Source organism: Xenorhabdus lircayensis (genome assembly GCF_016306625.1).
Taxonomy (GTDB): domain Bacteria; phylum Pseudomonadota; class Gammaproteobacteria; order Enterobacterales; family Enterobacteriaceae; genus Xenorhabdus; species Xenorhabdus lircayensis.
Genome location: NZ_JACOII010000040.1, coordinates 57,672 through 115,342 on the forward strand (window position 1 = coordinate 57,672; position 57,671 = coordinate 115,342).

49 protein-coding genes (2 of these 49 cut by a window edge) are annotated in these 57,671 nt (G+C 43.3%); 27 read left to right on the forward strand and 22 right to left on the reverse strand.

The features are described 5' to 3' along the window. From H8A87_RS11980 to H8A87_RS11995, 4 genes are all read left to right on the forward strand, one after another. Positions 1–1,794 carry the 3' portion of a DUF5906 domain-containing protein gene (locus H8A87_RS11980; RefSeq protein WP_232370203.1) on the forward strand. 618 nt of this gene lie to the left of the window's left edge, so only the last 1,794 of its 2,412 coding nucleotides appear in the window; its start codon lies off the left edge, out of view; its stop codon occupies positions 1,792–1,794. Positions 1,795–2,383: 589 nt separating this feature from the next. Beyond that, complete coding sequence (locus H8A87_RS20330) at positions 2,384–3,178, forward strand: Hcp family type VI secretion system effector (protein WP_332460361.1); 795 nt, start codon at positions 2,384–2,386, stop codon at positions 3,176–3,178. Positions 3,179–3,182: 4 nt separating this feature from the next. Further along, positions 3,183–3,962, forward strand: a complete 780-nt coding sequence (locus tag H8A87_RS11990; RefSeq protein ID WP_198690189.1) for a hypothetical protein — start codon at positions 3,183–3,185, stop codon at positions 3,960–3,962. Next, a complete protein-coding gene (locus tag H8A87_RS11995) occupies positions 3,947–4,303 on the forward strand; it encodes a DUF7079 family protein (protein ID WP_198690190.1) in 357 nt (118 codons plus the stop codon). Before H8A87_RS11990 ends, H8A87_RS11995 begins: the two co-directional genes overlap by 16 nt. 465 nt (positions 4,304–4,768) lie before the next feature. Here H8A87_RS11995 and H8A87_RS12000 read toward each other — a convergent pair whose 3' ends face one another. Next, a complete protein-coding gene (locus tag H8A87_RS12000) occupies positions 4,769–6,967 on the reverse strand; it encodes an AAA family ATPase (RefSeq protein WP_198690191.1) in 2,199 nt (732 codons plus the stop codon). 1,064 nt (positions 6,968–8,031) lie between these two features. Here H8A87_RS12000 and H8A87_RS12005 point away from each other — a divergent pair. From H8A87_RS12005 to hpt, 5 genes are all read left to right on the forward strand, one after another. Further along, positions 8,032–8,913, forward strand: a complete 882-nt coding sequence (locus H8A87_RS12005; protein WP_198690192.1) for an integrase domain-containing protein — start codon at positions 8,032–8,034, stop codon at positions 8,911–8,913. Beyond that, positions 8,910–9,113, forward strand: coding sequence for an AlpA family phage regulatory protein (locus H8A87_RS12010; protein ID WP_198690193.1), 204 nt, complete (start codon positions 8,910–8,912; stop codon positions 9,111–9,113). The genes H8A87_RS12005 and H8A87_RS12010 overlap by 4 nt, the downstream gene beginning before the upstream one ends. Before the next feature lie 14 nt (positions 9,114–9,127). Continuing rightward, on the forward strand, positions 9,128–9,370 hold the full coding sequence (locus H8A87_RS12015; RefSeq protein ID WP_198690194.1) for a hypothetical protein: 243 nt from the start codon (positions 9,128–9,130) through the stop codon (positions 9,368–9,370). Between the two features lie 17 nt (positions 9,371–9,387). Next, complete coding sequence (locus tag H8A87_RS12020) at positions 9,388–9,651, forward strand: helix-turn-helix domain-containing protein (protein WP_198690195.1); 264 nt, start codon at positions 9,388–9,390, stop codon at positions 9,649–9,651. Between the two features lie 372 nt (positions 9,652–10,023). Then, on the forward strand, positions 10,024–10,569 hold the full coding sequence (gene hpt, locus H8A87_RS12025; protein ID WP_198690196.1) for a hypoxanthine phosphoribosyltransferase: 546 nt from the start codon (positions 10,024–10,026) through the stop codon (positions 10,567–10,569). 81 nt (positions 10,570–10,650) lie between these two features. Here hpt and can read toward each other — a convergent pair whose 3' ends face one another. Next, complete coding sequence (can, locus tag H8A87_RS12030; protein ID WP_198690197.1) at positions 10,651–11,304, reverse strand: carbonate dehydratase; 654 nt, start codon at positions 11,302–11,304, stop codon at positions 10,651–10,653. A gap of 181 nt (positions 11,305–11,485) precedes the next feature. Here can and H8A87_RS12035 point away from each other — a divergent pair, with 181 nt between their 5' ends. Together H8A87_RS12035 and H8A87_RS12040 are read left to right on the forward strand one after the other, a co-directional pair. Then, positions 11,486–12,409: an ABC transporter ATP-binding protein gene (locus tag H8A87_RS12035; RefSeq protein ID WP_198690198.1), complete on the forward strand. Its 924-nt coding sequence runs from the start codon at positions 11,486–11,488 to the stop codon at positions 12,407–12,409. Further along, entirely contained in the window at positions 12,409–13,179 is a 771-nt protein-coding gene (locus H8A87_RS12040; protein ID WP_198690199.1) for an ABC transporter permease, read from the forward strand. Before H8A87_RS12035 ends, H8A87_RS12040 begins: the two co-directional genes overlap by 1 nt. Positions 13,180–13,285: 106 nt before the next feature. Here H8A87_RS12040 and panD read toward each other — a convergent pair whose 3' ends face one another. From panD to H8A87_RS12055, 3 genes are all read right to left on the reverse strand, one after another. Further along, the gene (gene panD, locus H8A87_RS12045; protein ID WP_198690200.1) at positions 13,286–13,666 is read right to left on the reverse strand and encodes an aspartate 1-decarboxylase; all 381 of its coding nucleotides are present in this window, start codon (positions 13,664–13,666) and stop codon (positions 13,286–13,288) included. Positions 13,667–14,269: 603 nt separating this feature from the next. Then, complete coding sequence (locus H8A87_RS12050) at positions 14,270–15,484, reverse strand: hypothetical protein (protein WP_198690201.1); 1,215 nt, start codon at positions 15,482–15,484, stop codon at positions 14,270–14,272. 254 nt (positions 15,485–15,738) lie between these two features. Next, positions 15,739–16,617, reverse strand: a complete 879-nt coding sequence (locus H8A87_RS12055) for a LysR family transcriptional regulator (protein ID WP_198690202.1) — start codon at positions 16,615–16,617, stop codon at positions 15,739–15,741. 154 nt (positions 16,618–16,771) lie between these two features. Between H8A87_RS12055 and H8A87_RS19890 the strand changes: the two genes are divergently transcribed. From H8A87_RS19890 to H8A87_RS19895, 4 genes are all read left to right on the forward strand, one after another. After that, complete coding sequence (locus H8A87_RS19890; RefSeq protein WP_232370204.1) at positions 16,772–17,050, forward strand: EamA family transporter; 279 nt, start codon at positions 16,772–16,774, stop codon at positions 17,048–17,050. 29 nt (positions 17,051–17,079) lie between these two features. After that, the gene (locus H8A87_RS12060) at positions 17,080–17,739 is read left to right on the forward strand and encodes a DMT family transporter (RefSeq protein ID WP_332460364.1); all 660 of its coding nucleotides are present in this window, start codon (positions 17,080–17,082) and stop codon (positions 17,737–17,739) included. Between the two features lie 82 nt (positions 17,740–17,821). After that, the gene (locus tag H8A87_RS12065; RefSeq protein WP_198690203.1) at positions 17,822–18,676 is read left to right on the forward strand and encodes an aspartyl protease family protein; all 855 of its coding nucleotides are present in this window, start codon (positions 17,822–17,824) and stop codon (positions 18,674–18,676) included. A gap of 182 nt (positions 18,677–18,858) precedes the next feature. Next, on the forward strand, positions 18,859–19,104 hold the full coding sequence (locus H8A87_RS19895) for a hypothetical protein (RefSeq protein WP_232370205.1): 246 nt from the start codon (positions 18,859–18,861) through the stop codon (positions 19,102–19,104). A 58-nt stretch (positions 19,105–19,162) separates the two neighbouring features. On the opposite strand, the gene panC is transcribed toward H8A87_RS19895, so the two are convergent. The 7 genes from panC to sfsA all read right to left on the reverse strand — a co-directional run bounded on the left by panC (position 19,163) and on the right by sfsA (position 25,522). Further along, a complete protein-coding gene (gene panC, locus H8A87_RS12075; protein ID WP_198690204.1) occupies positions 19,163–20,017 on the reverse strand; it encodes a pantoate--beta-alanine ligase in 855 nt (284 codons plus the stop codon). Between the two features lie 40 nt (positions 20,018–20,057). Further along, a complete protein-coding gene (panB, locus tag H8A87_RS12080) occupies positions 20,058–20,849 on the reverse strand; it encodes a 3-methyl-2-oxobutanoate hydroxymethyltransferase (RefSeq protein WP_198690205.1) in 792 nt (263 codons plus the stop codon). A gap of 203 nt (positions 20,850–21,052) precedes the next feature. Continuing rightward, positions 21,053–21,544, reverse strand: a complete 492-nt coding sequence (gene folK / locus H8A87_RS12085) for a 2-amino-4-hydroxy-6-hydroxymethyldihydropteridine diphosphokinase (RefSeq protein WP_198690241.1) — start codon at positions 21,542–21,544, stop codon at positions 21,053–21,055. Position 21,545: 1 nt separating this feature from the next. Further along, on the reverse strand, positions 21,546–22,907 hold the full coding sequence (gene pcnB, locus H8A87_RS12090) for a polynucleotide adenylyltransferase PcnB (RefSeq protein WP_232370213.1): 1,362 nt from the start codon (positions 22,905–22,907) through the stop codon (positions 21,546–21,548). A gap of 315 nt (positions 22,908–23,222) precedes the next feature. Next, positions 23,223–24,101: a tRNA glutamyl-Q(34) synthetase GluQRS gene (gene gluQRS, locus H8A87_RS12095; RefSeq protein ID WP_198690206.1), complete on the reverse strand. Its 879-nt coding sequence runs from the start codon at positions 24,099–24,101 to the stop codon at positions 23,223–23,225. A 57-nt stretch (positions 24,102–24,158) separates the two neighbouring features. Further along, positions 24,159–24,614 (reverse strand): RNA polymerase-binding protein DksA, encoded by a 456-nt coding sequence (gene dksA / locus H8A87_RS12100; protein ID WP_047963537.1) that lies wholly within the window; start codon positions 24,612–24,614, stop codon positions 24,159–24,161. Between the two features lie 197 nt (positions 24,615–24,811). After that, positions 24,812–25,522, reverse strand: coding sequence for a DNA/RNA nuclease SfsA (sfsA, locus tag H8A87_RS12105; RefSeq protein ID WP_198690207.1), 711 nt, complete (start codon positions 25,520–25,522; stop codon positions 24,812–24,814). Between the two features lie 135 nt (positions 25,523–25,657). Between sfsA and hrpB the strand changes: the two genes are divergently transcribed. Together hrpB and mrcB are read left to right on the forward strand one after the other, a co-directional pair. Then, positions 25,658–28,141 (forward strand): ATP-dependent helicase HrpB, encoded by a 2,484-nt coding sequence (hrpB, locus tag H8A87_RS12110; protein ID WP_198690208.1) that lies wholly within the window; start codon positions 25,658–25,660, stop codon positions 28,139–28,141. A gap of 51 nt (positions 28,142–28,192) precedes the next feature. Further along, a complete protein-coding gene (gene mrcB / locus H8A87_RS12115; protein ID WP_198690209.1) occupies positions 28,193–30,670 on the forward strand; it encodes a bifunctional glycosyl transferase/transpeptidase in 2,478 nt (825 codons plus the stop codon). A 500-nt stretch (positions 30,671–31,170) separates the two neighbouring features. On the opposite strand, the gene hemL is transcribed toward mrcB, so the two are convergent. Then, positions 31,171–32,454 carry a glutamate-1-semialdehyde 2,1-aminomutase gene (hemL, locus tag H8A87_RS12120; RefSeq protein ID WP_198690210.1) on the reverse strand — a complete coding sequence of 428 codons (1,284 nt, stop codon included), beginning with the start codon at positions 32,452–32,454 and terminating at the stop codon, positions 31,171–31,173. A 230-nt stretch (positions 32,455–32,684) separates the two neighbouring features. Here hemL and erpA point away from each other — a divergent pair, with 230 nt between their 5' ends. Next, positions 32,685–33,029 (forward strand): iron-sulfur cluster insertion protein ErpA, encoded by a 345-nt coding sequence (gene erpA / locus H8A87_RS12125; protein WP_198690211.1) that lies wholly within the window; start codon positions 32,685–32,687, stop codon positions 33,027–33,029. Positions 33,030–33,109: 80 nt separating this feature from the next. Here the strand turns inward: erpA and H8A87_RS12130 are convergent, their stop codons facing one another. The 3 genes from H8A87_RS12130 to mtnN all read right to left on the reverse strand — a co-directional run bounded on the left by H8A87_RS12130 (position 33,110) and on the right by mtnN (position 35,669). Beyond that, positions 33,110–34,009: a DMT family transporter gene (locus tag H8A87_RS12130; protein WP_198690212.1), complete on the reverse strand. Its 900-nt coding sequence runs from the start codon at positions 34,007–34,009 to the stop codon at positions 33,110–33,112. Positions 34,010–34,073: 64 nt separating this feature from the next. Then, positions 34,074–34,943: a vitamin B12 ABC transporter substrate-binding protein BtuF gene (gene btuF / locus H8A87_RS12135; RefSeq protein ID WP_198690213.1), complete on the reverse strand. Its 870-nt coding sequence runs from the start codon at positions 34,941–34,943 to the stop codon at positions 34,074–34,076. Positions 34,944–34,970: 27 nt separating this feature from the next. Then, positions 34,971–35,669, reverse strand: a complete 699-nt coding sequence (gene mtnN / locus H8A87_RS12140) for a 5'-methylthioadenosine/S-adenosylhomocysteine nucleosidase (RefSeq protein WP_198690214.1) — start codon at positions 35,667–35,669, stop codon at positions 34,971–34,973. A 116-nt stretch (positions 35,670–35,785) separates the two neighbouring features. Between mtnN and dgt the strand changes: the two genes are divergently transcribed. After that, entirely contained in the window at positions 35,786–37,324 is a 1,539-nt protein-coding gene (gene dgt / locus H8A87_RS12145; RefSeq protein WP_198690215.1) for a dGTPase, read from the forward strand. Here the strand turns inward: dgt and H8A87_RS12150 are convergent. After that, entirely contained in the window at positions 37,308–39,674 is a 2,367-nt protein-coding gene (locus tag H8A87_RS12150) for an ATP-binding protein (RefSeq protein ID WP_198690216.1), read from the reverse strand. The genes dgt and H8A87_RS12150 overlap by 17 nt on opposite strands. A 53-nt stretch (positions 39,675–39,727) precedes the next feature. On the opposite strand from H8A87_RS12150, the gene rlmD reads away from it, so the two are divergent. The 6 genes from rlmD to H8A87_RS12180 all read left to right on the forward strand — a co-directional run bounded on the left by rlmD (position 39,728) and on the right by H8A87_RS12180 (position 49,146). Further along, the gene (gene rlmD / locus H8A87_RS12155; RefSeq protein ID WP_198690243.1) at positions 39,728–41,065 is read left to right on the forward strand and encodes a 23S rRNA (uracil(1939)-C(5))-methyltransferase RlmD; all 1,338 of its coding nucleotides are present in this window, start codon (positions 39,728–39,730) and stop codon (positions 41,063–41,065) included. A gap of 9 nt (positions 41,066–41,074) precedes the next feature. Further along, positions 41,075–43,312, forward strand: a complete 2,238-nt coding sequence (relA, locus tag H8A87_RS12160) for a GTP diphosphokinase (RefSeq protein ID WP_198690217.1) — start codon at positions 41,075–41,077, stop codon at positions 43,310–43,312. A 7-nt stretch (positions 43,313–43,319) separates the two neighbouring features. Beyond that, on the forward strand, positions 43,320–44,114 hold the full coding sequence (gene mazG / locus H8A87_RS12165; RefSeq protein WP_198690218.1) for a nucleoside triphosphate pyrophosphohydrolase: 795 nt from the start codon (positions 43,320–43,322) through the stop codon (positions 44,112–44,114). A 267-nt stretch (positions 44,115–44,381) separates the two neighbouring features. Next, positions 44,382–46,019: a glutamine hydrolyzing CTP synthase gene (pyrG, locus tag H8A87_RS12170; RefSeq protein ID WP_198690219.1), complete on the forward strand. Its 1,638-nt coding sequence runs from the start codon at positions 44,382–44,384 to the stop codon at positions 46,017–46,019. A gap of 87 nt (positions 46,020–46,106) precedes the next feature. Beyond that, complete coding sequence (gene eno / locus H8A87_RS12175) at positions 46,107–47,408, forward strand: phosphopyruvate hydratase (protein WP_198690220.1); 1,302 nt, start codon at positions 46,107–46,109, stop codon at positions 47,406–47,408. A 352-nt stretch (positions 47,409–47,760) separates the two neighbouring features. After that, on the forward strand, positions 47,761–49,146 hold the full coding sequence (locus H8A87_RS12180) for a DASS family sodium-coupled anion symporter (RefSeq protein ID WP_198690221.1): 1,386 nt from the start codon (positions 47,761–47,763) through the stop codon (positions 49,144–49,146). A 105-nt stretch (positions 49,147–49,251) separates the two neighbouring features. On the opposite strand, the gene H8A87_RS12185 is transcribed toward H8A87_RS12180, so the two are convergent. The 3 genes from H8A87_RS12185 to H8A87_RS12195 form a co-directional block, all read right to left on the reverse strand. Next, on the reverse strand, positions 49,252–50,736 hold the full coding sequence (locus tag H8A87_RS12185; RefSeq protein WP_198690222.1) for an aldehyde dehydrogenase family protein: 1,485 nt from the start codon (positions 50,734–50,736) through the stop codon (positions 49,252–49,254). Between the two features lie 369 nt (positions 50,737–51,105). Beyond that, a complete protein-coding gene (locus tag H8A87_RS12190; protein ID WP_198690223.1) occupies positions 51,106–52,419 on the reverse strand; it encodes a dicarboxylate/amino acid:cation symporter in 1,314 nt (437 codons plus the stop codon). Positions 52,420–52,809: 390 nt separating this feature from the next. Then, positions 52,810–53,946, reverse strand: a complete 1,137-nt coding sequence (locus H8A87_RS12195; RefSeq protein WP_198690224.1) for an ABC transporter substrate-binding protein — start codon at positions 53,944–53,946, stop codon at positions 52,810–52,812. A 619-nt stretch (positions 53,947–54,565) separates the two neighbouring features. On the opposite strand from H8A87_RS12195, the gene H8A87_RS12200 reads away from it, so the two are divergent. Beyond that, positions 54,566–54,913 carry a DUF6694 family lipoprotein gene (locus H8A87_RS12200; protein ID WP_198690225.1) on the forward strand — a complete coding sequence of 116 codons (348 nt, stop codon included), beginning with the start codon at positions 54,566–54,568 and terminating at the stop codon, positions 54,911–54,913. 84 nt (positions 54,914–54,997) lie between these two features. Here the strand turns inward: H8A87_RS12200 and H8A87_RS12205 are convergent, their stop codons facing one another. Together H8A87_RS12205 and metK are read right to left on the reverse strand one after the other, a co-directional pair. Next, the gene (locus tag H8A87_RS12205) at positions 54,998–55,507 is read right to left on the reverse strand and encodes a SprT family zinc-dependent metalloprotease (RefSeq protein WP_198690226.1); all 510 of its coding nucleotides are present in this window, start codon (positions 55,505–55,507) and stop codon (positions 54,998–55,000) included. Positions 55,508–55,647: 140 nt separating this feature from the next. After that, positions 55,648–56,802: a methionine adenosyltransferase gene (gene metK / locus H8A87_RS12210; RefSeq protein ID WP_198690227.1), complete on the reverse strand. Its 1,155-nt coding sequence runs from the start codon at positions 56,800–56,802 to the stop codon at positions 55,648–55,650. A gap of 690 nt (positions 56,803–57,492) precedes the next feature. Between metK and speA the strand changes: the two genes are divergently transcribed. Continuing rightward, a protein-coding gene (speA, locus tag H8A87_RS12215) for a biosynthetic arginine decarboxylase (protein ID WP_232370206.1) crosses the window boundary here: on the forward strand, positions 57,493–57,671 show its 5' portion. It continues 1,726 nt past the right edge of the window; the window shows 179 of its 1,905 coding nt (coding positions 1–179); it begins with the start codon at positions 57,493–57,495; its stop codon lies off the right edge, out of view.

The following is a 57,671-nucleotide window of genomic DNA, read 5'->3' on the forward strand; positions in this document are numbered from 1 at the left end:
CAACCGGACACGGTATTGATTACAGAGGGCTACGCCACCGCGCTGACGGTCAGTCAGTTATATAACGGTCTGGTTCTGGCCGCACTGGATGAGGGAAATTTATTTCCTGTTGCCAAAGCCGTTCGGGAACGTTGGCCGGACGCAAAAATCATCATTGCAGCAGATAAAGACTGGTACGAACCGGGCGAGCTGGGTAAAGACGGCAAACCCAAAAAGAATGTCGGCAAGATCTCGGCAGAAAGAGCCGCCCTTGCGGTGGATGGTTGGGTCACATTACCACCGGGTAATATCAAAGCTGACTGGGACGATTATCGCCAACAAAACGGTGTAGACATGGCAAAACAGGCGTTTTATCAGGGGCTTTATCAGCCGGAGTCAGTGAAAGAAAAACCAATAAATAAACCGAAAAATGAGAAATCCGTTAAACCGACATTATGCCAGATGGGAGCCAGTCAGCGCGGGGAAGTTTTACTTGAACGCTATGCTGGTGATTTGGCATTGGACGGTACTTCGGAAATGGTTCATCACTATGACGGTATTGTTTGGCGGCCGGTCAGTGATCGCGACTTACAGCGGGAAATGGTCGCTGCTTTTATTGAGGTAAAAGCGCCCTATTCTCCCAACGGGATTCGTTCGGCTGTAGATGCCCTGAAATTACAGCTTCCCATGATGCTACCGCCAGAACGTCATTTAATCGGGTTCAGTAATGGGGTGTTTGACCTGAAAACGTGCCAATTCCGGCCTCATAGCAAAAATGACTGGTTGCTGCTTGCCAGTGATGTGGTGTTCAAAACCTCTGTTTCGGGGGGAAACATGAAAGATCATGCTCCGTATTTTTGGCGTTGGCTCAATCGAGCAGTAGCCAATTGTGAGAATAAGTCAGATCGGGTATTGGCAGCGCTGTTCATGGTTCTGGCGAACCGCTACGACTGGCAGTTTTTTCTGGAAGTGACTGGAGCCGGAGGCAGTGGCAAAAGTATCTTTGCTGAAATCTGTACTATGCTGGCAGGCAAAGGGAATACGGTATCAGCAAACATGTCTGCACTGGAAAACGCACGGGACAGGGCACTGATTGTGGGCTACTCACTCATCATTTTGCCTGATCAAACTCGCTATGTAGGTGATGGTTCAGGCATTAAAGCAATTACGGGTGGGGATGAAGTTTCCATCGACCCTAAGCATAAGCAGCCCTATTCAACTCGTATTCCTGCTGTGGTGCTGGCAGTGAACAATAACGCCATGAGTTTCAGTGATCGTAGTGGCGGGGTGTCACGGCGTCGGGTGATTTTCAACTTTTCCGAAGTGGTGCCGGAACATGAACGCGATCCCTTTCTGCGAGACAAAATAGCGGCGGAATTACCCGTAATTATCCAGCACTTATTTCATCGATTTGCTGACTCGAAAGAAGCAAAGCGTTTACTCGCAGAGCAACAAAAATCCGAAGAAGCGCTAGATATCAAACGTGGCACAGATTCCTTAGTGGATTTTTGCGGTTATCTGATGGTTTCCAGTGAAGCCGACGGCATGTTAATCGGCAATGCGGAAATTCTGCCGTTCAATCCCCGTAAATACCTTTATCACGCCTACCTTGCTTATATGAAAGGCAACAACCTGAATAAACCGGTTTCCGTGACCCGGTTCGGTATGGATATGCCGGGTGCACTGGCCGAATACAGCCAGCATTACCTACGCAAGAAAAGTAAACAGGGCATTCGCAGTAATCTCAGTTTGAATATCGAAGACGCCAATGAATGGCTGCCGAAATTGACAAGGGAAGGCCAGCCAACAGAATAATTTCTTTCATCTTTTGTAAATATTAAAAAAACATAAAAAAGTGTTCACCACTGTTCACTCTGCCATTAAAACCATAAATATCAATCTATTGAAGGGTGAGCAGTTATTTTTAAACTGTTCACAAGTCTTCACACTGTTCACCTTTTTCTTGTTTTTGGTGAAGGATTGGGTGAACAGGGATGATGAGTCTGATTTCAAGCTATCACCATTTAACCTAATGTATTTAAAAGATAATATGGCAAGGTGAACAGGGTGAACAGTTTTACCCATAATTCTGTAATAGGGAGGGGGTAAATAAAAAGGGTTTTCCTGGCTGGATTGGTGTTTTTTAGGCTCTCCATGTTACCGGGTTAATGTATTAGCCCGGTAACATGGAGAAGACAAGCGCAGCGCGTCAGCAGGACTTTTTTTATGGAGTTATATGAAATTTAATATATGTAATTGCATGATTTAATTTAAGAAGAGAAGTTGATCACAATTTCATTGTTGCACTTTTATACATACTGGAATGATAAATTATTATTGTTGTATCTTGTTTCACTGATGTATTTTTGTGCGTCAATTGGAAATCATGTTACGGGAGACAAGTATGTCATATATCATTTATTTGTCGTTGAAAGGAAAGAAACAAGGTTTAATATCGGCGAGGTGTTCGACTCCAGAATCTATTGGCAACCGCTATCAGGCGGGGCGAGAAGATGAAATACAGGTATTGAATCTTAGCCATATGATGAGCCGTGATCAGAATGTCAATCATCACCCAATCAGCTTCACTAAGCCTATCGATAAATCTTCCCCTTTGTTGGCGATGGCTATCGACAAAAACGAATTATTAGACGCGGTTTTTAAATGTTACCGTACCAACCAAGCCGGGCAACTGGAATTTTTTTATGAGATCAAACTGACAGGTGCAGCGATCGTTGATTTCTCTTGTTATTACCCTCACTCGATAAATGACAATGACCAGATACCGTATGAAACGGTAATGCTCGATTACAAATCCATTTCATTCACACATCGTGCTGCTGGGACAACAGGCTATGCAATTTCGCAGTTGCAGGGGCGTGAAGAAGAAAGGCCATTGCTTTCGGGATTTTCTAATTTTCCACTTGGTGGTTTATCAAAGCATTTATCGGAGCCGCTGGTAGAAACGGAAAAATGGATTGGTTTCAGTATCTCTGATGATATCGATTATTGTGGTATTAAATGCCTTGTGACTCTTGATGATGGTTCAGTTCTTACTGGTGAATTTAATAAACAAAACAAGGTTAAATTCTCATCAATAACAGGAAATAAGTGTGTGAAACTGGAAATAGAAAATTTTGAAAAAGAAAGTTCTTCACAAAGTCTAACAGAAATCTTATTAAGCAAGATCATGGGGTGAAATTATGGAGTATGAACTTATTGAAGGAACATTTGCAGGGACACAAGAACATCCTATTGATGATCCGATTTTAGATAAAGCGGTTGCTGCATTAGAAGGCGCTTCTATTAAGTTTTCTCTCGATGTAATTAATGATGCTAATGTCAGACAAAGCTATACTTCAAATATTAAAAGAGTAGTTTCTGAAGTGAAGGCGATGGTTAGTACAAAAAAAATATCAGTAAAAGAAGCCGCTGAGTTCTGTTATGAAATGCGCAATAAAATTATGACGGAACATAGGAAGTTTACGTCTGCACAGGGGTTAGCTTTTGCTGAGAGACATAAAAAAACACCACCATCTTTCGAAAATCTTATTGATAAATATTCTCAGAAAAAATTTGGAAAAGTATTTAGCGGCCTTACGCCAGATCAAAGAAGTGCAATTTACTATGAGATTATAGAAGCATCCTCGAGAGATAACCCTAAGTTCACAACAGCAAACAAACGATTAAAGATTATTGGGAAAGTAGGGGTTATCTTCACGGCAGTATTAGCAACACATGAAATAATAAATGCTGAAAACAAACCTAAGGAGGCAATCAAGCAAGGTATACAAATTGGAGGTGGTGCTGCCGGTGGAGCTCTTGCTGGTGCATCTATATCTCCGGTATGTGGTCCAGGTGCTCCCGTCTGTGCTGTCGTTTTGTTGTTAGTGGGGAGCGCTGCTGGAGCGATTATTGGTTCGGTGGTTGCTGATACTTTAGATGAAGAAATAGAGGAATTTACCCGTTGGGCAATAAAGTAACTGATATAGATTTGTGCGAAGCGTTATCTTATATCTTTGTAGATAATGAAGTTGACTATGAGTATATCGCTTCTGTAGCAAAACACTTCCCGCTTGAACATGTAGAAATGGTCTTCTTCGAGTGGGTAGCGCCAGTATGTTATATGAATGGTCTTACTCCTGTACCTACTACTTGGACTTTTTTTGAGCGCGAACAACTTTGGGAAGATATTCAGTGTTACCGAGAAAAATGTGTAACAGAAGGCGCACTAAGTAAAATAAAAACAAAAATTAGATTAAGTTTCTTACGTAAATATTTTTCTGATGATTGGATTCTTTTAAAGAAGAACCTTATTGATTAATTTTTTAGGCGCTTATATTTTATATTAATCCGATAACGGTTTACATATTTTCATATGTATTCTGAGGAGGGATGGTTACTTAAATTAGAAGATATAAATTGCCACCGGGTTAATATGTGGTTCTTTAGATTATGGAGTGGAATTGTGTTTATACCGTGATAATTAAAGATCGGTGTTATAACCAAGTGGTACTAAATACTATCTTTAAATCTGATTTAATATGTATTATGATACAATAGTTATCGTTCGGGGTGATCTCTCTACGACACTAAGTAAACGCTTTATACGAAGTGTATAAAGGCTGCCAGTAGCAGTATTGGTAACCTACATGGAGATAGCCATATGATAAAGTTGGTTCATGTACGTCAGTACATACGCTTTAAAAATGGTTGCTGGGAAACGGTATGCTCACACTACCGTTCATGGCCTAAGAGTTAACCAGCAATATCCCCGACGATAACACTTTTAATCTTCCATCATTTTATTATAGTGTTCAATATGGTTTGTATTTTTAAATATATCTTTAAATAAATCTAGATATCTATCTACTCCTATGCGTTTGAATTCTTCTATAATATTTATTGGATCTGAATGAGATCCTCGGGCTATATATCGGTAGAAACCGTTGTAGGCATCATTACCAAATTCTTCTGACATTTTATTTAATGTCTCTCTTAAAACATCTGTGTTATGAATAAATGCAAAATAATACTCTAAAATGTTTCTCATTATGTTTGGGAGTATTATCTCAGGTGTTTTATTGTTTTTAATGTCTTTAATGGTTTGCCAAAGCATTTGGTATTCATTTCTTATCTGGTTTTTGTTTATTTTTTCTATAACAGATTTTTCTTTCTTATATAACCTATACACAACATATTCTTTTTCGAATTCTTTATTATTTGATGGACATAGTTTTATTAATTCATGAAAGAAAAATAGGTTATGAGTAAGTATTATTATTTTATTGTCTTTATTACTTTTAAATAATTCATTTTTAATAAATGATGCTATGTCATATATGTAATTGTACGATAAACTTGATATTGGGTCATCGATCACAATTAGATTTCTATCTTTGTCATTTTTGCTATTTTCTTTTTTCCCTTTGCACATTTCAATGAAATACAGAAAAGTTATTAAAGTTTTTTCACCTTCACTTAAGGTATGGTATATATTTTTATTATAGTTGCTTTTTCTTGCAATGCAATAATGGTTGCTTTCGGTAACCTTTTCTATTTCCACATCTAAAATACCGAGATACTTTAACTTGTTATTAATGATATCTATTGTTGTATCAATATTTGATACTTTTTTTCTTAATGTGTTTATTTTGTCGGATAAATCTTCTTTTTCCTTCGTTATATTATCGATTTCTAACTTAAGTTTTTTAATTTGTAATTCTAATGATATTTTGCGGTTATCGTGCAATTTTAATAATTCTTTGCTTAAGAATTTCATTCCGGACAATGAATCATCTTTTATTTTATTTGTGCTATCTTTATATTTTTTAACTTTCTCTTTTATTTCATTGATATATTCATTTGTATCTGTGAAGTATCCATCTATAATTTTTACTTTATCTAACAATGAATTTATTTTTAACTTATTTGATGGGTTGCTAATTTTATCATTAAATATTTTAATGTTTTCCTTGTAAATATTATTCATTTCATGCAATGGTAACTCTTTTTTATTTTTAGGTAATATAGGTATTGTGTCTATATCATCTAATGATTCTTTTACACTTGAGTAATATACTTCCCATTTTTCTGAGTATGCTATTTTTTCTTTTTTTATGTTATGTGTTTTTTCACGGTATGTATTGTCAAATACATTAGTTAATTGTTTTTTAAATTCTTCATCGATCGTGCTATTTTGGCAGAAAGGGCAGGCGTTACCTATTAAATAGTCGTTCATTCCTTTCCTAACCCAGTCTGAATTACCTAATTTGCTTATTACTTCCGACAAGTAACTGTCACTGGAGGCCATAATAGATTCATTTAGCAATGTATTTATATTTTCTAAATTTTCATTGTATTTAGGATGTTTTATATTAGTTATATCCTGTGAGTTTTCTTTTCCATTTTTCAGTGTGTTATATTCATTAATTAAATCATCAAAATTAATCTTATCACATTTCTGATGATCTTTAATTGCATGAAAGAATTCTTTTTTGTTTTTTTTATACCCAGTCATTAGTTCATACAGTAATGAGTTTCTTATCTCTTTACATTTTTCCCAAACTTCATCTTGATATTTTAAGTCGTTTTCTTCAGCTTCATGTGATAGTTTATTTTTTTGTGCTAAAATATTTTCATATTTATCATTTTTATTTTTCAATTCAATTTCTATTTTATTTATTTTTAGTTCAATTTCTTTGTTTTCGTTGCTTAATGTAAATATGCCTTGTTGTTTATTTCTTTCATGAAAATTATCATCAATGAACTTTCTGTTATATACAATGTAATTGTAATCTTTATTTGAATTAAACTCACACTCTTGATATCTATTTCTATCATTATCAGAATGATTAAAATAATTGGCAATAGTGGATTTCCCACTTCCATTTTGACCATATATTAAAGTGATTTTCTTTGACAGGTCTACTTTTTGGTATTCTGTTTCATGATAGCTTGTGACATTTTTTATTTTAAGATATTCCATATTTTTACCATAAATTTTAAATTAACATGTTGTGTTAAATATATACTTCTTATTCGTTTTTTTCAATTGTTTAAGTTCACAAAAAAATTTATATACTCGGCATTATGGGGATTATTTTATTAATTGCAGTTAGTAGAATGTTCGCTTATCCTAAAAAGAGATAAGCGCCAGCACGAATAGCCATCTATGCTTCCTACCTATCCTATGGAGGCGAAAAACTCCCGTAGCCTGGAAGGGAGAGCGAACATTGCGGTACATCTGCGCACTTTTGGAAGCAGATATCGCCGGACACATAACCCACCGTCCGGCGATGAAGGTTTTTTTAACTAATAGAGTACCAACGGTACTTAGGCGCGTTAGGTTGTGATTTTCATTACCTTTCGTAGCTGGCTTCAGGGTGGGGAAGATCCACTCTTAGGTAAGCAAGAATATTTGCTTACATTTCACATTAGCGTCAGGTGATAAAACCCATCAGCCTTACGCACTATGGGGTTGAGTTACGTCTCGATCTCATTTCACCTCAATGAGCAGGATTGCTTTCGCGCATCTCGCTCATGCTTAGTATGTCTGCTTGAAATATTTAGCGGGCGGCTTCTTTACACCTAAACAATTAGCTTATTGCTACCGTTTGAGCCTTAACCTTGCGGCGTTTTGCTGTGCCTATTGGCATTTCAACGCTTGCTCTACTTTTGCTGACTGTTTGCGAGCGTTAAGGCGTCACTTTTTGCGGATTTATCGCTGAAAGTGACGCCGCAGCAAAAGGACAACATGACGATGACAGGCTCATGCCTGCTTAACAGCGCAGTGAATCTGACACTGCATTTTATAGATTGAAAAAGCATCAAAAGGAGAACTTGACGATATCGAGGCTGGTTTTTTGCCGGTGGGGATGACCTGTTTATACAGGCGGCAGTACTGAGTACTCAACCGATACCCCGCAATACCTCAACAAGCGTTCACTCTGGCGCACAGATATCCGTCAAGGACAAAGCAGGTATTTCCTGCTTTGTCAGCACTGTCGCGCGCCAGAGATTGCATGTTGAAAGGTTAAGTAGGGGAATCAGATGAGCCGATTGATTAAGGAATTGAAATTTTTTGCCCGGCAGGGTGGCGGCAGTCATAAAACTTGCCATGACCGCACTCGGATTGCAGGGCGTTTGGGCGCGTTGTTATTGAGCCTGAATATTCAGGTTAAAAGTCTCAGTCATTTAAAAACCAAGCATGTGGAACATTATGTTGATGCCCGCCTATCTCAGGGCATTGCTAAACGAACAGTGCAGAATGAAATGTCTGCGCTGCGTAATATTTTCCGCATAGCAGGTCGGGAGAAACTGGAAACCTCTCCGAGTTTGAGCAATAAGGCGTTGGGATTAAATGGAGCCAGTCGCGCCGGAACGAAGCAGGCGATCCCTGATGCCACGTTTCAGACTGTGTATCAGAAGGCACTTGAGCGTGATGCCGGGTTTGCAGTCACATTGAAACTTGCCCGCTTGATGGGGCTGCGTTCTCAGGAAGCGGTGCAATGTAGTGCTTCATTGAAAAGTTGGCGGAAGCAGTTAGAGCAACCAGAACCGAAACTTCATATTGTTTTCGGTACAAAAGGCGGCCGGCCAAGACAAACTCGCGTACTGGATGTTGCTGCGGTGAAAGAGGCTGTAGAGCAGGCCATTGCTATTGCAGAACAACGAGGTGGCAGGTTGATTGATAAACCGGATCTCAAACAGGCCATGAACTATTGGCGAACCCATACCACAAGGATTGGTTTAACGGGCTGCCATTCTCCTCATAGTTTGCGTTATGCGTGGGCACAGGATGCACTGGCGTTTTACCAACAAAATGGCTTTAGCCACCAAGAAGCACGAGCATTGGTCTCAATGGATTTGGGGCATGGGGATGGTCGTGGGCGTTATGTGGAACGAGTTTACAATCAGGGAGGGCAGGAATGATGGAAACTCTGACTTTCATTCGTCTGGACTATGTGATGAAGAAGACCGGATTGGAAAAATCACAAATCGACCATTTGATTCGGCAGGGAAATTTTCCTAAACCTCGCAGGCTGGGTATCCGTTCTATGCTATGGATGGCAAAAGAAGTTGATGAATGGGCGGCAAATAAAGCCAGTAAGGTTCCTAACCTATTGAATTGAGACTGAGTTAGTGATTGGTATTAGTGATTCAGTTATTGAGTCAGATAAAACAATCAGTTAAAGTAATTCCGCCATTGGCAAAATCCGATGGTCAAGGTTTAGCAGCCTTGTGTACCCAAACACTGGTAGGATATTTCTGCCAGTGCGCTTGCTATCACCCTTTCAATGGTGGTTCAGGTGGGGGAGGCTTCGGCCTCGCCGGTGGGTACTCCGGTCTGCTAACCCTGCTTGAATCACCACCATCAATGATTAATTAATGGAAGGGGTAGCAGGAATGAATAACATCAGAAATGACTGGCATCAAGCCGATATTATTGCTGCATTACGTAAACGTGGTACAACCTTGGCGGCTGTCTCCCGTGAAGCGGGACTCAGTTCATCGACATTAGCAAACGCATTAAGCCGCCCGTGGCCTAAAGGCGAATGGATTATTGCTAATTACCTCAACATTCACCCGTCTGAAATCTGGCCTAGCCGTTATTTTGATATGAACGGTAATCTTGTCGAACGCAAAATTCGCGAAAAATCAGCAGAATAATTATTCTAATACCGCAAAATATCAGGGAAATTGTCACCTCATCTCATTACCTATTGTGTTGTTTGTTTTGATGAGGTGGCACAATGGGTTATCCGTCACCGCAATCTTTAATACCTTCCGATGAAATGCGTCGCAACCTCTTATCACAAGTCCAAAACGTTTAGTGTTCAGATCTGCTCATTGGCAACGAGTCATAAATTCAACCCTTCTTTTACTGTAGGTAGTGAATTCTGATATGCTTTGCAAAATATTTTGTTCTCATGTTTTTGTGTATGCGCGTCTTTGTGTGATGAACGGTATATCAATCGGTGTATCACTTTTCGTAAAAAGATACCTGATTTTATTTTAATTTTTATTTAAAAATAGATAGTTATGAGCGAACTAAAACATATTGTAGAAGTGATGATCTCCGAGCAGGAGGTTAAACAACGTATTGCAGAACTGGGGCAACAGATTACAGAACATTATCGCAATAGCGATTGTGAACTCGTGCTGATTGGCCTGTTGAGAGGGTCATTTATCTTTATGGCAGATCTATGCCGTGAAGTGCAGGTTCCCCACGAAGTGGATTTTATGACCGCATCCAGCTATGGCAATGAGATGAGTTCTACCCGCGATGTGAAAATCCTTAAAGACCTGGATGAAGATATTCGTGGCAAAGATGTGTTGATCGTTGAAGACATTATTGACTCAGGCAATACACTGAAAAAAATCCGTGAGATTCTGGAGCTGCGTGGGCCGAACTCACTGGCGATTTGTACTTTGTTGAACAAACCATCTCGTCGTGAAGTCGATGTTCCAGTTGAGTGGATTGGTTATTCGATTGAAGATAAGTTTGTAGTCGGTTACGGCATTGATTATGCACAGCATTACCGCCATCTGCCTTATATTGGGCATGTCACCCTGCTGGAAGATTAATTTTTGCAGTAAGCTGAAGTCATCTGTAAAGCGGTGAGCAAATGGCAGCGAAGAGCTGCCATTTGTTTTTTAATCAATCTGTTATTTGATTTGAGACAGTTTAGAGATAGCCTGACGATAATTCAGCTCCAGCTTTTCACGGCTGTCAGCCGTGATATCCAGATCATGTAATTCACCGTCTTTCAAGCCATAGACCCAACCGTGGATCATCACTTTCTGACCGCGTTTCCACGCAGATTGCATGATGGTTGAGTGTCCGAGATTATAAACTTGTTCGACTACATTCAATTCGCACAAGCGGTTCAGCCGATCATTAGGAGATAACTCGCCGAGCATGGAGCTGTGCTTGTACCATAAATCACGAATGTGGAGCAGCCAGTTATTGATTAAACCCAATTCAGTACCATTCACAGCGGATTCAATACCCCCACAGCCGTAGTGACCACAAATGATGATGTGCTCAACTTGTAAAACATCCACAGCATACTGTACGACTGATAAACAGTTTAAATCAGTATGGATAACAAGATTAGCGACATTTCGGTGCACAAAAAGATCGCCGGGTGCGGCATCAATCAACTTCTCGGCAGGCACTCGGCTATCAGAACAGCCTATCCACAGAAAATGGGGCTTTTGGGCTTTTGATAACTCTTTAAAAAAATGTGGATTTTCTTCATTTACGGACTTTGACCACTGCTTGTTCCTGGCAAACAGCTCTTCAATTTTTCTCATCATAACTAATAGCCTGGCAACGTTTTTGAGATAGAATCATATACAACATTAATTGAGAATTTAATATTTAATTGAATAATGTTTTTTATTTGATCCCTGTCATTGCAAAGAAATGCAGGAAAAATAATGGCATAATTTCTATCTTGCACTCAAAAATAGCAAAGAATAAAGGTGTTTTTTACTTATGGCTTACGCATTGGAATTGACGCAGCTCACTAAGACCTATGAGAGTGGAGTGAAGGCACTGCGGGGGATTGATTTGTGTGTAGAAACAGGCGATTTCTACGCGCTTTTGGGGCCAAATGGTGCAGGAAAATCCACCACGATTGGTATTATCAGTTCTTTAGTTAATAAAAGTAGCGGCAAGGTTAAGGTATTTGGCTACGATATTGATACGGATCTCGTCAATGCTAAACGTCAGCTCGGGCTTGTTCCACAGGAATTTAATTTCAATCCCTTCGAGACAGTCATTCAGATTGTCCTTAATCAGGCGGGATATTATGGTGTTCCGCGCGACGTAGCACAGGATAGGGCTGAAACCTACCTTACCCAACTGGATCTATGGGGAAAGCGCAACGAACGAGCTATTCGTTTGTCTGGTGGCATGAAACGGCGTTTGATGATTGCCCGTGCCTTGATGCACCAACCGAAATTGTTGATCCTTGATGAACCTACGGCGGGAGTGGATATCGAATTGCGCCGCTCCATGTGGGAGTTTTTGAGAGAGTTGAATGTGCAGGGAACGACGATCATTCTGACGACTCACTATCTGGAAGAAGCTGAAATGCTGTGCCGTAACATTGGCATAATCCAGCATGGTGAACTGGTAGAGAACACCAGTATGAAAGATCTTCTCAGCCAACTTGAACGTGAAACGTTCTTGCTCGATTTAGAGCCGAAAGGAACAATGCCTATTGTTGAAGGTTACGACTATCGTCTGATAGATACAGCTACGCTGGAGGTAGACGTAAAACGTGGGCAGGGGTTGAATGATATTTTCTCCCAGCTGAGTATACAGGGTATCCAAATTAGCAGCATGCGTAACAAAGCGAATCGCCTGGAAGAGCTGTTTGTTGGGTTGACCAATAATAATCAAGGAGGCCGATAATGATCCAACTGTACTGGGTAGCCCTGAAAACCATTTGGATTAAAGAAATCACCCGTTTTGGTCGTATTTGGGTGCAGACGTTATTACCGCCTGTGATCACCATGTCCCTTTATTTCGTCATATTCGGCAATCTGGTGGGTTCTCGTATTGGTGAAATGGGTGGGGTGGGCTATATGCAGTTTATAGTGCCGGGGCTGATAATGATGTCAGTTATCACCAACTCCTACTCGAACGTTTCTTCGTCCTTTTTTGGTGCTAAATTCCAGCGTAGCATTGAAGAAGTACTGGTTGCTCCGGTTCCAACCCATGTCATCATTGCTGGATTCGTTGGCGGCGGAGTGGCTCGTGGTGTATGCGTTGGGATTCTGGTGACGTTGGTTTCCTCATTGTTCGTACCGTTACAGGTACATTCATGGGGAATGGTGGTGATCACCTTGCTGGCAACGTCTATTCTGTTTTCGTTGGCGGGGCTGTTGAATGCCATTTTTGCGAAAACTTTCGATGATATCAGCATTATCCCGACTTTTGTTCTGACACCTCTGACTTATCTGGGTGGCGTATTTTATTCTCTTACTCTGTTGCCTGCTTTCTGGCAAGCCGTGTCAAAACTCAACCCGATTGTCTATATGGTCAGTGGCTTTCGTTATGGTTTTCTTGGTATTGCTGATGTTTCGCTGGCGATGACATTAGGCATGCTGAGTGCCTTTATGATCGGGTTTTATTGGCTGGCTTGGTATTTAATTGAGTCAGGTCGAGGGCTGAGAACCTAACAGCCAAAATATAACGCTCCGCCGCAAATGATGGCGGAGTGGGGTTGATAATAGAAAGAACAGAAAGTCGGTTATATCGTGATTGCTGGGAAACAATCGATCGCATTTAAGCGACCTGAACAGGCACCGCCTTCGCAATCCGGCTCATCATATTATCGCCATCAAAGTAAGCTACTTTGGGGTTATGCAGCCTAGCCAAATCATCAGGTACTTGGACATATGAGCAGATAATGAGCTTATCGCCTACCGCAGCACGTCGAGCCGCCGCTCCGTTGACAGAAATGATTTTGGAACCGCGTTCGGCGGCAATGGCATAAGTTGAAAATCGTTCGCCATTATCAACGTTATAAATATCAATCGCTTCATATTCCAGAATGCCGGCAGCATCCATAAAATTCTGATCGATAGCACAGGAGCCTTCATAGTGAAGATCAGCCTGAGTCACTTTTACTCGATGTAATTTCCCCTGTAGCATGGTGCGTAACATGTTTGGTGCTCCTGAATTGATGAGTGCCGTATCTGCGAAGAAAAACAGATCACGGGAGAAGTGACTATATCAGGTTGTCAATAAATAGCCAAAGTGGAGAATGGAGGGAAATGACAGAAAACTGAGGTATTTTTATTGTTATTTCAATGTATTTCATTGCATTATTTATTCTTATTGATTTTTTTAGAACGAATGGACTCGATTAATTTGGCTTGATTTTTTCCATAATAGAAATAGTTTGTATAAAAATCTTCATCACTATCTAAAGAGCTAAATTAATATATCTGATGAGTTAATGAGTATATTATGTGAAGTCTTGGTAAGGGACTAGTTAGCCAGTAAAATCTGCTTAATTTAACCTGACAGATATTAACCAATTTTTTTACTTCCATCCGCGAATTTATGATTTTTTACATAAAATGTACCAAGTGTATCTGGAAAGTATTTAACTCCATTTTTACATTTACTATCATTTATTTCGGGTAATCAATAACATGATGGACATAACTCAGTCCGTTTAGTAATTTGGAATTTTTCGCAATTGATTAGATCGCAAAAATCGGACTGAGTTATCTTCAAGTGATCTACTTTTTTAACGGTTATTCATATCCCTAACTTTAATTGGGAATGATATAATATCTCATCTATGATACTCCTTTGAGTATGACTTCCGCCCATAAATTCATAGCTCATGGGTTTACTTAATAGTGATATAACATCAGAATAATTTCCTTGACCATAATTTTTTATGGCATAAAGCAATGTTTCTTTAGTTTTATAGTAACCAATAGGATGACTATATTTTGTATTTTCAATAAGATAATCGATCATGTCGAATCGCTTGTTAATGACAAAAGCTAATGCAGCATGAAAATCATTGAAAAAGTAAAATCCGAGTTCGTTTTTATTATTCCATGACTCAAATAAAGTATCTGCATTTTCTTGTGTTTTATTTTTTTCACATGTTAGCTGTAATCTAAATAACAAAGATGATGCATCTAAATCCTCAAGCCCATTTTTATTATTTTTTTGCCTGATGTTATTATAGATGTTTATTGCTTGTTTTTCTTTGTTCATTTTTATCAGGAAAATAGCATAATGCCAGAATAGATGAAGGCGCATTCCATAGTTATTCCTCCATATGTATTTCATGCTATCCATCCAATATTTACCTTCTTTGAAAAGTTTTTTGTCATAGAAATAGTGACAAGTGGCATGAATAGCATAAATATCGAGTTTATTAATTTTCAATGATGTGGTTGCACTTTTGTAGGCTTCTTCATGATATCCGTTTTCACTGAGGATAAATGCTTCAATTCCTTTAAAATAACAATAGAATTCATCCTTGGTATTCCAATGTTGACTGACAATATTCAGCGTTTCAAGCATGGTTTCTGTCATGCCATTGTTGAATTCTATCATATGACATGTATAAAAGCTTAATATGTCTTTGGGATATTTAATTAAGCATTTGTAAAAATAATTTCTTGCTTGTAAATAATTTCCATTGATCAGGTTTTTTATTCCTGAATTTATATTTTTGGCCCTTTCATCTGATTCTTTTTTGGCTGTTTTTACTAGAGTATTGAATAATGATTCAGCTTCTCTATGCTTTCCTCTTTCCATAGAAAGAAGCAAATCAATCATATGTATTTGAAGTACAGACAGAGATATATTTTCCGAGCAAGACCAATTTACTTTAGGAGTATTTTCATTTTTCATCATTCCCAATATGCAATTATAACACTCATTGATAATAAGTAAATCATCATGTTTACACACAACTTGTGGTATTTGCGCGCTATCGTTAATAATCATTATTAAAAGTCTCATGAATGGTTAATTTTTCAATGTCATTATTCTGCATCTATTTTGGTATAAGCTTATAACCCAATGAGATAAGTAAATATACATTAAAGAAAATTGCAATTAGAGTGATTCAACTCACAACAAGAGATTTATTTTAAAATAGAACAACCTTTTAAGTATTCAAAACCTAATCGGAATGGATGAATTATTTTGTATATCAACGAGTTTGATGTTTTATTGGTAAGTATCCGTATCGTATCATTTTATGATATTTTTCTATATATTTTTGATGCTAGTGTAATAAAGGATTTTGCGGCTGGAGAAATTTGCTGAGTGTCAATGACAGCGAGTGCAACCTGCCTTTTGACTGTAGGATTTAATGGCCTTTTGATATAGTTGCTGATTCGCTCTGAAGGTAATGCAGATTCAGCAACAATAGTTACTGCTTCTCCACGCTCCACTATTGCTAGTGTGCTGACCAATTGAGACGTTCGATAACGTATTTGAGGTTTTAGTTTTTCGGCAAGGAACATTCTGGAAACTATTTCGCCTGAACCTGCTTCTGTTAAGCTGAAAATATAAGAACAAAGCTCTTTAAGGCTAATGGATTCTTTCAATGCTAAAGGATGATTTTTGGGTAACACTGCCACCATTTGGTCTTCAATTAGTGGAAAAGTTTCGAATTTATCTTCTGGTAATGTGACAAATCCCACATCAATTTTCCTATCCATGATCCATTGTTCAACTTGTTTATCAGAGCCTTCATCAATATAGACTTCTATTTCTGGGTGTTTTTTTGAATATTCTTTAAGTATTTTGGGTAATAAAGCCGTTGATGAGGTTGGACCAAACGAACCAATTCGCAGTATTCCTCGTTTCATTCCCTTAGCATCAAGCGCTTCTTGTTTCATTATCTCAGTTAGACTCAAGATCATTTGAGTGCGCTGTAACAATCTGACACCAATATTAGTCAGTTCAACTTTTCCTTGGTGTCGATGAAACAACGAGACACCTAATTCTTGTTCAAGTGATTTTATTGCATGAGAAACACCAGATTGTGAAATATTTAATTGTATGCCTGCTAATGTGAAGCTACGTCTTTCCGCTATAACAGAAAAAATGGTCAATTGTGTGATTGTCATCACCATGAATTCCTCATGAGTATTTACTCATTTGTTTATGACTTTATATTTGTATCAATATATTCAGATAATATAAAGCTCTTTAGAAGATGAATGACTATACTTTAGTGACTTTAGATATTAAAAATAATAAATATTACAAGGTGTTGTAACAATGTCTTTTAAATCAAATGATTATTCGAGTTATATGAAATTAACTATCGTTTCAATCATATGGGGAGGCACGTTTATTGCTGGAAGATTCATCTCATTTGATATCGGGGCGTTATTATTGGCATCATTAAGATTCATTCTTGCTGCGACTGTACTTGTGTTGATTTTGGCTTTTTCTAAAAAAGGATTTGTGAAAATAAATAAGACTCAGATGACAAAAATAATACTGCTTGGTTTCTTTGGTATTTATGTCTACAACATCTGTTTTTTTATGGTTTAAAATACATTGATGCCTCAAGAGCTTCACTTATTGTTGCTATAAATCCAGCAGTAATAGCCGTGCTTTCTTATTTTATTTTTAGGGAGAAATTGTCTTTAATCAGAATAATCGGAATATTACTATGTTTACTGGGGGCCGGTGTGGTTATTCTTGGTAATAATTCACATTTGTTACTATCTGGATACGGAAGCCTAATCGGTGATATTTCCATATTGGGATGTGTCATTAGCTGGGTCATTTATAGTGTTTTTTGTAAAACCATAGTGAATGAAATTGGCGCATTACACACTGTGGCTTACTCGGTACTTGCTGGTGCAATTATGTTGACAGTAACAGTACTGTTTACAGGTGAGATGAATCAAACAGAATTGAGATTATTGTCGGTAAATGACTTAATAAGTTTGATTTATTTGGGAGTTGTGGGATCAGCCATTGCATATGTTTTATATTATGACGGAATTGATAAAATTGGTGCTACGCGTGCAGGCGTATTTATAGCTTTAAACCCGTTAACAGCAGTATTAGGCGGTGTATTATTTTTAGGGGAGAAATTAACCGTCGCTATATGTATAGGTGCTGTTTTTATTATTATAGGTATTTTCATCGCAAACAGAGATGTGAGAACAAAAAACAACCTATTGAGCCATTCTAGTGGAAATGGATGTGGTAATACAATAGGTAGGAAATAAGTCAGATGACAAGCGCAGGCTTACCTTGTAGAGCTCGACCTGAGCGAAAATGAGATCGCAAAAAAGATCGGAGTGACTGAATATGAATAGAGTTCTTAGTGTGTGCGCTGTGCTGTGTCTTACGGTAATTCCAGCAGCAGTCAAGGCAGATATTACCGCGCCAATTGTTTACCTTGAGCATGCAACTCCTTCGGTGTCGCTCAAGATCAATGGTAAAAAGGTTAACAGGCTTGCCATTGATACCGGGGTATCCGGCGGATTTTATCTCCCTCAATCCGTCTTTGATTCGATTTTTCCGGCGCGGAATCATCGCACAGAAACCCAAAATTCTGTTGATATTTTTGGCGTTGAGAAGTCTGCTGTAGCGGCAAGAGCAGCTAATATTACTGTTAACGGTGAACGCCTTTCAGATGTTGACGTTGAAATCTTCAAACCGTGGGGTAACGGCATGTTAGACAGCAACGGGCAACTGATCATCGATGGGGTGTTAGGTCTGGGCATCGCCAAAAACAAAACGCTTATTATCAACTACGCTTCAAAGATGCTGACGATAACTGACCATCTTAAAGCGCTTCCTGATGGCTACCGCTGGCAATCTATCCCATTTACCCGAACAAGGAGCGGAATAGAAATTAGTGTGTTATCTGGCAATGAGAAGATAAGCCGTATGGTTATTGATACTGGTGCAAGCCATACAATACTTTTTACGCGCTCAAAAAAAGGGTGTGCTGTTCTCTCTGCGTCCTGCCCGAAGCAAACTATTGTGACGCCTGACGGTGTTAGGCTCTCTGCGTTTATCTTTCAGGTTTCTGATGACAAGATAAATCCTGATAAACGGATAGATTTTGATGGCCTGTTAGGTGAAGATTTTCTTTCAAACAGGGTTCTCGTCATATCGAATGACCGATTGTTAATTAGCTCACCTAATAACAGTTAAGGATTGGCAGGCATTCCCTTAACATCCCTCGATCGACAACCTTCCCCCTTCTTCTGAGCGCCACAATCGGCGCAATTCTGCTTTCCTGCCTCATTTGGGGATCTTACGGGATCAATGTAGAAGCGTCGGGAAGGGTAATTTTTAATCCTAACGCATCTTCTCTCGTTTCTCCTATGGATGGCATGGCGGAGAGTTTGGGTACCATCGACGGTCAACAGGTTAACGTTGGTCAGAGAATTATGGTGGTTTCACATGAGATAAAAACTAAATCAGGGTTGATGTCTCGAAAGGAACGCGCCGTGCTGACAGAAAAAAAGCAACTGTTTACTGAAAAATTAGCGTTATTGGGGAGGGAGAAAGAAAGCGCTCTCGTAAAAATACCTCAGTCAACATCACCAAAGCACAGGCTGATATCATCACTCTCTTAGGGACATGTGCATCACTTCTATCACTTTACCAACACACATATCCCATAATTCAAATCAGTCAGGCCAAATCGACCCGCTGATTATCAATCAGCCGTGTTTGGCCTAACCATGCTGCCATCAGGACCACCGCTTTTTTGCTTTGTGCTGTCAATGGCGCCAGATTTTCTGCATCACGGATAAACAACTCATCCGGCATAAAACCTTCTTCCCGCAAGTGTGCGGTTGCCAATTTAATCAACTGCTCTGTATCCCGTTCGCCATGCTGCAATCTTTCCGCTATAAATTGCATGACTTTATTCAATAAAGGCGCAATTTTTTTCTCTTCAGCGGATAGGAGGTTATTACGTGAGCTTAATGCCAATCCATTTTTATCACGGATGATAGGTACAGGAACTAACGTAATATCGTAAGCCATATCTGCAATCATTTTGCGGATAATCTGTAATTGCTGGAAATCTTTTTCGCCGAAATAAACCAGATCAGGCTGGATCAGATTAAATAATTTGCTGACAACGGTGGTGACGCCACGGAAATGTCCCGGACGGCTGGCACCCTCAAGCATATAAGAGAGTTCCGGCACTTCGACAAAAGTTTGGTTGCCGTTTAAGCCATTTGGGTACATTTCGTTAGCGCCGGGGGCGAAAACTAGTTCAACATTGCGACGACTTAGTTTCTCGCAATCTTCCTGCAAGGTTCGTGGATAATTAACCAAATCGTCTTCTCGGTCAAATTGCATCGGATTGACGAAAATACTGACGATAACGACATCAGCCTGTGCTTTAGCGGTATCCACTAATGCCATGTGACCATCATGCAGATTTCCCATCGTAGGGACAAAGGCAATACGTTTGCCCGCTTGGTGCCAGCGGCGTATCTCACGGCGTAAAATTGGGATCGTTTCTATAATCAGCATTGCTGTACTCCTTTAATTAGCAGTCATGCTGGGGGAATAATCAGTTGAATGAATGTGCTTGATCGGGATAAATACCGCTTTCTACCTGTTCAATATACAGGCGGACGGCGTCCCGTACATTGCCAGTTTCCTTGAGGAAATCTTTGGCAAATTTAGGCAATCTTGCGGTAATGCCCAAGGCATCGTGCATAACCAGAATTTGTCCATCAGTCATATTGCCAGCCCCAATACCAATGACCGGAATTTCCAGCGCTTCAGTGACACGTTGTGCCAGCCCGGTCGGAACGCATTCCAGCACCAGTAGCTGTATTCCCGCCTTTTCCAAGGCAATGGCATCGTTGAATAATTTCTGGGCAGAGGTTTCATCGCGCCCTTGGACTTTATAGCCACCGAGTACATTGACTGATTGTGGCGTCAGCCCCAAATGCCCACAGACGGGGACAGCACGTTCAGTCAGCATTTTTACGGTGTCACATAACCAGTCTCCACCTTCAATTTTGACCATATTAGCCCCGGAGCGCATCAATGCAGCGGCATTGTCAAAACTTTGCTCGGGGGTGGCGTAGCTCATGAAAGGCATATCTGCGATTAGAAAAGAGTGGGGGGCGCCAGCGCGAACGTTTCGGGTGTGGTAAGAGATGTCTTCAACGGTAACAGGTAAGGTAGAGTCGAATCCCTGCACGGTCATACCGAGTGAATCGCCAATTAGCATGACATTGATGCCTTGTTCGGCGAAAAGGTGCGCGAAACTGGCATCGTAAGCGGTGATAGTCGCGAACTTGCGTTTCTCTTTTTTTAACTGACTTAAGTCAGCCAGAGTTGTTGGTTTCATTATTATCTCCTGAATAGTTATACCTTTTATCTTTCAAGCTGCTGTTTTGTTGGCTGCAACTCGAGATCTGTCAGGTATAGAGCCTATCCCATTTAGGGGAGCCAAAAAATTCCCGATAGGATAGGCCTTGATTATCCAGAAATCGGCCACGGCTGTATGGGATGTTGAATCACTTTTTCTTCATAAAATTGCTGCTTGAAATCCTATTGGGTATCCAACCAAAACGTCAGACCATTTTCTGGAATTTGTTTTAATCGTCCTGCCAGTGTTTCTCCATCGGGAAACACAAGATCCGGGGCAATTTCTGCAAGCGGGTAAAGCATAAATTCACGTTGCTTTAAACCGTAGTGGGGAACAGTCAGGCGTTCAGTGTTAATGATGTGATCGCCAAACAGCATGATATCGAGATCGAGCGTTCTCGGCCCCCAGCGCTCATCTTTGCGGACACGGCCTTGCGTCAGTTCGATTGCCTGAGTGTGATCAAGCAATGTTTCTGGTGACAATAGGGTGTCCAATGCGACGGCAAGGTTGAGGTAATCAGGCTGATCCTGTGGCCCCATCGGTTTAGTTCGATAAAAAGATGATCGAACAACAAAAGCGGTATCAGGGATCGTTTCCAGGGCAGCAAGCGCATTATGGACTTGCTGCAAAGGATCGGCCAGATTACTGCCAATGGCGATATACACCCGAATCATATTAACCGTTATTCCTGTTCTGACGAGGGCGTACAACAGTACGGCGGGGGCGCGTTCTGCGGCGAATCGATTCATTGCCCAGTTCAGATATCATCCCGCGCTGTTGGGAAGATGTTGACTGTTGGAATTCAGCCCACCAGTGCACAAGCTCTTTCAGTTCATGGCGTGACTCAATACTGGCTCGTAATTCCAGTAAATCATACGCAGCACGGAACTTCGGATGTTCCATCAGTTTATTCGCCCGCTTTCCTTGACGACGTGGCAGTCGAAGCTGGAGTAACCAGATATCGCGCATTGTCGTCGTATGGCGTTTGGGGATAGCAATGGAGCGGCACTGTTCATCAAGAATGTCATTCATTGCTAGCGCAAAGGCATCGTAATACTGTAAGCCGCCTTCCTGTGACAATTTTTCCGCATGTTCAATCAATGGATACCACAACATCGCTGCGAATAAGAATGCGGGATTAACTCGCTTATCGCTCTGGATACGGTGGTCGGTATTTTTCAGTACCTGTGTCAGCAATTTTTCCATTGGTGAATCACCACATTGGGTGAAACCGCGTTGAATCATGGGGAACAGCGGTTGGAACAGGTGATGTTCGCGCAGCAGTCTGTAGGTGCTGTAACCCTGTCCGGCTTGCAACAGTTTCAGGGATTCTTCAAACAGACGCGCGGATGGAATATCGTTCAACAGAAACGAAAGACGTGAGATCGGCTCGGCAGTTGCTGGCTCGATGGTCATGTTTAGTTTGCTGGCGAAACGGATGGCACGCAGCATACGAACAGGATCTTCCCGATAGCGGGTTTCTGGATCACCAATCAGGCGAATGATGCCCGCGTTGAGGTCTGCCATTCCGCCGACATAATCCCGCAGGGCGAAATCCTCAATGCCATAATAGAGGCTATTGATCGTGAAATCGCGACGGACGGCATCTTCTTCGACTGAACCGAAAATATTATCACGCAGTAACATGCCGCTCTGGGCTTTATGTGACTGATCTCGGTCATTGCTTTCAACTTGTTCATGTGGCCCGCGGAAGGTGGCTACTTCAATCACATCAGGCCCAAACATGATATGGGCAAGGCGAAAGCGACGACCGACAAGACGACAGTTACGGAACAGCTTACGAACCTGCTCTGGCGTAGCATTGGTTGCTATATCGAAATCTTTGGGTTTTTCGTGCAGTAGTAAGTCACGAACACCGCCACCGACCAGATAGGCTTCAAAACCGGATTTGTTCAGGCGATACAGAACTTTCAGGGCATTATCACTGATGTCCTTGCGTGAAATCGGGTGCTGCTCTCGTGGGATCACCGTGATCGGGGAGTCCGAAGGCTTTGCCTTTGCGGATTTTTTCTTCATTTTGTCGTTTTCGGCATGTGATGAAGATGAATGATTTTCTCTGCGACGTTTACGCAAAGAGCTGCTCTCTGTTTGAGCAGAATGGTCAGATACGGTGACTGGCCTTTCACTGACTGCCTGTGTGTCGCGTTTTATTCTGTTATCGCGGATTAGCAAATTACGGCAGAAAGTTGCTACTCGGTTAAAAATGGTACACCTCGATAGTGACTAATCAATTAAGTAAGACAAAAAACAGCCGCCAATCATAACTTACTGAACATTTTTTGAGAATGCTTACAGTGCCAATAGAAACACTTTATTTAAATTAGCTGTTGGTTATGTTTTTTTTGGCGGAACTGCGTTTATATTCCAACCAACGATAGCCTGCTGTAGTAGTTGATCTGTGGTGAGATCCAGCCAGCCTGCGATAGTAGGTTGATTCAAAAACGATAACGCATTAATAAGCAATGGCCTTGGATCACTCAGCGGGATCGGTTGGGCATGATTTTGCTTAGAAAATTTATTTCCCTCGCTGTTTAGCACGAGAGGCAAATGCACATAATTTGGCGTTGTAAAATTCAAGTGCTGATACAGAGATAGCTGGCGAACCGTCGGTTCAATTAAATCTGCTCCTCTGACAATTTCAGTGACGCCCTGATAGTTATCATCAATAACAACGACAAGATTATAGGCGAATAAACCATCTTTGCGATGAATGATGAAATCTTCTTCCGCTATTGTCGTGGGTACGGCGATGTAACCCTGCAATTTATCGCAAAAACCGTAAACCGGATAGTGTTGTTTCAGACGAATCGCGGCATTGTGGTCGGATAGGTGTAAATGCCGGCAGTGACCATCATAAAAACCACCCAGTTGTTGAATGTGCTGGCGGGTACAGGTACAGCAATAGCTATTTCCCTGCTGTTTTAATTGATCGAGGATAGCACGATAGGCTTCATGGCGCTGGGATTGATAGAAAACCTCTTCATCCCAGTAAAGGCCGTAATGCTCAAGGGCTTTCAATATCCGACAAGCTGCTCCAGGAACTTCTCGTGGAGGATCTATGTCATCAATCCGCATCAGCCATTTTCCGTGGCAGGCACGTGCTTGCAGATAACTGCCCAGTGCAGTCACGAGGGAACCGAAATGGAGATCGCCAGAAGGAGATGGGGCGAAGCGCCCAATATATGACGAGAAATGTTCAGATTGAGTCATATCAGGATCAATATAGGGGCATACGGCGCCATTCAGCGCCGTATTTAACCCTATGGGTTAGCCAGCCATTTGCTTTTCGCGAATTTCGGCCAACGTCTTACAGTCAATACATAAATCGGCTGTTGGGCGAGCTTCTAAACGGCGGATGCCGATTTCAACCCCACAGGATTCACAATAGCCGAAGTCGTCCTCTTCGACTTTTTTCAGCGTTTTTTCGATCTTTTTGATCAATTTACGCTCACGATCCCGATTACGTAATTCAAGACTGAACTCTTCTTCTTGCGCCGCACGGTCAACTGGATCAGGGAAGTTTGCTGCCTCATCTTGCATATGAGATACAGTACGGTCTACTTCATCCCTGAGTTGATTGCGCCATGCTTCCAGAATCAGCTTGAAATGCTCTAACTGGGCATCGTTCATGTATTCTTCGCCTGGCTTTTCCTGGTAAGGTTCTACCCCAGCGATGGCGAGAATGCTCAAGGACGAGGTTTTACGTTTTTGCCCTTCTTGCATAATGCTTCTCCTTACACACGCACTATCAAACGACCCCCCCAACAGTAGGGAGGAAAAAAATAGGCCGCTATAAATAGCAGATGACTGCGAGGTTGGCAATTGTTCCTGCCATTAGTTTTGCAATGGTGTGAAGGCAACCGTGTTTACTGCCTAAATATATCGCAAAACAGCCCTCATCAGCATGATCTGTTTACAAATTATCCCATTGATAAAAAAGGCAATTTGTCACTTATAACCATCCTGTTTTCTGTCATACTGGCCTTATAACAAATAACTTCGACCCCTGAATTGCATGCTTGTTCCAAAAGAAAAGCATAATCATGGTCAATATGTTTTGCTGCCGCAACCTGACTGATCCCAGAATGTAAAACAGCAAACAACAGGACAGCACGCTGACCTTGTTGTGCTATCAATGATAGCTCACGTAAATGTTTTTGCCCGCGAATTGTTACAGCGTCCGGAAAGTAACCATAATTTTCCTGCGACAATGTCACTGACTTGACTTCAATATAGCAGTCAACTCTTTGTTTTGACTGTAACAATAAATCTATGCGGCTTTTCTCTTTTCCATAGCCCACTTCACGGCTAATTTTCTCATAGCCAGATAATTCCGAAATTACATTTTTTTCAATGGCCTGATAGGCCAAGTCATTGGCCCTGAGTGTATTGACACAAATCCAGTGTCCATCTTGAGTTTGCGTCAGTTCCCAGCTATTCGGGTATTTGCGCTTGGGATTATCCGATGTGGAATACCACACAGTATCTCCTGGTGTAGCACAACCTGTCATAGCACCAGTGTTGGCACAGTGTATGGTGAGTGTTTCTCCTTCTGGCGTGAGGACATCCGCCAAAAAACGTTTATAACGGCGGATTAGGGTGGCGGGCTTCAGGGGCGGTGCAAATTCCATAAATTTTCCTCATAACCAATGGTCGGTAGCATTAATGGGTCGACAGGCTCAATGACCTGAAATTCGATGAAATGAAATCAAAGGTGCTAATGCTACAATGGCACCCATTGAAAGTTAATTCATTATGGTGATCCTTTGTCATTACCCATTTATGACGTAGTGGAGTCAGTGATTACTGCATTGCAAACGTCGAAGCAAGTGTTATTACACGCACCAACAGGAGCTGGAAAATCGACCGGATTGCCATTGGCAATTCTGAAGCAGGCACAATTGGCAGGGCGCATCATTATGCTGGAACCGAGGCGTATTGCTGCACGTAGTGTGGCTGAGCGTCTCGCCGAACAATTGAATGAGCCTGTTGGCATGACCGTAGGCTATCGGATGCGTTCGGAAACAAAAATCAGTGCTGCCACACGCCTTGAAGTGGTGACGGAAGGCATTCTGGCACGTATGCTTCAGCAAGATCCTGAATTGAGTGATGTCTCACTCGTGATCCTTGATGAATTCCATGAACGCAGTTTACAGGCTGATCTGGCGTTGGCGTTGTTGCTGGATGTGCAGGAAGGATTGCGTGATGATTTGCGTATCCTGGTGATGTCTGCAACGCTGGATAACCAGCGTCTCTCCTCTTTATTACCGGATGCGCCAGTGATGGTGTCAGAAGGACGCAGCTATCCGGTAGCGAGATCCTATCATCCCCTTTCTTCTCATCAGCCTTTTGAACAGTCAGTCACCTCGGCGGTATTGCGCTTATTGCAGCAGGAAACGGGATCATTGCTGCTGTTTTTACCCGGAGTCGGTGAAATCCAGCGTGTTCTGTCGCAGCTGGATGGGAAGATAAATGAAGAGACACTATTGTGTCCGTTGTACGGGGCGTTATCGCTGTCAGACCAGCGCAAGGCAATCGCACCTGCGCCAACGGGCATGCGTAAAGTTGTGCTGGCAACCAACATCGCAGAAACCAGCCTGACGATTGAAGGCATCCGGCTGGTGGTGGACAGCGGCCTTGAACGAACCAGCCGATTTGAACCGAAAAGCGGATTGACTCGTCTAATAACTCAGCGCATCAGCCAAGCATCAATGATTCAGCGGGCAGGACGTGCCGGGCGACTGGAGTCAGGGGTTTGCTGGCACTTATTTGGTCAGGAACAGGCAGAAAGAGCTTCGGAACACAGTGAACCGGAAATTCTGCATTCAGATCTAAGCAGCCTGTTACTCTCTCTATTACAGTGGGGATGTCGCGACATGACCCAACTTCATTGGTTGGACAATCCACCACAACCCGCTTTGGCTGTTGCGGAATCGTTGCTGCTAAGATTGGGGGCATTGGATGATAATCAACAACTGACGGCCCGTGGTTGGAAAATGACCGAATCCGGCAGTGAACCGCGTTTGGCGGCAATGCTCTGTTTGGGTAAAGAGTATGCGGACAAACAGCAAGGAAAAACACAAGGCAGCGCAGCATTGGCAACAGCGGCGAAACTTGTTGCCATTCTGGAAGAACCACCGCGCCGTGGACAGCCCGATCTGATTCATTGGATGACTTCAAATCAGCGCCATTGGCAGCAACGAGCCAATCAGCTTATCAGGAATCTTGCGGGCAAGAGTGGGAACGTTAGCCTCGATTTTGTACCTGAATTACTCGCTCTTGTACCTGAATTATTAGTGCAGGGATTTCCTGATCGGATCGCCAAAAACCGTGATAATCTTGGGCGTTTTCAGTTAGCCAACGGCTTAGGTGTGGCTCTGGAACGTGAAGAGCCGCTTTCGGGAGAAACCTGGCTGGTTGCCCCTTCACTACAGCAGGGCAGTAAAAGCCCTGATGCCCGGGTGTTATTGGCTTGTCCATTGAATATTGAACAGACCATGCAGCAATATCCGCATTTGTTTACTGAGCATACAGCCGTAGAGTGGGATGATAGTAAAGGTTCGCTGCGGGCGTGGCGGCGTTTGCAGTGTGGGCGTTTAGTCGTCAAAGTACAGCCTCTGGCAAAACCGTCGGAAGCTGAATTACAGGAAGCTTTGCTGAATTGGGTTCAGCAAGAAGGCTTGTCAGCATTGAACTGGTCAGTGGAAGCATCGCAATTGCGCACACGCTTACAAAGGGCAACAGAATGGCTGCCAGAAATAGAATGGCCCGCAGTTGATGACACCGCTTTGCTGAATTCCCTTGAACAATGGCTGCTTCCTGCTCTGGGAGACGTCACTGATTTGAAAGGGTTACGTCAGGTTGACTTATCAACTTGCCTGATGGGGTTGCTTGATTGGCAGCAACGGCAAATACTGGATAATGAATTGCCTGCTAATTACACTGTGCCAACCGGGAGCAGGATCACTATCCAGTATTTTAATGATAAGCCTCCTGTGCTGTCAGTGAGAATGCAGGAAATGTACGGAGAGCAGCAAAATCCAGTCTTGGCGAAAGGACGCGTTCCGATTGTCATTGAGTTGTTGTCTCCTGCCCATCGACCATTGCAGATAACACAAGATCTTGCTGCATTCTGGCGGGGGGCTTACCGTGAGGTGCAAAAAGAGATGAAAGGGCGCTATCCCAAACACTTATGGCCGGATGATCCTGCTAATACTGCGCCAACACGGCGCGTGAAAAAATATATGTAATCGTGTTTTGATTCATACAACTGCCTTAAATAAACATGTGGAGAATTCGGTATGTCTGATGATGATCGTCAGCCAATCGGACGCAAGGGTAAAAAATCGGGGCTTCGTCGTGGGCGAGCATCAAAAAATCGCGTTCGGCAGGATGACTATGATGATTATGAAAATGATGATTTTGACGACGACGATGAGGATGAAGTCATGACGAAAAAAGGGAAGAATGCCCGCTCACCGAAGAGCCGATCTCCCAAAAATCGGGGAAACTGGATTTTGTGGTTTCTGCTAAAAGTCTTTATTGTGTTGGCAGTGATTATTGCTGCCTACGGTTTTTATCTGGATAACAAAATTCGTCAGCGCATTGACGGTAAAGTCTGGGATTTACCCGCTGCAGTATATGGTCGGGTGGTTAATCTTGAACCGGGCATGAATTACAGCAGGGACGAAATGATCCAATTGCTGGAAGGTATGCAGTACCGGAAAGTGACAAAAATAACCCGTGCGGGTGAATTTGTACTCAAGGGAAACAATATTGAACTTCTGCGTCGTTCATTTGATTTCCCTGATGGTCAGGAAAATCAGATCCAGGCCAGACTGTCCTTTGAAGACAATCATCTTACCCGCATCGAAAACGTAGAAAACCAGCGGCAGTTTGGTTTCTTCCGCCTTGATCCAAAACTGATTACGATGATGCAGTCGGCGAATGGCGAACAACGCCTGTTTGTCCCGCGTGAAGGTTTTCCTGATTCACTGGTTCAGATTTTGCTGGAAACAGAAGATCGTTATTTCTATGAACATGGCGGAGTCAGGCCAATTTCCATTATCCGCGCTGCGTTGGCTAATTTGACTGCGGGGCGTACTGTTCAGGGAGGCAGTACTCTGACTCAGCAGCTGGTGAGAAACCTGTTTCTCTCCAATGAGCGTACTTTGACCCGTAAAGCGAATGAAGCGCTGATGGCAATGTTGATGGATGCACGTTATAGCAAAGATCGCATTCTTGAACTGTATTTGAACGAAGTCTTTTTGGGGCAGAGTGGCGATGAACAGATCCATGGTTTCCCGTTAGCGAGCCAGTACTACTTTGGCAGCCCGATTAGTGAATTAACGCTGGATCAGCAGGCATTGCTGGTGGGGATGGTTAAAGGGGCATCGGTATATAACCCGTGGCGCCATCCTAAAAAAGCACTGGAACGCCGCAATATCGTGCTGAAAATTCTTCAGAACCGGAACGTCATCACGCAAAAGGATTATGACTTGTTGAGTGTCCGCTCACTGGGCGTAAAACCTAAAAGTGAGAGTATTACGCCACAACCTGCGTTTATGCAGTTAGTGCGTCAGGAATTACAGGAAAAGTTAGGTGATAAAGTTAATAACCTGTCGGGTGTAAAAATCTTCACTACCTTAGATCCTGTTTCGCAGGATGCAGCAGAACAAGCTGTGGAAGAAGGTGTTGCTGAATTGCGAAAAGCGCGCAACATTGCTGATTTGGAAGGTGCAATGGTGGTTGTGGATCGCATCAGTGGCGAAGTTCGCGCGATGGTGGGGGGGGCTCAACCACAATATGCAGGATTTAACAGGGCACTGAATGCCCGCCGCTTGATTGGTTCTTTAGCTAAGCCTGCGACTTATCTGACCGCATTGAGCCAGCCAGATAAATATCGCCTGAATACCTGGCTGGCAGATGAACCCATCTCTGTCCCATTGGCAGGAGGGAAAACTTGGGAGCCGAGGAACTTTAGCCGTAATTTCAGCGGCCGATTGATGTTGGTCGATGCTTTGGCGCGTTCGGTAAACATTCCTACCGTCAATCTGGGGATGGATATTGGATTGGATCGCATTGCCAGTACACTGGTTTCAATGGGCATTCCTGCGCAAGAAATCAAACAAGTTCCCGCTATGTTGCTGGGCGCAATTGCGCTGACACCAATGGAAATGGCACAAGAATTCCAGACCATCGCCAGCGGCGGTAATCGCGCAAAACTCTCTGCATTACGCTCTATCATGGCTGAAGACGGTACAGTGGTTTACCAGAGCTATCCGCAGGCTGAGCGGGCTGTGCCGCCACAGGCTGCCTATCTGACACTGTATGGTATGCAGCAGGTCATTGCACGGGGCACAGGCCGCTCACTGAAGGGTAAATATGGTCAATATAATTTAGCGGGTAAAACTGGAACGACGAACGATCTGCGTGACAGTTGGTTTACGGGAATTGATGGTAAAGAAGTCGCGATTGTCTGGACAGGACGTGATAACAATGGCCCAACTAATTTGACGGGCGCGACGGGGGCGTTGACAATTTATCGCCGTTATCTGGAAAATGAAACCCCACTGATACTGAATAACCGTCCACCGGAAGGCATTGTGGATATGTCAGTCAATGAAGATGGCAGTTTCAACTGTGCCGGTACCGGCATCAGAACACTGCCTGTCTGGACTGATGATCCTCAGTCCTTGTGCCAGCAACCCGTGCAACAGCCGATAGAGGATAATGAAGAAGAAGCCCCAGGCTGGCTGCGCGAGATGTTTGGTCAGTAATAAAATGCGGCCCTACCGACATGGAAGTCGGTGGGAAAATCAAAAATTCTCACTCACAGTAAGGAACTGACAACTTCTAGGCAGGTTTTAATGGGTAGCCACATTTCAAGACATGGGAGCTCATTGGGTTTTGCGAATAAAAAATCATATTGTTGATAAAAAGGAATAATTTGACCCTGAGATGAACGATCCACAGCAAGACGAGCCAATTTCACAGCATTAAGTGGATGAGGGTATTTTTTATTCTCCATCAATAGCATTATTGAGAATAATAATCATAAATTGGTAATGTTTCCGTACTGTGGAGTTAATCTGTCAGATAAATATAAAACACTATCGGCACACGTCTCAGCCCACTGCATTTTCGCTGGATGGTGCTGATTTTGCTTGGTGTGTTGGCGGTGATGTCAACCATTCAGGCGATACGGGCTTTGATGTGAGTTTTTACTCAGACGCCACGAGATAGTACGGGATAGTGACGTCTGGGAAAACGGGATAGCTTATTTCAGTTTAGCGAAGCTACGTGCTGCTGCGTCAACAGTACGCTGGATATCGTCATCAGTATGAGCGATAGACATAAAGCCTGTTTCAAACGCAGAAGGTGCCAGATAGACGCCCTCTTCCAGCATCAGGTGGAAAAACTGCTTAAAACGTTCCACATCACACTTCATGACATCCTGATAGCAGGTGACGCTTTCCGCATCAGTAAAGAAAATACCGAACATGCCGCCAACGTGATTAACAACCAGAGAAATACCTGCTGCCGTTGCCGAGTTTTTCAGGCCAGAGGCCAGTTTGTCGGTCAGTTCGCTCAAACGTTGATGAACACCCGCTTGGGATACTTCGTTCAGGCAGGCCAGACCCGCCGCCATGGCGATTGGGTTACCAGAAAGGGTTCCTGCCTGATAAACCGGGCCAATTGGTGCCAGTTTTTCCATGATGTCCAGACGACCGCCAAAGGCACCCACTGGCATACCGCCGCCGATGATTTTGCCAAGAGAGGTTAGATCCGGCTTAACATCGTAATACTCTTGTGCGCCGCCCAGTGCGACACGGAAGCCAGTCATCACCTCATCAATGATCAGCAAAGCACCAAACTCATCACACAGTTTACGCAGACCCGGCAGGAACTCTGGTAACGGAGGAATGCAGTTCATATTACCGGCGACAGGTTCGACAATAATACAGGCGATCTCTTCAGGGTATTTTTCGAAGGCTTCACGGACGGAGTTCAGGTCATTGTAGACGCAAGTCAGGGTGTGTTTAGCAAAATCAGCAGGAACACCCGGTGAATTAGGCTGCCCAATAGTCAAAGCGCCTGAACCTGCTTTGACCAGCAGACAATCGGCATGACCGTGATAGCAGCCTTCAAATTTAATGATTTTGTCGCGTTCGGTATAGCCACGAGCCAGACGAATGGCGCTCATGGTTGCTTCTGTACCTGAGTTCACCATGCGAACCATATCCATGGAAGGGACTAATTCTGTTACCAGCTTTGCCATTTCTACTTCGGCAGAGGTAGGTGCCCCAAAACTCAGGCCACGCTCTGCGGCTTCAATGACGGCATTGCGGATGGCCGGGTGATTGTGCCCCAGCACCATCGGACCCCATGAACCGACATAATCGATATAGGCATTGCCATCGACATCATAAAGATAGGCACCATCGGCACGTTGGATAAAGACAGGCGTACCACCAACCCCGTTAAAAGCACGTGCAGGTGAATTGACACCGCCGGGGATCACATGTTTTGCCTGAGAGTAAAGCGTTTCGGACTGGCTCATTAATAAAAGCTCCTGAAAGATAACGGTACAGATATGGGGATGCCATTCTAAAGCACCCCAATGGGGAAGCCAAATCATCATAATGAGGTGAGGGGGACATTTACGTTGCTACATTTGTGTGGCAAAACTTGAACGAATCAGTCAGGTATTGGATAATCGTCGCTAACTGATCAGAAAGCCTAAAATGACTTTCCGAGAATTTTACCGGAAAACCGGACTGGAGTAAAAATATGAGCGATGATGCTGCATTGCCTTTGCAGTTTACTGATGCCGCAGCCAATAAAGTCAAAGTGCTGGTTGCTGATGAAGATAACCCGAGCCTGCGCCTGCGGGTCTATATTACAGGTGGTGGTTGTAGCGGCTTCCAGTATGGTTTCACTTTCGATGACCAAATTAACGAAGGTGATATGACAATTCAGAAGCAAGGTGTTGAACTGGTTATTGACCCAATGAGCCTGCAATATCTGGTCGGCGGTTGTGTGGATTATACGGAAGGACTGGAAGGCTCCCGTTTTATCGTTACCAATCCGAATGCAAAAACGACCTGCGGTTGCGGCTCTTCCTTCAGTGTCTGATTGAGATGACTAGCCATTGCAATAAATAGCCCCCTTTTTATAGGAGGCTATTTTGCAATATATTGCCGCGATATTCATATTCATGATGAAATCAATTGCGGCTGGCGGGACTTCTTAATAATACTGACCAGCAAGCCAGACATAATGAAAAACGCGCCCAATGATCCCAACCATCCTAAAGTTTCTCCAATGAATAGAAATGCGAACAGTGTCGAAAATAACGGCTCGCTGGTTTCAGTAATCTGCACGCTACTCGCTTCTCCTTTTTCCACCGCCTTAGTTGTAAAGTAAAACCCTCCAATTGAGGGTAGCAGCACAAGCCCCAGAATCATCAGCAATGCGATACCAGAAGGAAGCTGTAACCCTTCCAGCATCGCAGGAACAGCGAGGTAGATAGTGCCGAAACCAAACAACCAGAGCAGTACAGAAACCCCGCTACCGATGTTCATGAGCTTTGAGAGAAAGATAAATAGGGCGTATCCCAACCCACCCAACAATGCCAGCATAATGCCTGTACTACTGCTGGAGGTTTGTTCTGCGAAATTAAATAGACAGTAAACGCCCATAAGGATTAGCACGAACGAGAGGCATTTGTTGATGCCCATTTTTTCTCCCAAAAACAGTGAAGAAAGAATGAGTGTAATGCCACCCGCGGCATAGACCAGAAAAGAGACTAACGGAATGGGAGCTTCCTTAAATGCCCAAGTTTCGAAGAAATACAGGCAAAAAATGCCAAAGAAAGCGAGTATGGCAAATTGAAGGCTTTTATGGCGTAAAGCGAAAAATGTACGTCGCTCAGAAGGTACTATCAGGCAATATACCAGCAATATCAGAAAGGCAATAAAACACTTCCAGAATGCGACCTGATGGTGGCTGAGCCCTGAATTGAGCCCGAAATGGGTCAACACGCCGATTGTGCCGTTAAGCGCGGCGGCTGTTAGAGCATAGAACTCAGCCCTTTGATAAAAGGTGTTACTCATATTTTAAATCCATCTAAATAAGAATGAGAACAACCGAGTGTTGCTCTATTTGTTTTCTCATGACTTATTTTGCTTGATTATCGAAATAATTTAACTGATTGCACAGTTGCCCCGCCGCCAAAACAATTCTTGGCCCCGCACGGCTAAACCAGTCATCATTCAGTACGATGATCCTGATATTCATCTGTGGCTGCCAGAAATCAGCGACCCGCTGTTTTTGTTCTTCCGTTCCGCCCATCACAATCACTTCCGGTTTGCGGGTAAGTACTTGCTCACGGTTAACTTGCGGCCATGGAACTGGGCTGTCAGCAAAAATATTTCTGCCGCCGCATATGGAGACAATTTCGCTTTGGATGGTGTGATTGGATGAGGTAAAAATCGGATTCATGCCAAACTGTAAAAACACAGGTTTAGGATGCGGATTGGCATGGGCCTGTTTTAATTGATTAAACTTCTGGCGAATATCCGTGGCCGATTTTTTAGCCATATCTGGATGTGGGCTATAAGCAGCAAGTCGTTCCAGATCTATTGCAACATCTTCTACTTTTTTCACATCAGAATAAAAAATTGGAATGCCTAAGGCTGCGAGTTGTTCCAGCGGACGTTGGGGATTACCACCACGCCATGCCAGAATCAGATCGGGTTTCAGAGCGATGATCCGTTCTACATTGATGCCTTGCCAGTCAGCGACTTGCTCCAGTTTTTTGGCGGCTTCAGGATAATCGGAGTAAGCACTAACTGCGATAAGCTGATCGCCCAGTCCTGCGGCATAAGCAAGCTCTGTCGTTGATGGAGCAAGACTAATAACGCGGGAAGCGGCCGCGTAAAGTGGAGCACTGAAACCATATAAAAAGCTATATAGAAAACCATATAGAAGGAATGAGAATGCCAGCCAAATGGATCGAGAAGAGGCAGTTTTCAAAAATGATTTCATTATTGATGCTCCACTTTAAATGATGGCTTATTGTTTGCTGAATTCGGTTAGCATGGCATTGACCATCAGAGTGGATTCGCGAGCGGCAACAACCAAAAACTCATCAAAGCTGATATGGGATTCTTGATCGGCAACGTCAGAAATAGCGCGAACGACAACAAATGGTACTTTATATTGATGACAAACATGACCAATGGCCGCAGCTTCCATTTCAACCGCAGCAACTTTCGGGAAGGTAGCTCGAATGCGTGCCAATGGCTCTGAACCATTGATAAAGGCATCACCGCTGCAAACTAGACCACGAACCGCATTCAGATCGAGGGATTGGATACATTTTTCAGCCATGGCAATTAATTGTTCGTCAGCGATAAAAGCAGGTGGGCATTGTGCCATTTGTCCCGGTTCATAGCCAAAAGCAGTGAGGTCGGCATCGTGGTAGCGAACTTCTGCGGAAACCACGATATCTCCTACTTTCAGTTTGGGATCGAGTCCACCTGCTGAACCAGTGTTAATCACGATATCTGGCTGGCAATGTTCAATCAACAAGGTGGTTCCAAGCGCGGCAGAGACTTTACCAATACCGGATTTCAACAAGGCGATATCAACGCCATTCAGTTGGCCGGTATAGATTTCACATCCGCCTCGTGACAATGTTTGCAGGCCTTCGATCTGGTCACGCAGTAAAGTCACTTCTTGTTCCATTGCACCTATTACGCCTACTTTCATTGTGTCATACTCGCTTGTTATTAATGGGCTGATTTGACCGGGAAGTGTATCATTGAATAATCATTTACCGGAGATCCCAATTCTAAATAATCGTTTCATTCGGCATGGGGGGATTAATGTCTAAGATTGATTTCAAGCAGAAGTTGAATTACCAACGTAAGTTCAGTAAATCTTCCATCCACCCTGATGATGAAGATCAAGTGACTCGCCAATTTGAAAGTGATCGTGGGCGGATTATCAACTCAGCCGCCATTCGGCGATTGCAGCAGAAAACACAGGTATTTCCACTTGAGCGCAATGCTGCTGTGCGCAGCCGATTGACACATTCGCTCGAAGTGCAGCAAATAGGGCGCTATATCTCAAAAACGATTATTTCGGAGCTGACAAAGCAGGATTTGCTGAAAAAATATGGGCTAAGTGATCGCTTACTTGCTTTTGAAAGCCTGATTGAAATGGCCTGCTTGATGCACGATATTGGGAATCCTCCATTCGGGCATTTTGGCGAAGCCGCGATTAAAGATTGGTTCTCCCGTCGATTGGATCCTGATTATACGCTAGATACCTCGTCTGATCGCATCAAGCAGGAAGATGGCTGCAAAGTAGCAGAGTTACGCCTGACCGGTGAAGAAAAGAAAGATTTGTTCCGTCGGCAATTACGTATGGATTTATGCCAGTTTGAAGGTAATGCCCAAGCTATCCGGCTGGCGCATAATTTGCTTAAATTGAATCTCACCTATGCCCAAATTGGCTGTATTTTGAAATATACGTGCCCGGCTTATCGCCTTGACGAATCTCCCCAAGAATTCAGTTACCTAATGAAGAAAAAAGGCTATTACTGGTCAGAAGACGGTTTTATCCGTGAATTGAGAAAAGAACTGCAAATGGGGGATTTCTGCCGTTTCCCGCTGACATACATTATGGAAGCCGCAGATGACATCTCGTATTGCATTGCTGATTTGGACGATGCCGTTGAAAAGGGCATTTTTAATGTTGATCAGTTGGTGGAATACCTGAAAAAAGAGTGGGAAGAAAACGATGGTCATAGGAAAGGCGATTTGTTCGAAGCCACCGTGATACAAGCCTATAAGAAAACTGCCAACAACGAAGCACGTCGCAATATCCACGAACAATTTTTTATGTACCTGCGGGTGTTTATTACGGGGAAATTGGTTCCTTATACCGCCAAGCTGTTTATTGAACATCTGCCGGAAATTTATGCGGGTACATTTAACCACGCCTTGTTGGAAGGGGATGGAGATGAACACCGTCTACTGGAAACCTTGAAAAGTGTCACGCGCAAATGGGTCTTCAATCATCCTGAGGTGGAAGAACTGGAATTGCAGGGCTACCGGATTATTACCGGATTGCTGGATGTGTATAGCCCCTTGCTGGAACTGCCCCGGCAGGACTTCATCGAACTGAACCAGAATAATTTTCATAAAAAATATTTTATTGAAACACGCTTGCTGCACAAACTTTCCACCAAGCATCGTTTGGCTTATGGCGAAGCCGTGGAGGGAATTGTTGCCACTGATGAAGCCGAAAAAGATGTCATTGAATTTTACTATCGGGCGCGTCTGATTCAGGACTATATCAGTGGCATGACTGACCATTATGCTTATGAAGAATACCGTAAGTTTATGGTAACGAAATAAGAGGCTTGGTTGCCCTGAGTACATCAGGGGCTGCCACAATCACGTGATTGATTTCATCCAAGAACTCCAGTAATTCCGGCTCAAGATCGGTAATGGCAACATCTTGCTGAAGTTGTTTTTCGACGAATTCGCAAATCGCTTTCAGTTTTGGAACACCGTTGTAGCAGCAACTGCCGTGTAATTGGTGGACATAATGCTGAAAGTGTTTGCGAGTCACCTCTCCATCAGTGGTTAAAACCTGCTCAATCATATTCTTTATTTCAGGTAAAGATTTCACCAGCATTTCCAGCATCTCCCGTGCCAATGATTCTTTGCCAGCGGTTTGCTTCAACGCCATATCCCGATCAATGGCTGGTGGTTTTTTTTGTTGGCTGTACTGATTCAGCAATGTTTTTAGACGATTTTCATCCAAAGGTTTGGAGAGACAGTCAATAAATGGTGTATTTTTTGCTTCGTGGAAGGTATTGGTTTCGCAGCAAGAAAAAGCCGTGACAGCCACAATCGGTGTCTCTTTATGTTGGGGCAATTGATGGATCTGTTCAGAGGTTCGAATACCGTCCATATTGGCCATTTGGATATCCATCAAAATCAGATCCAGAGGGTGTTTTTTCGCCGTTTCCAGTGCTTCCATGCCATTGCTGCACAGCAAGGTATTTTCAACTTGTTCACTCAACAGAGTGCCAATCAATTTTAGGTTAGCGGGATTATCATCCACCGCCATTACGGTCATGGATAAACGTGGTGATACCGAAGGAACTGGCTGATGTTCCGGCAATGAACCGAATAAAAATTCTTCTTTTTCCAGCCAGATATCAAAATAAAACACCGTGCCCTTGGCAACTTCACTGGTGAAATCAACCTCCCCCTTCATTTCATTGACCAGCCTCCTGGTGATGCTCAAACCCAGTCCGGTTCCCCCGTAATGACGGGTTATGCTGGCATCCGCCTGATTGAAAGCTTGGAACAGAATCGGGCGGTATTCCGGTTTGATGCCGATACCCGTGTCAGTCACGGCAAAGTCAATCTGCACGAGGTGATGTTGCTGCTGGCGTAATTTGATCTCCAGCGTCACGCGGCCTTTATCCGTGAATTTGATCGCATTGCCAATCAGGTTAGTGAGTATTTGCTGCAAGCGAATGGGATCACCGATCATCAGGTTAGGCAATCTCTCATCAATATGATGATGCAGCGGAAGGTTTTTCACGTTGGCAGCCGGAGTGAGCAGCTCAATAACCTCATTGACGGTATCCCGCAGCAGGAAAGGTACTTGATCCAGTACTAATTTATTGGATTCCAGCCGTGAGAAATCCAAAATGTCATTGATGATTTTCAGTAGATTATTGGCCGAACGATCAATGACGTACAGGTATTCCATCTGTTGAGACGTAATGGGGGTTTTTAACATCTGGCGGGTAAAGCCAATCACGCCATTAAGCGGCGTGCGCAATTCATGAGACATATTGGCCAGAAATTCTGTTTTAATCCTGACGGCTTCCTGCGCCCGTTTTTTAGCAATGGTCAGTTCAACGTTCTGGATTTCTAACTGCTCCATAGTAATTTGCAGGTCGGACGTGGCCTGATCAATATGGAGTTGCATCTCGTCCTTGTACTTTGAGAGCGATTCTGCCACGGTATTGATACCATTCTGGAGTGCGGACAACTCTCCCGGCATGGCACCTGTCACGCGACTGTTCAATTGTCCCTGCCGGATGCGATCCACGGCTTTGACCATGCAGTTCAGCGGTTGTGTCACTTTGCGAACCAGCGCATGGGCAAACAAGGCTGTTCCCCCCAGACACAGAATCAACAGGATGATTGAGGTGGCGATTTCCTTGTATTGCTGAAGCTGGGCGGCGCGTAAATCCAAATCAATCGCGATATAGCCGATGGGCAGAGTATCGCTGGCGGGATTGTTCCACTGCTGAGAAGAAGGCGTTTCTGAGATAATGGGCATCTTCAAGATGATGCTATTGCCATACTCCGTCTTGGATAACGTCGTTGGAATCGATTCATTAGGGGTGAGTCTCAGACGATTGACATCATATTTTTTATTAGAAATGTCGAATAATTTATGGTGGTTATCAAAAATCGCGATTGCCCTGACGATTTCAGAGTTCCGGCGATGCAGGCTGTTTATCAATGACTTGACTCGCTGTCGATTGTCCAGATTAATACCAACTTCGCTGGCGATGGATAACGGTTCAATAATGCTGATCCCACCGCGGACTATCAGGCTCTTCAACTCGTAATAGCGGTATGAGATAAATGATATACTCACAAGCGTTCCGACCAGTAAAACAGGAACCAATATCAGGCTCATCATACGGGTGCGTAGGCTATATTTGGTCATAGGCGTCCATTGTGGGAAAATCAGAACTCAATTTTTCAAAGTCAGTCAGAATCATGGTGCAATTTTACTCCCCAAATCGTCGTTCCGTAAACCGAGGCATTATTTCCGTTACCGCAGATAACCTTGATGCTCAAGGGCAAGGCATTGCTCGTCATCAGGGAAAAACTATTTTTATTTCAGGATTATTGCCGGGTGAGCAGGCACAGATCCAACTGACAGAGGAAAAACGCCAGTTTGCCAAGGCCAAAGTGGTGAAACGGCTATCAGATAGCCCGTATCGCGTGGCACCTCGCTGCCCACATTTTAAGATGTGTGGTGGATGCCAGCAGCAACACGTTGTCAGCGAGCTGCAAGCCAATACCAAGGCTAGTGTGCTGGAACACCTGATCCAGCGAGAAACCGGCATTGACATCAGCGCACATCCCATTATTCACAGCCCAGAATATGGCTATCGGCGCCGGGCTCGGCTCGGTCTGCAATATCACGCCAAGCAGCGCACATTATTGATGGGATTTCGTCAGAGTCAGACCAACGATTTGGTGAACATTAAACACTGTTCCGTTATGCGCCCTGAACTGGAACAATTATTGCTGCCGTTGTCGCAATGCTTGAATAGCCTGAATGCGGTTAAACGTCTGGGACATGTTGAGTTGCTGCTGGCGGATAATGGCCCATTAATCGTGTTGCGTCATCTTGATCCATTGAAGCACGAAGATAGGGAAACTCTGGGCACTTTTTCGGTGCAGAATAATGTGAAGATCTATTTGGCGGGTGAGGAACAATCACTTGAGCCCTTGATGGAGGGGCAGCCAGCACCGTGGTATCAAGTTGATGGCTTAAAATTAGTGTTCAGCCCGCGGGATTTTATTCAGGTTAATGATGAAGTTAACCAACAAATGGTGTCACAGGCGTTGGCGTGGCTGGATTTGCAGCCCACAGACAGGGTACTGGATCTGTTTTGTGGCATGGGGAACTTTACCTTGCCGATTGCGACTAAAGTGAAGGTCGCAGTGGGTGTAGAAGGAGTTGCTGCGTTGGTTGCGAGTGGGCAATATAATGCCCAACGGAACGAACTTAATAACGTCGATTTTTTTCATGAGAACCTGGAGTCGGATATTCACCAGCAGCCTTGGGCCGCGTTGGGATTTAATAAGGTGTTGTTGGATCCTGCCCGCGCAGGTGCTGTGGGCGTCATGTCACATATTGTAAAACTGGCTCCCGAAAAAGTGGTTTACGTTTCCTGTAACCCCACGACATTGGCACGGGACAGCAAAGTTCTGCTGGAGGCTGGTTATCATCTTGTCAGTGTGCGGATGCTGGATATGTTTCCGCACACCAGCCATTTGGAATCCATGGCGCTATTTAGTCGTGAGCCAATGGCTATCGAGTAGGGAGAAATTATGGTTGCGGTAAGAAGTGCGCATCTCACACCGGCAGGTGAATTTGCTGTCGATAAGTGGATCGCGAGTTTAAACATCACTAGCCCTCAATCCAGTGAGAAATTGGCCGAAACATGGCGTTACTGTCACGAAAAAGTCCAAGATCACCCCGATGCGGAACTGTTGCTGTGGCGCGGTGTGGAAATGGTGGAGATTCTATCCACATTGAGCATGGATAATGACAGTATGCGAGCTGCGCTGCTCTTTCCCATCCTTAATGCCAAGCTGCTTGATAGCGAAACAGTGACAGAAACATTTGGCGAAGCCATCACGAATCTGGTGAATGGCGTGCTGGAAATGGATGCCATTCGCCAATTGAAAGCGACTCATACCGATTCGATTTGCTCAGTACAGGTGGATAATGTTCGCCGGATGCTGTTGGCGATGGTGGAAGATTTTCGCTGTGTGATTATTAAACTGGCGGAACGCATCGCTCATTTGCGGGAGGTGAAAGATGCCAGTGAAGATGAGCGAGTGCTGGCGGCCAAAGAGTGTTCCAATATCTACGCTCCTCTCGCCAATCGACTGGGGATTGGGCAGTTAAAATGGGAGCTGGAGGATTTCTGCTTCCGTTACCTGCATCCCGATGAGTATAAGAAAATTGCCAAACTGCTGCATGAGCGCCGGATTGATCGTGAACAATATATCGAGAAATTCGTGACAACCCTGCGTAAATACATGTTGAAAGAGGGGGTCCGCGGAGAAATATACGGGCGCCCTAAACATATTTACAGCATCTGGCGCAAAATGCAGAAGAAATCCCTCTCCTTTGATGAGCTGTTTGACGTGCGTGCAGTGCGGATTGTCGTCGAGCGGTTGCAGGATTGCTATGCAGCGTTGGGGATAGTGCATACTCACCATCGTCATTTGCCCGATGAATTTGACGATTACGTTGCCAACCCGAAACCAAACGGCTATCAGTCAATTCATACTGTCGTCTTGGGGCCAAATGGTAAAACCCTTGAAATCCAGATCCGTACCCGTCAGATGCATGATGATTCTGAACTTGGGGTGGCAGCCCATTGGAAATACAAAGAAGGTACTGCGATTGGTGGCGGCAAATCTGGCAGTTATGAAAGTCGCATTACATGGTTGCGTAAATTGATCACATGGCAGGAAGAGATGTCGGATACCGGCGAAATGCTGGATGAAGTGCGCAGTCAGGTGTTTGATGATCGTGTTTATGTCTTTACACCAAAAGGGGATGTCATTGACCTGCCAACCGGCTCCACGCCGCTGGATTTTGCCTATCATATCCACAGTGATGTTGGGCATCGCTGCATTGGGGCGAAAATTGGTGGGCGCATCGTGCCGTTTAGCTATCAGCTCCAGATGGGTGATCAGATCGAAATTATTACCCAGAAGCAACCTAATCCAAGTCGCGACTGGCTGAATCCTAACCTTGGCTATGTGACTACCAGCCGTGGCCGCGCGAAAATCCACAACTGGTTCCGTAAGCAGGATCGAGACAAGAACATCATTGCTGGCCGCCAAATGCTGGATAATGAGCTGGCACACTTGGGGATAACGGTCAAGGAAGCAGAGAAAGAACTGATTGCCCGTTATAACGTCCATTCGTTGGAAGAAGTGCTGGCGGGCATTGGCGTCGGTGATATCCGCATCCACCAGTTAGTGAATTTCCTGCAAAGCAAATTCAACAAAACCACGGCGGAAGAAGAGGATCGCGAAGCGCTTCGCAATCTGGAAAACAAAACCTATACACCGCGCAGCATAACCAAAGATAATGGTCGCATCGTCGTAGAAGGCGTTGGCAACTTAATGCATCACATTGCCCGTTGCTGCCAGCCCATCCCCGGTGATGAGATCATTGGATTCATCACCCGTGGGCGTGGGATCTCCATCCATCGCGCTGATTGTGACCAGCTGGTGGAATTGGAAGCCAGTTCACCGGAGCGGATCGTTGATGCGGTATGGGGAGAAAGCTACTCCAGTGGTTATTCACTTGTGGTACGGGTGCTTGCCAATGACCGCAGTGGATTATTGCGTGATATTACGACCATCCTCGCCAATGAAAAAGTCAATGTGCTGGGCGTCAGCAGCCGCAGTGATGTTAAGCAGCAGCTTGCCACCATTGACATGAACATTGAGATTTATAACCTACAAGTGCTCGGGCGGGTATTGGCAAAGCTCAATCAGCTGCCTGATGTGATTGAAGCCAGACGTTTACACGGTAATTGATTAAAACATGGATAAGATGAAACCTACCTCCATTGAACGACTCAAGGGGATTATGGCGCAATTGCGCCATCCCCAGAATGGCTGTCCGTGGGACAAAGTACAAACCTCTGCCACGATTGCGCCTTACACGCTGGAAGAAACCTATGAAGTGCTCGATGCGATTGAGCGCAATGATGCCAACGCCCTGAAAGAAGAATTGGGGGATTTGCTATTTCATATTGTATTTTATGCGCAGATGGCCCAAGAACAGCATCAGTTTGATTTCGACGATATCTGTGAGTCTGTATGCGCCAAACTAGAGCGTCGCCATCCCCATATCTTCAACCAACACGCGGGGATCAGCAGCGAAAAAGCGATAGGAAGCTGGGAACAGCGTAAAACCGCTGAAAGGGCAGAAAAAGATCAGCATTCCGTGCTGGATGATATTCCCACCAGCCAGCCGGCACTGATGAAAGCCTATAAAATCCAGAAGCGCTGTGCTTCGGTTGGTTTTGATTGGGATACACTTGGCCTTGTGCTGGATAAAGTCTACGAAGAAATTGACGAAGTGATGGACGAAGCACAGCAGGCGGTAGTTGATGAAACCAGACTGGAAGAAGAGCTGGGCGATCTGCTGTTTTCGGTCGTTAATTTATCTCGCCATTTGGGGCATAAACCAGAGATGGCACTACAAAAAGCCTGTCATAAATTTGAAAATCGTTTCCGCAACGTCGAAAAACGGATCCTCGACAAAGGCTCGTCACTGGAAACTGCTACCCTGGATGAGATGGAAGAAATGTGGCAACGGGTTAAAAAGCAGTAGTCATAGGACAGAAATCACGGCAAATAGCGTAAAAATAGCGAAAAGGACGTCGCATGAATGGCTGAATAACCTGAATCGGGTGAAAAAAAATCACACTAATAACTTGCTGAATTTAAAGAGAAAGAAGTGCAAACATTTCGCTGTGCTACTGATTATGTGGCACTTTAACCTGTTTAGATGGTTTGTAGCGAAATTAAGGTTAGGGTATACTGCTTTCCCGTCCTGTTATATTCATCATCCTTTTAAACCTAAACTTTCAGGTTCAGCATGAAAACTAATTATATTTTTGTGACCGGCGGGGTTGTATCCTCTCTGGGTAAAGGCATTGCCGCAGCCTCTTTGGCGGCTATACTCGAAGCCCGTGGACTCAATGTCACCATTATGAAACTGGACCCGTACATCAACGTCGATCCAGGTACAATGAGCCCAACCCAACACGGGGAAGTTTTCGTAACCGAAGACGGCGCTGAAACTGATCTCGATTTAGGTCATTACGAACGTTTCATCCGAACCAAAATGACACGCCGCAATAACTTCACGACTGGCCGTGTCTATTCTGAAGTGCTGCGTAAAGAACGTCGTGGCGATTATCTGGGCGCCACCATTCAGGTTATCCCTCACATCACCAATGAAATCAAAGACCGCATTATCCGTGGTGCAGAAGGTCATGATGTTGTGCTGGTGGAAATAGGTGGGACTGTCGGTGATATCGAATCTTTGCCGTTCCTCGAAGCTATTCGTCAGATGGCGGTAGAAGTAGGTCGCGAAAACACTCTGTTCATGCACCTGACTTTGGTGCCTTATATGGCCGCAGCGGGCGAAGTGAAAACTAAGCCGACCCAGCATTCCGTGAAAGAATTATTGTCCATTGGTATTCAGCCGGATGTGTTGATCTGCCGTTCAGATCGTATCGTCCCAGCCAATGAGCGTGCAAAAATTGCGCTTTTCTGTAACGTACCAGAGAAAGCGGTTATCTCTTTAAAAGATGTTGATTCCATTTATAAAATCCCAGCCCTCTTGAAATCTCAGGGCTTAGATGATTATATTTGTAAACGATTCAGCATCGAATGCCCAGAAGCTAATCTGTCCGAATGGGAACAGGTCATTTATGAAGAAGCCAATCCATCGGGTGAAGTTACCATTGGGATGGTGGGCAAATACGTTGAATTGCCAGATGCTTATAAATCAGTGATTGAAGCATTGAAACATGGCGGGCTGAAAAAACGTCTGACTGTCAATATCAAGCTGATCGATTCACAAGACGTCGAAACCCGTGGTGTTGACGTGCTGAAAAATCTGGATGCGATTCTGGTGCCCGGTGGCTTCGGTGGTCGTGGCATCGAAGGCAAGATCATGACGGCACGTTATGCCCGTGAGAACAAAGTTCCATATTTGGGAATTTGTCTGGGTATGCAGGTTGCTCTGATTGAATTTTCTCGTAACGTTGCGGGTCTGGCAGGGGCTAACTCCACTGAATTCGAGCCTGAATGTAAGTTACCGGTTGTTGGTCTGATCACTGAATGGCGTGATGAGAACGGTAACGTAGAAGTACGCAGCGAAGAGAGTGATCTCGGCGGAACGATGCGCGTTGGTGGCCAGCTGTGCCACCTGACTGAAGACAGTCTGGTGCGTGAACTTTATGGCCAGAGTGACATCATTGAGCGTCATCGCCATCGTTATGAAGTGAACAATTTGTTGCTGAAACGCATTGAAGATGCGGGTTTGCGTGTTGCTGGCCGTTCAAGCGACAATAAACTGGTGGAAATCATTGAGAACCCAGCGCACCCGTGGTTCGTGGCGTGTCAGTTCCACCCAGAATTCACTTCAACGCCTCGCGATGGTCATCCGTTATTTGCAGGCTTTGTTGAAGCCGCAGGCAAATATCAGAAAGGCCAGTTGAAATAAGATATGGGGCAATGGATTGGTTTTAAATTAAATATTTTTTAGTGTCAATCTGTTGCCCGGAATTTAACTTGTACTGAGGAAAACCTAATGTCCAAAATCGTTAAAGTGCTTGGCCGTGAAATCATCGACTCCCGTGGTAACCCAACCGTAGAAGCAGAAGTACATCTGGAAGGGGGTTTTGTCGGTCTGGCTGCTGCGCCATCAGGTGCATCAACAGGTTCTCGCGAAGCTCTGGAACTGCGTGATGGCGATAAATCCCGCTTCATGGGGAAAGGTGTACTGAAAGCTCTCTCTGCGGTCAACGGCCCAATCGCACAGGTTCTGGCTGGTCAGGATGCGAAAGATCAGGCTAACATCGACAAGATCATGATCGAGCTGGATGGTACTGAAAACAAATCTAACTTCGGTGCTAACGCGATTTTGGCCGTTTCCCTCGCGAACGCCAAAGCAGCGGCAGCAGCGAAAGGCATGCCTCTGTATGAGCACATCGCTGAACTGAATGGCACTCCGGGTAAATTCTCCATGCCTCTGCCAATGATGAACATCATCAACGGTGGTGAGCACGCTGATAATAACGTAGATATTCAAGAATTCATGATCCAGCCAGTTGGCGCAAGCACACTGAAAGAAGCTGTACGCATGGGCGCTGAAGTATTCCACAATCTGGCAAAAGTGCTGAAAGCAAAAGGCATGAACACTGCGGTAGGTGATGAAGGTGGCTATGCGCCAAACCTGGAATCCAACGCAGCAGCGCTGGCCGCAATCAAAGAAGCTGTTGAAAAATCGGGTTACGTACTAGGTAAAGACATTACTCTGGCGATGGACTGCGCAGCTTCCGAATTCTATAACGAAGAAACGGGTCACTATGAACTGAAAGGTGAAGGTAAAACTTTCACCTCTCAGGAATTCACCCATTATCTGGAAGGCCTGACCAAAGAGTTCCCAATCGTTTCCATCGAAGATGGCCTGAACGAATCTGATTGGGATGGTTTTGCTTACCAGACTAAAGTGCTGGGCGACAAAATCCAGTTGGTTGGTGACGATCTGTTCGTAACCAACACCAAGATCCTGAAAGAAGGTATCGAAAAAGGTATCGCAAACTCCATCCTGATCAAATTCAACCAGATCGGTTCTCTGACTGAAACTCTGGCTGCAATCAAGATGGCAAAAGATGCCGGTTATACTGCGGTCATCTCTCACCGTTCTGGTGAAACAGAAGACGCTACTATTGCTGACTTGGCAGTGGGTACAGCGGCGGGTCAAATCAAAACGGGTTCTATGAGCCGTTCTGACCGTGTTGCTAAATACAACCAGCTGATCCGTATTGAAGAAGCACTGGGTAACCGTGCGTCTTTCAACGGTCTGAAAGAAGTGAAGGGTCAGGCATAATTGTCGGCTGCTTACCCTAAGAGATAAATATTTTTTATGTTTTGGCGAAAGAGAGTGTTCTCTTTCGCCTTTTTAGCAAAAGAAAATTTCATTTACAATGGTTATTATTCATACTGTTACGATATGAAAGTGTGATATAATAACAGAAATAAAGTTCACTTTTCGAACAATCATTCAGTAATTAGACAAATCCCGCGCGATAGATCCCAAAATCACACAACTCGTATTTTCTTCCTTGTTGATACTCCTTATTATTTCACATGTAATGTAATTCTTTAACATTTATGGCAATGATTCATTAATTATTCTTTTTACATTACGGAGTTATGTTTCATTGTTTTATGGAGTCTTAATGGACGCTTCTGAATCTTTAACCCCAGCGGTTGGGCCTACCCCCTCAAATAAAAGAGGCCTAATTATTCTCGCGCTGGACATTATCTTGCTTGTCATGCTGCTTAAGTTTTTGCCTTATGGAGAAAAAGCAAATGCAGGCTTGGCATTGATGGCATTTGTTGGTGTGTTGTGGCTTACGGAAGCCATTCACGTCACGATTACTGCACTGTGTATTCCAATTCTGGCTGTTGGCATGGGGTTGATGAATACCGGTGACGCGTTGAAATCTTTTGCAAACCCGATAATCTTTTTGTTCTTTGGGGGTTTTGCTCTGGCAACGGCGCTACATATCCAAGGTCTGGACAGATTGATAGCCAACCGTCTGCTGATGATTGCCCGTGGACGTTTATCGGTGGCGGTATTGTTGATATTTGGTATTACTGCACTGCTTTCCATGTGGATCAGCAATACTGCGACCGCCGCGATGATGCTCCCACTAATTCTTGGTATTCTGGCGAATCTGGATGTCCGCTCTGAACGTAATACATTTGTATTTGTACTGTTGGGAGTGGCATATAGTGCCAGTATTGGTGGATTAGGGACGTTGGTCGGTAGCCCACCCAATGCCATCGCCGCTGCGCAATTGGGCATGGATTTCATCACATGGATGAAATATGGCGTGCCAATGGTGATCATTCTATTGCCTGTCATGGTTGTACTGATGTACATCATGTTGCGTCCAAACCTGAACCACAAATTTGATCTGGAACTGGAACAGTTGGAATGGAATGGTAAGCGTGTTATTGCCATGAGCATTTTCCTGCTGACGGTTGTGTGCTGGATTTTCAGTTCATTGATCAGCGACGCCCTTGGCGGTGTGAAAGATCTGGATACGATCATTGCGGTGAGCGCGGCTATTCTGATTGGTATCACTGGTGTATCAACATGGTCTCAGATTCAGAACAACACCGAATGGGGCGTGTTGATGCTGTTCGGTGGTGGTCTGACACTGAGTGCTGTCTTGAAAAACTCCGGTGCCAGTGAAGTGATGGCGAATGGTATGGCAGCAACTTTCGGTGCAAGCCACTGGTTTGTCATCATCGTTGCGATTGCTGCATTTATTATCTTCCTGACAGAATTTACCAGTAATACGGCCAGTGCAGCATTACTTGTGCCGATTTTCGCCACGGTTGCAGAAGCATTGGGCATGCCAGTTATGGTCTTGACCATGATTATTGGTATCGGTGCATCCTGTGCATTTATGTTGCCTGTAGCAACACCACCTAACGCGATTGTTTACAGCTCCGGTTATATCAAGCAAGTGGAAATGGTCAGAGTGGGCATGGTGCTGAATGTGGCATGTATTGCCATTATTTCTGCAATTGCCTGGTTCTTCTGGCTGTAGTTTCTTCTAGTTGTAATGAATCTTAATGACTAAATAAGCCATGATCAAAATCGCCACCGTTGCAGGTGGCGATTATTCTTGAACCCATTCTTCTTTTCTAATCCATTAGTCTTCTTTAGTACTGATATAGATATTTTTCACTTCGGTGTAAGCATCCAGCATCATCTTGTGAGTTTCACGCCCAAGCCCTGATTTCTTATAGCCACCGAAAGGAGCATGGGCGGGCAGCTCGTGATAAGTATTAATCCACATACGCCCAGTTCTTACTGCCTTAGCAACTCGCAGGGCACGGTTAATATCTTGCGTCCATACGGCACCCGCCAGACCATATTCGGAATCATTGGCCATTGCGACGACTTCATCTTCGTTGCTGAATGGAATGACACATAGCACCGGCCCAAAAATTTCTTCCTGTGCAACCCGCATATTATTGGTCACATTGGTGAGGATAGTCGGTTGGATAAAGAAGCCATCATCATATCCTTCACCCGTTATGCGTTTTCCGCCTGTCAGAATGGTAGCCCCTTCTTGTTTTGCAAGGTCGATGTAACCCAAAATGGTATTCATCTGTTCCTCACTGACTTGGCTGCCCATTTCGGTTTCTACCAACATGGGATCACCCACTTTGGCTGATTCAAATACTGTTTTCAGTGATGCCAGGAATTCGTCATGAATATCTTTATGCAGGAACAGGCGGGCGCCGGATTCACAGGCTTGCCCTTGATTCAGCAAAATGGCGTTGGCGGCATATTTAATCGCCTTTTTCATATTGGCATCAGGGAAGACAATATTGGCAGATTTACCACCCAGTTCCAGTGTGGCGGGAATCAGCCTTTTCGCTGCGGCTGCGGCAACGTTGTAACCAACTTCTGTTGAACCGGTAAAGGCTACCTTGTCAATGCCTTCATGATCGAGGATCGCCTGACCGACAACTGAGCCACGCCCCGTGACAATATTGACAACGCCCGGTGGCAAAACTTGATTCATGATGCGGCCCAATTCAAGCAGAGTGATTGGAGTCAGGCTTGCAGGATTGATGATAATAGTATTACCGGCGGCAAGAGCAGGGGCGAGTTTCCACGCAGCCATCAACAGCGGGAAGTTCCATGGAATTATCTGTCCGATCACGCCAATTGGCTCTCTGATCACCAAGCTAAGTGTATCGTTATCGATAACATCGCTAGCATCAGAATGAGCACGGATAACCCCTGCAAAATAGCGGAAGTGATCAACGGAGAAAGGAATATCAAAATGACGGCATAAGGCCTGAGTCTTACCACCATCTAATGTTTCAAGGGCAATAAAGCGCTCTGCTTCTGACTCCAGCAGATCGGCAATTTTCAGTAACAGAGATTGCCTTTCTGCGGCGGAAGTTTTGCTCCATGCTGGCAGGGCTTTTTGAGCAGCCTTGACGGCAAGCTCGATATCTTCGGCATTACCCGCTGCATATTCTGTCAGCAATTCACCCGTTGCCGGGTTATAGCTTTTCAGCGTATTTTTCGAAACACTATCGACCCACTCACCGTTAATCAACATCTTATAAGATTTAGCGGGCAATAATTCTTTGGCAATATCATGTGGCTTTTTCATTATATTCTCCGGGTACTTTGGTTTCTTTGTATCTTAGGACATATGTTCCGAAGTGATTATCGGGTTAATTCTTAATTTTCTATCAGAATTGAATTGAAATATAAAATATCTGTATCAATAAATGATAGATATAAAATTTAACTATTTGTTAAACAGTAAGGCAGTAAAAAAGAGGGATTAACTTAATCAAGCGCCATAAATATATTTTCAGTAATATTTTTGAACTACTGTTACTCTTTGTGATTGTTTCTATTATTAAATGTTGGGGATGAAATGATTGACTAGTAATAGTTGAAAGCCATCCGTATATTTGATGGCTTTGGGGATGAATTATAGAGAGTTTTATTTACTCTCTATAGGAATGATATTTTATTCATTTGATGATGAAGTTGATGTTTTTTCTACTGAACTTCGGATATCTCCATTTAATGCCTGATGCATTTTTTCTTTATCCAACGCATTTTCCCAGCGAGCAACAACAATACTGGCACAAGCATTACCAACTAAATTGGTCAAGGCACGACATTCAGACATAAATCTATCAATGCCTAAAATAAGAGCCATACCGGCTACCGGTATACTGGGAACAACAGATAAAGTAGCGGCTAGCGTAATAAAGCCTGCACCAGTTACCCCGGCCGCCCCTTTTGAACTTACCATTGCAACTAATAATAACGATATTTGCTCGGTAATACTCAGATCAATTCCGGTTGCTTGAGCAATAAATAACGCGGCCATCGTCATATAAATGTTAGTGCCATCAAGATTAAATGAATAACCGGTTGGAATAACCAAGCCAACAACCGATTTCTCACAACCCGCATTTTCCATTTTTTTCATCAGACTGGGTAAAGCGGCTTCAGAAGATGATGTTCCCAAGACTAACCAGAGTTCATCTTTAATGTATTTAATTAACTGAATGATGGAGAAACCATTATATCTGGCAACCGCACCCAGAACAATAAGCACAAAGAGCAATGATGTAATGTAAAAAGTGACAATTAACATCATTAAATTTCCAATCGATGAAATACCATATTTACCAATGGTAAAGGCCATGGCACCAAATGCACCAATAGGCGCCAATTTCATCAACAAACTTACCATTTTAAAAACAGGATCAGATAAGTGTTGTAAAAATACTAATATAGGTTCACCTTTCTTTCCTATTGCTGCTAAAGAGAGACCGAAAATAATAGAGACAAATAGGACTTGGAGAATATTGCCATTCACCAGTGGGCTAACAACGGTCTCCGGTATGATATTCATGAGAAAACCGACAATGGAGGATTCGTGGGCCTTCTCCACATAACCGATAATTTTGCTACTATCTAACGATTCAGGCGAGATATTCAGTCCATCGCCAGGGCGAATGATATTGGCGACTACTAAACCAATGACTAAAGCAAGTGTTGAAAATGTTAAAAAATACAACATCGATTTTCCTACGACATTGCCAACCGCTTTCATGTTATTCATTCCTGCTATCCCAGTGACTACCGTCAGAAAGATCACAGGAGCAATGATCATTTTCACAATTTTAATGAAAGCATCACCTAATGGTTTTAATGATTCACCAATATCGGGATAAAAATGACCAAGAGTTATACCCAGTAAGATTGCAAAGATGACTTGAACATAGAGTATCTGATATAAAGATTTTTTTTTGGGGAGATTAGGCATAGAGATTCCTGTATTTAATGTATTTATTTACCATATCATCATTACTTGTTATGATTTTTTTCAACGTATTATTAATTCATGACAAAAATGTTTTGTATTGCTTTTATTCCTATTGTTTTTTATTTCAGGGAGAGATATTCCTCGTTTTTTAATGCGTTATATCCTTTATCTTTCAACTTGTTGCTTTTATGTGATTACTCAGTATAAAACGGTATTATCTTTTACTTTTATAGTCCTAATCTGAATCTGACTGAGTGTCTTTAAATAATAAGAAAATAGATGAGAAAAATTTTTATTTCGTGAATTGGAAAACACTTTTGGGATAGACATGTCATCTATTTAAGGAAAGTGCCCACTCGAAAAACGAGTGGGTTTGGTTGAGAGGCGAAATTATTTTGCCGTTATCCAGAAAACACCACTGCCATCAAGTGCCGTAAATGTTTTATGGGCGTAAATATTATCTGCCTGAGGATCAATATCCTTGAAGAGGTCGGGATGCAGCCATTTGGCAATGGCTTCTACAGCAATGATATTGAATGGTGTGTCATAATATTGATGATAGATCGCCATGACGCGTTTTTCGTGATATGAGTTCAGGACTTTCAGTTTGGGGCGTAAAAGCAATTTTTGAAACCGTTTCTCTGAAGTCGCCTGATCCCCTGTATAACCCAATGGAACAGATTGGCTGTTTGAGTGAACGGTATCCCAATCTGCCGCTGTCATCAGATAATTATCGGGATTGCTAGCCAGTAACTGCTCCTCATTAATTTTACCGCCCATGCCTGAAAACCATTTGCTGCCCATATTATCGCCACCCGCAGCAGCAACAAACTCTCCGAAATTATTGGTGGCAAAGGTGTTGCAGCAATCTTCAGCACCTAACATACCTGCATGGCGTTCAATAAAAACGCTGGGGATCTGTTCGGGAAGTAATGTAGCAATACGCTTGTTAATCATGGACAGGCGATTTTCATAAAATTGAATAAATTTATTGGCATTTTCTTCCTGTTTAAATACTTTTCCTAGCAGTTTCATACTGGGTACAGTATTGGACAGAGGATATTGGCGGAAGTCGATGAAAATGACGGGAATACCTATCTTTTCCAATAAGTTAATTGTATTGCTGCTATCCAGTTTAGGCTTCAAACCAATATCGAAAATAACCAGATCAGGTTGATAAGTCATGGCTTTTTCAATGTTGAAATCACTTGTGTAGGGATTAGGAAAGACAGGAATTTTTCTTAACTGAGGGAATTTCTTTTCATAGGCTGTGGCGAGATCAGGTGCTTTTCTCTCTAGCGCATTATCCCACGCCACAATGCCTTTCAGTGGTTCCGAAGGATGCAGAATATTCAGGGCAATAACCACTCGACTATCTGCGAGCATGGCTCGTTCAACGGGGGTATTGACCGTTACTTCTCGTCCAGAGATATCTTTGACTGTAATTTTTTCTGCCTGAGAAGATATCGGTAATAATATTAATAACACTGATAGAAAATATTTGATGGAGTAATGAATAGCAGACATCGCTTCTCCTTTTATGAATTAATTTATAACATACGGCGGATTCAAATTTCTTTCTTATCATCGAAAATTGTCTTTTTAGGATCATAAGCTGTCAAGGTGGGAATGCCGAGGCGTTTGATATGATTTCATTTAAAAATAGATGATAATGGTTATTATTAAAATTAATCAACTGTTTTTACACTTTTGCTGAGAAAAAATCCCCATTGATATTTTTTTATGTTAATAACAAGGTGTTAAATGGTTTTTTGTGATCTTTTTAACAGCCTTAGAGTTTTGGCGCAATTGATTATTAAAATTGTTTATAGATCACAAGGTAATAATAACTTTATAAAATATATTTATCGGAAGGAGTAGGGGGGGATAAAGGTGACTTAATAAAAAAGTAGGAGCCCAATGTTGAAATTTTTCAATATTGCAGTCAATAAATTAGGCAATTACGTTAACTGATTTATGTTTATGTTTGCAAACAAGATTCAAAACCATGCATACTTTAATGCCGGAAGATAATCAATAAATAAATTATAAATATCCCCAATTTAATAATAAAAATTATTATTAAAACGACTTGTTTGTCCTTATTCTGCTACTATTACCTTATCGGTAATAGGTGGGATTGGTCATGAAAAAATTGTTAGTCGTTTGTTTATTGGGGTTTGTATTGGTTGGGTGTGATAATCAACTCAAAATTGATGGTACAAATGAAATTGCTGTAAAAACATCCATTGAAAAAATCAGAGATACTTTATCAGAAGACAAAAAATTACAATTTGATGATTCATTGAATGTTACCATGATCAATAGTATCGACTTTGACGATTTGTTGAAGGATAACAAGAATGGAAATATCAAATATGGGGATATACAAAAGTTGGAACAACGATTTTTTCAATCCCTTCATGGAAAAACAGCCGATCAGGTCATTGAAGAAGCAGACAACATTAAAGCGGCCAGCTTGATTGGCAGATGAATGCATTACGTCACTCACTCGTACTGATATTGATGCGGATTTCTTAAACAAGGTGCCCTGTGATTGAAGGGCATTTTGTTGTCTTTACTCAATTTGCTCCAACAGTATCAATTTTTCTCCACATTGCCGGCAAATATAGCAACTTTTTCCTCTGAGGATTTTATTGTGTTGCCTTATTGTCAATTCATGTTGCCGGCAGCGGCAGCAATAAGTAAATATTTTATTGCGGACAGAATGTACAGAGAACTGATGTGTTCGGTTGGCTGGCACTTTAAGCACTGTTTCCATAATAAAACGCCACTCTTTCCCGTGTGGAGCAACCTTACCGAATTGATGATAAGCCAATAAATGCGCCAGTTCATGAGGAAGGACTTCATCAATGAATGCTTGCTGATTTTCGATCAACAAAACCGGATTCAGGCGGATTTCCCAACCTTGCAGCCGGGCACTGCCCGCAATTGTGCCTCGTTGCCGATAGGTTACGTTAGGTTCAGGAAAGGTTTCTTGCAGAAAATGACTTGCCTGCACCAATTTTTGCCGCATGGTACGCATAACAGCTTGCTGTAAGGAGAGGGGAACTCTGACGGATTTCATTACGGCTGCATACTGTATTTTTAATATCTCACTGATTTTTTAATATTTAATTGATAGTAGATATTTAATATTTTGATAAATAGTCGATAAAGCACAAGAAACCCGCAGAATATTTGCGGGCTTCATAGATTAGCAAAGGATTATTTCAATCCTGCTGCTGAACGCAGAATTTCTGCTTTATCTGTTGCTTCCCACGGGAATTGCTCACGACCAAAATGACCGTATGCCGCAGTATTGCGATAGATTGGGTGCAGCAGATCCAACATTTTAATCAGGCCGTAAGGGCGCAGATCAAAGAACTCACGCACTAATTGGATCAGTGTTGAAGTTGGGGCTTTCTCTGTACCGAATGTTTCCACCATGATAGATGTTGGTTCAGCAACACCGATGGCATAAGAGACTTGGATTTCACAGCGATCAGCCAGACCTGCTGCAACGATGTTTTTGGCGACGTAACGTGCTGCATAGGCAGCAGAACGGTCAACTTTGGAGGGATCTTTACCTGAGAATGCCCCGCCACCGTGACGCGCCATACCACCGTAGGTATCTACAATGATCTTACGGCCAGTCAGACCACAGTCACCCATTGGGCCACCGATCACGAAACGACCTGTTGGGTTAATGAAATATTTGGTCATCGGAGTAAGCCATTCAGCCGGCAGTACAGGCTTGATGATTTCATCCATCACGGCTTCTTGCAGCGCTTTTTGATCGATTTCTTCGGAATGCTGAGTCGAAAGCACAACGGCATCAATACCAACAATTTTGCCGTTATCGTACTGGAATGTTACCTGACTTTTCGCATCAGGGCGTAACCACGGCAGGATATGGTTTTTACGGACTTCAGCCTGACGTTCAACCAAACGGTGTGCATAAGTGATAGGTGCCGGCATTAGAACATCAGTTTCATTGGTTGCATAACCAAACATCAAGCCCTGATCACCTGCGCCTTGCTCCAGTGGATCCGCTCGATCAACCCCCTGATTGATATCCGGAGATTGTTTACCAATCGCACTGATTACTGCGCATGAGTTGGCATCAAAGCCCATATCTGAGCTGGTATAGCCGATTTCACGAACTGTATGGCGAGTAATTTCTTCAATATCAACCCAAGCGCTGGTAGTGATTTCTCCACCAACCATGACCATGCCAGTTTTAACATACGTTTCACAGGCAACACGAGCCTTGGGATCTTGCTCTAAGATTGCATCAAGGACGGCATCGGAAATTTGATCGGCAATTTTATCTGGATGTCCTTCTGAAACAGACTCAGAAGTGAAAAGATGTGTAGTCATTATATTTCATTACCTTAAATATAATTTTGGTTTAAAGGCGGATGGGTTAAGGGAGGATGTTTTACCATCTAGACGGCTATTTTAAGTTACTCTTGCTAAGGATACCAGCCTTTTTAGTTCTAAATATCCTTCACTGTGTGACATTTTAGTTTCCCTTCTAAAAAGGATGAAGGGAGTAAGCTCATTTAGCTAAATTTCATTTTGCAATTTTGATGGATTACAGGTATAAACTGCGCGCGTAACTGAATCAGTTTTTGCATTGTAAGTTTTTTACATTCTAGGTTACGGGCGTTTGCAGGGGATATGCGTGTTTCCTGCTTCTCAATTGAGAAACGGCTTGCGGTAAGTAAGCCATGTGGAGTGAATGGGGTTATGAACCATTATCTGCTGATTGTTAACGGCCAACAGCCACATTATGCCATTGATGTATCCACATCTTGTTCCTTCCTTTCAAATTTGAATTCATTTCGATGTTACTCGTAGCATATAAGCAAGCAGGCAATATCGAATTGGCATCATATAATCACACAGTAAGTATATTGTTTAGTTCTCTCTAAACGTTCCTATAATTTAAGAGCATGCTGTTCCCTGACATTTTTTAATGCGCAAGATACGCACGATAAAATAGTGTCTCTTGGGTTATTGACTTTACAGGTGAAGGCAAACCTCGACTCCATGAAGGAGACTGCCATGAATGATAATATCGCTCGTAAAATGCGACAGACTTACAACATCGCATACTGGGGTGGCAACTATTACTATGTCAATGACCTAGGTAATGTCAGTGTTTGTCCAAATCCTGATTTACCGGAAGCTCAAGTTGAACTCGCCGATCTGGTGAAAAAAGTTCAGGAAGAGAAAAAACAATT

What these genes read in the sequence shown, in the direction of transcription:
- dksA (WP_047963537.1), bottom strand. Translation starts at nt 24,614, where the DNA reads ATGCAAGAAGGGCAAAAACGTAAAACCTCGTCCTTGAGCATTCTCGCC.
- panD (WP_198690200.1), bottom strand. Translation starts at nt 13,666, where the DNA reads ATGTTACGCACCATGCTACAGGGGAAATTACATCGAGTAAAAGTGACT.
- H8A87_RS12185 (WP_198690222.1), bottom strand. Translation starts at nt 50,736, where the DNA reads ATGAAAAAGCCACATGATATTGCCAAAGAATTATTGCCCGCTAAATCT.
- H8A87_RS12035 (WP_198690198.1), top strand. Translation starts at nt 11,486, where the DNA reads ATGGCTTACGCATTGGAATTGACGCAGCTCACTAAGACCTATGAGAGT.
- folK (WP_198690241.1), bottom strand. Translation starts at nt 21,544, where the DNA reads ATGATTCGGGTGTATATCGCCATTGGCAGTAATCTGGCCGATCCTTTG.
- H8A87_RS12040 (WP_198690199.1), top strand. Translation starts at nt 12,409, where the DNA reads ATGATCCAACTGTACTGGGTAGCCCTGAAAACCATTTGGATTAAAGAA.
- H8A87_RS12065 (WP_198690203.1), top strand. Translation starts at nt 17,822, where the DNA reads ATGAATAGAGTTCTTAGTGTGTGCGCTGTGCTGTGTCTTACGGTAATT.
- gluQRS (WP_198690206.1), bottom strand. Translation starts at nt 24,101, where the DNA reads ATGACTCAATCTGAACATTTCTCGTCATATATTGGGCGCTTCGCCCCA.
- H8A87_RS12180 (WP_198690221.1), top strand. Translation starts at nt 47,761, where the DNA reads ATGGACGCTTCTGAATCTTTAACCCCAGCGGTTGGGCCTACCCCCTCA.
- H8A87_RS12020 (WP_198690195.1), top strand. Translation starts at nt 9,388, where the DNA reads ATGAATAACATCAGAAATGACTGGCATCAAGCCGATATTATTGCTGCA.
- panB (WP_198690205.1), bottom strand. Translation starts at nt 20,849, where the DNA reads ATGAAACCAACAACTCTGGCTGACTTAAGTCAGTTAAAAAAAGAGAAA.
- H8A87_RS12010 (WP_198690193.1), top strand. Translation starts at nt 8,910, where the DNA reads ATGATGGAAACTCTGACTTTCATTCGTCTGGACTATGTGATGAAGAAG.
- H8A87_RS12005 (WP_198690192.1), top strand. Translation starts at nt 8,032, where the DNA reads ATGAGCCGATTGATTAAGGAATTGAAATTTTTTGCCCGGCAGGGTGGC.
- btuF (WP_198690213.1), bottom strand. Translation starts at nt 34,943, where the DNA reads ATGAAATCATTTTTGAAAACTGCCTCTTCTCGATCCATTTGGCTGGCA.
- mrcB (WP_198690209.1), top strand. Translation starts at nt 28,193, where the DNA reads ATGTCTGATGATGATCGTCAGCCAATCGGACGCAAGGGTAAAAAATCG.
- H8A87_RS12195 (WP_198690224.1), bottom strand. Translation starts at nt 53,946, where the DNA reads ATGTCTGCTATTCATTACTCCATCAAATATTTTCTATCAGTGTTATTA.
- H8A87_RS19895 (WP_232370205.1), top strand. Translation starts at nt 18,859, where the DNA reads ATGGCGGAGAGTTTGGGTACCATCGACGGTCAACAGGTTAACGTTGGT.
- H8A87_RS19890 (WP_232370204.1), top strand. Translation starts at nt 16,772, where the DNA reads ATGTCTTTTAAATCAAATGATTATTCGAGTTATATGAAATTAACTATC.
- H8A87_RS12050 (WP_198690201.1), bottom strand. Translation starts at nt 15,484, where the DNA reads ATGATTATTAACGATAGCGCGCAAATACCACAAGTTGTGTGTAAACAT.
- mazG (WP_198690218.1), top strand. Translation starts at nt 43,320, where the DNA reads ATGGATAAGATGAAACCTACCTCCATTGAACGACTCAAGGGGATTATG.
- pcnB (WP_232370213.1), bottom strand. Translation starts at nt 22,907, where the DNA reads ATGAAGAAAAAATCCGCAAAGGCAAAGCCTTCGGACTCCCCGATCACG.
- H8A87_RS12150 (WP_198690216.1), bottom strand. Translation starts at nt 39,674, where the DNA reads ATGACCAAATATAGCCTACGCACCCGTATGATGAGCCTGATATTGGTT.
- sfsA (WP_198690207.1), bottom strand. Translation starts at nt 25,522, where the DNA reads ATGGAATTTGCACCGCCCCTGAAGCCCGCCACCCTAATCCGCCGTTAT.
- H8A87_RS12200 (WP_198690225.1), top strand. Translation starts at nt 54,566, where the DNA reads ATGAAAAAATTGTTAGTCGTTTGTTTATTGGGGTTTGTATTGGTTGGG.
- can (WP_198690197.1), bottom strand. Translation starts at nt 11,304, where the DNA reads ATGATGAGAAAAATTGAAGAGCTGTTTGCCAGGAACAAGCAGTGGTCA.
- H8A87_RS12055 (WP_198690202.1), bottom strand. Translation starts at nt 16,617, where the DNA reads ATGACAATCACACAATTGACCATTTTTTCTGTTATAGCGGAAAGACGT.
- metK (WP_198690227.1), bottom strand. Translation starts at nt 56,802, where the DNA reads ATGACTACACATCTTTTCACTTCTGAGTCTGTTTCAGAAGGACATCCA.
- mtnN (WP_198690214.1), bottom strand. Translation starts at nt 35,669, where the DNA reads ATGAAAGTAGGCGTAATAGGTGCAATGGAACAAGAAGTGACTTTACTG.
- pyrG (WP_198690219.1), top strand. Translation starts at nt 44,382, where the DNA reads ATGAAAACTAATTATATTTTTGTGACCGGCGGGGTTGTATCCTCTCTG.
- rlmD (WP_198690243.1), top strand. Translation starts at nt 39,728, where the DNA reads ATGGTGCAATTTTACTCCCCAAATCGTCGTTCCGTAAACCGAGGCATT.
- hemL (WP_198690210.1), bottom strand. Translation starts at nt 32,454, where the DNA reads ATGAGCCAGTCCGAAACGCTTTACTCTCAGGCAAAACATGTGATCCCC.
- H8A87_RS12130 (WP_198690212.1), bottom strand. Translation starts at nt 34,009, where the DNA reads ATGAGTAACACCTTTTATCAAAGGGCTGAGTTCTATGCTCTAACAGCC.
- H8A87_RS11990 (WP_198690189.1), top strand. Translation starts at nt 3,183, where the DNA reads ATGGAGTATGAACTTATTGAAGGAACATTTGCAGGGACACAAGAACAT.
- relA (WP_198690217.1), top strand. Translation starts at nt 41,075, where the DNA reads ATGGTTGCGGTAAGAAGTGCGCATCTCACACCGGCAGGTGAATTTGCT.
- panC (WP_198690204.1), bottom strand. Translation starts at nt 20,017, where the DNA reads ATGCTGATTATAGAAACGATCCCAATTTTACGCCGTGAGATACGCCGC.
- H8A87_RS20330 (WP_332460361.1), top strand. Translation starts at nt 2,384, where the DNA reads ATGTCATATATCATTTATTTGTCGTTGAAAGGAAAGAAACAAGGTTTA.
- H8A87_RS12190 (WP_198690223.1), bottom strand. Translation starts at nt 52,419, where the DNA reads ATGCCTAATCTCCCCAAAAAAAAATCTTTATATCAGATACTCTATGTT.
- eno (WP_198690220.1), top strand. Translation starts at nt 46,107, where the DNA reads ATGTCCAAAATCGTTAAAGTGCTTGGCCGTGAAATCATCGACTCCCGT.
- hpt (WP_198690196.1), top strand. Translation starts at nt 10,024, where the DNA reads ATGAGCGAACTAAAACATATTGTAGAAGTGATGATCTCCGAGCAGGAG.
- erpA (WP_198690211.1), top strand. Translation starts at nt 32,685, where the DNA reads ATGAGCGATGATGCTGCATTGCCTTTGCAGTTTACTGATGCCGCAGCC.
- H8A87_RS12205 (WP_198690226.1), bottom strand. Translation starts at nt 55,507, where the DNA reads ATGAAATCCGTCAGAGTTCCCCTCTCCTTACAGCAAGCTGTTATGCGT.
- H8A87_RS12000 (WP_198690191.1), bottom strand. Translation starts at nt 6,967, where the DNA reads ATGGAATATCTTAAAATAAAAAATGTCACAAGCTATCATGAAACAGAA.
- dgt (WP_198690215.1), top strand. Translation starts at nt 35,786, where the DNA reads ATGTCTAAGATTGATTTCAAGCAGAAGTTGAATTACCAACGTAAGTTC.